The sequence below is a fragment of the Aureimonas sp. AU12 genome, assembly GCF_001463705.1.
In the GTDB taxonomy this organism is placed as follows: domain Bacteria; phylum Pseudomonadota; class Alphaproteobacteria; order Rhizobiales; family Rhizobiaceae; genus Aureimonas.
The window spans coordinates 57,020-98,566 of the sequence record NZ_BBWH01000002.1; the positions used below are offsets into that span (position 1 = coordinate 57,020).

The window sequence follows — 41,547 nt, forward strand, 5'->3', positions numbered from 1 at the left end:
GCGATCTCGTCCTCGTCTTCCTTCATCAGCTCTTCCTTCGTCACCGTCTTGTCGGTGACGTCGACAGTGGCGAGCAGGTGATCGACGACCTTCTCTTCGTAGATCGGCGCGCGCAGGCTCTGAACGGCTTCCGGCGTGTTGCGGAAGTAGTCGTAGACCTGCTGCTCCTGGCCCGGATACTGGCGAACCTGCTCGATCACGGCCTTCTGCAGTTCGTCGTCGGAGACGGTCACGCCGGCCTTCTCGCCGATCTCGGAGAGCACGAGCCCGAGGCGCACCCGGCGCTCGGCAAGCTTGCGGTACTCCTCGCGCGCCTTCTCCTCCGTCGTCTCTTCATCCTCGAAGGACTTGCCGCTCTGCTGAAGCTCCCGCGTGACCTGCGTCCAGATGTTGTTGAACTCGGCCTCGACCAGCTTCTTCGGCAGCTCGAAGTCATAGTCGCCGTCGAGCGCGTCGAGCAGCTGACGCTTCACCTTCTGGCGTGTCGCCTGACCGAACTGGCTTTCGATCTGGCCCCGGACGATCTCGCGCAGGCGGTCGATGGATTCCAGACCCATCTTCTTGGCCAGCTCGTCGTCGAGGTTCAACTCGTCCGGCTTGGCGACGGCCTTCACGGTGACGTCGAACACCGCCTGCTTTCCGGCCAGGTGCGCCGCACCGTAATCCTCGGGGAAGCTGACCTCGACCTTCTTGTCCTCGCCGGCTTTCACGCCGACCAGCTGGTCTTCGAAGCCAGGGATGAACTGGCCAGAGCCGATTACGAGGTTCGAGTCCTCGGCGGTGCCGCCCTGGAAGGCATCGCCATCGATCTTGCCGACGAAGTCCATGGTAATCCGGTCGCCGGTTTCGGCTGCGCCGTCCTTCGGCTCAAAGGTGCGCGCGTTCTCGGCGATCCGCTTGACCTGATCCTCGACCTCCGTCTCGGCGATCTCGACCACCGGACGCTCGATCTTGATCGCGTCGGTGCCCTTGAGCTCAAAGGTCGGCAGCGTCTCGTAGGACACGGTGAAGCGGAAGTCGCTCTCGCCGCGCAGGACCTTCTCGGCCTCCGACTCGTCCTCGGTCATCTGGATTTCCGGCTGCATGGCCGAGCGCTCGTTGCGCTCCGCGATCACGTTGCGCGGGGTCTCGTTCACGATCTGGTTGACGATCTCCGCCATGATCGAGCGGCCATACGTCTTGCGCATATGGCTCATCGGGATCTTGCCGGGCCGGAAACCCTTGAGCTTGACCTGATCCTTGACCTCGAAGAGGCGAGTCTGCAGCCGTGCCTCAAGGTCCGAAGCCGGCACGACGACCTCGATCTCGCGCTGGAGGCCCTCGGCCTTGGTTTCCTTAACCTGCATCGTCAACCCTTTATGGTCTGCGACGGCAGGCGGCTGAGGCCCGTCGTCGCTCTTTGAATTCGTTTTGGACGGGACTGGTGCGGGTGGAGGGACTCGAACCCCCACGCTTTTAGGCGCTAGAACCTAAATCTAGTGCGTCTACCAATTCCGCCACACCCGCTCGGCACGCCGTGAACGATCCCGTCACGCGGCGCGGGCCTCTATATCACCGGTGCAAACGTCGTCAAAGTTTAAAAGCCTGCACTGCTGCGCGCACACGGAGGCGACGTGGACATCCGAATTCCCCTGACCACGGAACGGCAACCGAGTGCCATGCACTCAGCGAAGGTGAAGGTTTCGTCAACGTTCGCGCACAAAATGTTGCATTGCGATACGGCGTGTGTGCGGAAGGCCCGCAAATGAAGGGCCCGAGAACGTTTGCTGCGATGCATCATCCGCAGGGCTGCCATGCGGTTTCGGTTCTGGCGCATCCATCGGTATGCACTTAGGTTCTGGTCATCGAAGCGGGGCTTCAACTCGGCCCCGAACTTCAAACGATTAGATCTTCCTCCGACCTTCAAGGTTTCCGACCATGAACATCGTTCGCTCCTACAACAACTGGCGCCGCTACCGCGACACGTGCAGCGAGCTGAACCGCCTGTCGCAGCGCGAACTGTCAGACCTCGGCATCGCCCGCTCCGACATCCGCGTCGTCGCCCGTCAGGCCGTCCGCTAAACTTTCCTCCCTTCGCATCGGGTCGTTTCTCCTCCCAAGGGACCCGAGCGGAACAGCGCCTGCGGATTCTCCTCCCGCCGCAGGCCTCCACACGACACCCGCCGGTCCTCCCCCGGCGGGTGTCGTCGTTTCAGGGTGTTCGCACTCGAAGCCCCGCGCTTTCATCCCTGTGAATCGGGTGATAAAAAGCGCGATGACCCAGACACCCATCCATATCGTCGGCGGCGGGCTCGCCGGTTCTGAAGCTGCCTGGCAGGTTGCCGAGGCCGGCATTCCCGTGATCCTGCACGAGATGCGGGGCGTTCGCCCGACCGACGCGCACAAGACGGATTCGCTCGCCGAACTCGTCTGCTCCAACTCATTCCGCTCCGACGACGCGACGAGCAATGCCGTCGGCGTTCTCCACGCCGAAATGCGGCTCGGCGGTTCGCTCATCATGCGCTGCGCGGACCGCCATCAAGTGCCGGCGGGTGGTGCGCTCGCGGTGGACCGCGACGGTTTCGCCGAAGCTGTTACCGCGGAAATCGCCCGCCATCCGCTCATCGAGGTTCGCCGTGAGGAGGTGGAAGGCCTGCCGCCCACCGAGTGGGGTTCGACCATCGTCGCAACCGGGCCGCTCACGGCTCCCGCTCTCGCCGACGCGATCCGGGCGGAGACGGGCGCCGACGCCCTCGCCTTCTTCGACGCCATCGCCCCGATCGTCCATTTCGAGACGATCGACCTCGACAAGGCTTGGTTCCAGTCGCGCTACGATAAGGTCGGGCCCGGCGGCACCGGCAAGGACTATGTGAATTGCCCGCTCGACCGCGAGCAATACGAGGCTTTCGTCGCGGCACTCGTCGCGGGCGACAAGACCGAGTTCCACGAGTGGGAGGGCACGCCCTATTTCGACGGCTGCCTGCCGATCGAGGTCATGGCCGAGCGTGGTCCCGAGACGCTTCGTCACGGCCCGATGAAGCCGATGGGCCTGACCAACGCCCACCAGCCGGACATCAAGGCCTACGCGGTCGTCCAGCTGCGCCAGGACAATGCGCTGGGCACGCTCTACAACATGGTCGGCTTCCAGACGAAGCTGAAATATGCCGAGCAGGTGCGGATCTTCCGCACGATCCCGGGGCTCGAAAACGCCGAGTTCGCGCGGCTGGGCGGCCTCCATCGCAACACCTATCTGAACTCGCCGACGCTGCTCGATGCCTCGTTGCGCCTTCGCTCGCGCCCGCAGCTGCGCTTCGCCGGCCAGATCACCGGCTGCGAGGGCTATGTCGAATCGGCGTCGATCGGACTGCTGGCTGGGCGGTTCGCTGCGGCCGAAGCGCTGGGCGAAGCCTTGGCTCCGCCGCCGCTCACGACCGCCATGGGCTCGCTTCTCGGCCACATCACCGGCGGACACCTCGTGACCGACGAAGAGCCTGGCAAGCGGTCGTTCCAGCCGATGAACGTCAATTTCGGGCTCTTCCCACCGATCGAGACGCCGCGCGAAGAGGGCAAGCGGCTTCGCGGCAAGGAAAAGACCAACGCCAAAAAGCAGGCGATGGCGCGCCGGGCTTTGGCAGACTTCAGCGATTGGCTGGCGGGCGATCGTCCGGCTGCGATGGCGGCGGAGTAGCGTCGGACCACTCGGCGGACCGCAGGAGCAGCGTCAAGGTCGCGGCCTGCGCCAAGCGCGATACGCCGTCTACGACAAGATGCTCGATGATGACGCGAACGTGGCGTCCGTTGTGGGAGACCAAATCGCTCAGTCCGGCTGGGCGGTCCACGCTTGCGGGGTTCGGCTCCGCGAGCAGTTCGGCGACCACGGCAGCAAGGTCGAGCCCGTCCAAGGTCCCGTTCCACGTCATGGCGAGGCGGTTCGCTTCGAGGCGAAGACCGAGCGTCGATGAATCTGGAGGTCCGCCCTCTTCCACTTGGCGACTGATGAACCCGCGATCGTAGCTGGCGAGGTCCAACGGCTGCGGCAGCACCCGCCGGAGCACGGTGTCGGTGAGATCAGGCGCGGAACCACGATCGAGGCCAAGCACGGTCCTGACGCTCGCTACGCTCACGGGCGACGCAGACCACTCCGGTGCGTCAGCCACCCCTGGCGCCAGCAACGGACGGATGCGCGACAGTTCCGCGACGCTTTCGAGCGCGAACAGCCGTGACTCCAGCCGGCGCCGGTCTGCTTCCGGCAGTGAAGAGATACCATCCGGCAGCTTGCCGAGACGGCCCGAGAACTCCGAACGGATCAGGTCCGTCTGGCTTCGCCCGACACTTTCGGCGACACCCCAGGGGCCGAACGTCGAGAGCGCCAGCAACAGCACCGGGACACAGCCGAGAAACCGGATATCTCCGCGCCATTGCGGGACGAGTTGCGCGGCCATCCCCAGCATCACCGCCAAGCCCCAGAGGCCGAGGTAGTAGCGCTCGACTGTCAGCCCCTCGGCCGAAATCCGCAGCCACAGTGCGTAGGCGAGAAGCGCCACCGGTGCGAACAGGATCGGCACCCACAGCCGGGCGAACAGGCGAAGCGGCGCCGTCTCGCCGCGAAACGGATCGACGGCTATCCGCAGGCAGAGGACCAGAAGCGCATAGGTCGCAACGATCCATCCGATCTCACCTCGTGGAAGATCGCCACTGAGCACGATCCGGCCGATATAGATGTGAAGAACGAGGGCCGTCGCCAGCACGAGCGGCGCCATCACCCATTCGAACAGCGGGCGAACCGCTCGCACGAGGCGATCGTCCCCGTCGAAGCCGATCGGCGCGTGATCCGCCGGCGGGATGCGGCCCAAGGCGAAGAGCGGACCCACCAGCGTCAGGGCGATCGTCAGCAGATAGGCGTCGAGATCGGCCAGGAGATCGGCGCGGAAGAGGTATCGGATCATCTCCAGAAGTGTCACGACGCCGAACAGGAAGACGAGCACGGACAAGAAGGCGAGCGCAACTCCGACCGCCGTCCAGAGCGTGAAGCTCCAGAAGTCGCGTCCCGACCCACGTCCGGCAAATGGCGCGAGCGGCACGGCGAACAGCGATGCGATGATGAGCGCCGGCGCGTAGACCGGGAGCGGCTGAGACCACCAGATCGCACCCCCGATCAGGGCGGCCGATCCGGCACTGGCCGCCAACGACAACCCGCGCCCGGCACCATATGATTCGAAACAAAGCGCGACGGCCACGGAGATCGCGGCGCCAGCCGAAAGCGAGGCGACGAGCCGTAGGATCTCGTCATAACCGTCGAGTCGCCCGGCCTGCTCGGCGAGCGAGATCCCGCAGAGACCGAGGACAAGCAGCACCGTGACAGGGAAACGCAGGGCCGCAAGAGAGGCGCCCGCTCCGAGGGAGCGAAGGTACCGTGTCAGGCGTACGGTGGGCGTCATGCGAACTCCCGGCTTCCGAGCGTCACCGTCGCATCAGGCGCCAATACGTCCAAAGGCGCTTGAACGGCGACGAAGCAGACGTTTCGCTGCCGGTCTCCAGCGCTGTCAGATAGCGCCGCGACAGGAAGGCGGGAAGACACGCGGGCCGCAGCGATGGCGCAACCTTCGGCCAAGCGGCCTCCGCCTTCGCCATGTGATCCGCCGCGAACGCGATCATCGCCGCCCGCGCAGGTTCGGCCACCTCCCCCCCCCGCAACCAATCGCCCGCCTCGACGCCCGTCGCTTCGAGAAGGTCGGCTGGCAGGAAGATCTGGTTGCGGGCGCGGTGCAGGGAGGCAGATCGCAGGACGCCCGTCGCGACCTGCGCGACGCCTGCGTGGCCCGCCGCGTCCGAGGCGCTCGCGGCGGCAGACCGGTCGAGTACCATGCAGGCGAGCATGATCAGCGCCGACGCCGTCTCCCCGGCATAGGCCTCGAACTCGGTGCGGCTCGGCATCGGATCGTCGTAGAGATCGAAGATGCGCGCTTCGAGCCAGCGATCAAACGCGGCGATTGGCAGTTCGAACCGGCGCACCGTGTCGAGAAGAGCCGCAGCCACCGGGGAACCGCCACCGTCGCCGGCACCCTCCGCGGCCTCCAGCAGATCACGCCACCATTGCAGGCGGATCTCGCCGGGCAGCGGCTGGCTGACGAGATCGCGAATGCGCCCCGTCTCGATGTTGAAGGCATAGAGCGCGAACAGAGCATCCTGCCGGTCGACGGGGGCGAAGCCGACCGACACCGCACGGTCGGGATCGCCCTCGCGAACGATCCGCTCGCATTCCGCATAGGCGGCGCGCAGCGCCGTCTCCCCAGTCGTCATATCGGCTCAGTCGACCGCGACGAGGGCTGCCGCCACCGGTCGACCTTCGGAGAGCATGATGTTGTAGGTGCGCACGGCAGCGCCGGTCGACATCGGGTCGCACGAAATGCCGGCCTTCTTGAGCCGGTCCGCCAACGCAGGCGGGATCCTGCGAATGTCGGCACCCGTGCCGAACAGGAGGAAGCGGATGCCCTCGGCCTCGTCCAGGACCTTCAACAGGCGCTCGCCCGAGAACGGCGCCTCGACCGTGCCGGTCCAGCCGTAGATACCGGACGGCAGGCAGAGGATCGACCCCCGATGCGACATGTCGGCAAAGCGAAACCCGCCGTTGCCGTAGGCATCGACCGGAGCGCGGCGTGGATAATGCGCCTCGCGGATCGCGCCTTCAGCCAGGTCGTCCGCCATGCTCAGACCTGGCCGGAGGATGGCGTCGCACCGCCCGCCGAGGATCCCAGCGTCGGCAGCGTCACCTTGAGATCGTCTTTGTCGCCCCCCCGGATGCTGTCCGGCCGCAGCTTGAAGTAGATGAGCACCGGAGCCGCGATGAAGATCGACGAGTAGACGCCGACCAGGACGCCCGCGAGCATCGGTGCCACGAAGACGCGGATGACGTCGCCGCCGAACCCGTAGAGCGCCACGAGTGCCAACACCAGGGTCACGGCGGTCAGAAGCGTCCGCGACAGCGTCTCGTTCAAGGAGAGGTTGATGATCTCGCCGATCGGCATCTTCTTGTACTTGCGCAGGTTTTCTCGGATGCGGTCGAACACCACGACCGTATCGTTGAGCGAATAGCCGACGATGGTCAGGAGGGCCGCGATCGAGGACAGATTGAACTCGAGCTGCGACACGACGAGGAAGCCGATCGTCATCGCGACGTCGTGAGCCGTCGCCAGCAAGGCACCGACCGCGAACTGCCATTCGAATCGCAACCAGACATACACGGCGATCGCCAGCAGCGAGGCACCAACGCCGAAGACGGCCGCCCAGGCGAGTTCGCTTGAAACCGTGGGTCCCACGACCTCGACGCGCTGGAAGTCGTAATCCGCCTGCAGGTCGCCGCGAACCGCGTTGACGCTGGCCTGAGGCGTCTGCACGTCCTCCGGCTGCGAACCGAAGCGCACGAGAACGTCACGCGAGGAGCCGAATTCCTGCACCTGGATATCGCCGGCGACGATGCCGGACAGGTCTTCGCGGATCTTACCCACGTCGGCTGTTTCGGCCTTCGAGCGCAGCTCCATCACCGTTCCGCCGGTGAAATCGATGCCGAAGTTCAGTCCGCCGACGAAGAGGCTGGCGACCGAGGCCAAGGACAGCGCGATGGTGATCGTGAAGGCCCAGCGGCGAACCGCCATGAAGGGAATGCGTGTTCCGTGCGGGACGAAGGAGATCCAGCCTTTCGGCACTTCCTTCGGACGCTGCCGGCGCACCCAGAACGATACGAGCCAGCGCGTCAGCGTCAGCGCCGTGAAGATCGTCGTGAAGATGCCGAGCGCCAGGGTCACGGCGAATCCGCGCACCGGGCCGGAGCCGAGGAAGAACAGGATGACGGCCGCGATCAGCGTCGTCACGTTCGCATCCATGATCGTGCCGAGCGCCTTGTGGAAGCCGGCGTCGATCGACTGGACCACCGATCGCCCGTTCCGCCGCTCTTCGAGGATGCGCTCGTAGATCAGCACGTTCGAATCGACGGCCATGCCCATCGTGAGAACGATGCCGGCGATGCCGGGAAGCGTCAGGGTCGAACCCAGCACCGAAAGCAGGGCGACGAGAAGGATGACGTTGACGAGCAGGGCGACGTTGGCGATCAGTCCGAGGAAGCCATAGGCCACGAACATGAAGATGATGACGAAGATGCCGCCGAGAATGCCGGCGTTCTGGCCTGCGGCGACCGAATCGGCGCCGAGCCCCGGACCGACCGTCCGCTCCTCGATGATATCGAGCGTCGCCGGCAGGGCGCCGGCGCGCAGCAGCACGGATAGGTCATTGGCGGTCTGGACGGTGAAGTTGCCGGAGATCTGTGCCTGACCGCCGAGGATCGGCTCGCGGATGTTCGGCGCTGACAGCACCTTGTCATCGAGAACGATCGCGAACGGCCGCCCGACATTCTCCTGCGTCACCGCGCCGAAGCGCTGCGCGCCCCGCGAATCGAAGCGGATGTTGACGACAGGCTGATTGTCGCGTTGGTCGAAGCCAGCCTGCGCGTCCGTCAGGCTTTCGCCCGAGATCATCACCTGCCGCTGCACAAGGATCGGCGTCGGAGGGTTGTCCGTGGTTTCCAGCAGCTCGTCACCCGCCGGCAACGGCTGCGCGCCGGCCTTCACGGCTTCCGCCGAATTGTTGACGTCGACAAGACGGAAGGTCAGCCGCGCCGTCTGGTTCAGGAGATTCTTGAGGCGCGCGGGGTCTTGAAGACCCGGCACCTGCACCATGATGCGATCGAGACCCTGCCGCTGGATGACGGGCTCGGTCGTGCCGAGTTCGTCGACGCGGCGTCGCACGACCTCGATTGACTGCGAGACGGCCGTGGACAGGCGGTAGTTCACGCCGGCATCGGTCAGCGTCAGACGGAACGAGCCGGGCTGCGTCTCGGCCAAATTGCTTTCGACCACCGAGCCGCCAGCGAGAAGCCCGCTCGAGATCGGCGCCGTCAGTCCTTCGAGAGCCGTTCGGGCTGCGGCTGCCTGTGATGGGTCACGCAGGATGAACTGGATGCCGCCATCCACCTCCGCCAGATTGGCGAAGCCGACATTGGCGTTGCGAAGGCTGAGTTGAACGTCCTCGCGCAGACCCTGCAGACGGTCGTTGATCAGGGAGGCCCGGTCCACCTCGAGCAGAACGTAGGAGCCGCCCTGAAGGTCGAGGCCCAGCGTCATCGGACGATCGGGAAGGAAGCCCGGCAGCGAAGCGCGCTGGCTCTCCGTCAGAAAGTTCGGGAGCGCGAAGAGAACGCCGGCCAAGACCGCCAACCAGATGAGGGTGGTCTTCCAGCGTGAGAAATACAGCATGGCGTTTCCGAACGAGGGTCGGAGCCCCGCTCCCGGCTGGCGGGAAGGCGGCGCTCCGTGATGCCTTTCGGCAGATTTGGGCGGTCAGGCCCGGCCTAGAAGCGGCCGGCCCTGCTGAATGAGCCGCGGATCGCGGCTATTTCGTGTTGGCAGCCGTCGGCTCGCCCTTGACGCGGACTTCGGTGACCATCGCCTGCAACACGCGAACCTTCGTCTGCTCGGAGATCTGAACCTCGAGCTCACCATTCTCCATGACCTTCGTCACCTTGGCGATGATGCCACCGCCGGTAACGATCGTGTCGCCGCGCCGGATGTTGCGCAGCATCTCGTCACGCTTCTTGGCGGCCGAACGCTGCGGACGGATGATGAGGAAGTACATGATCGCGAAGACCGCGACGAACGGCAGGATGCTGATGAGGATGCTTTCCGGTCCCCCAGCGGCGGTGGCGGTCTGAGCAAAGGCCGGGGTGACGAACATCAAGATTTCCTCGCAGATGACAAAAGGCCGGAGGCGGCCTTCACAAGCTGCGCGCAATATACGAACGGTCGACCCGAATGCAACACGCAGCAGGTGCCGGCGGACAAAGCCGCGGCGGCACCGAGCGAGGCCCCTTCGTGAACCAGCCGACCGACCCCGATCTCATCGCGACTCTGCGTCGTATTGCCGACGCACTGGACCGACTGGCGCCGACCGCGGCGGGCGACCCCGACCTGTCGGTCGAGGACTGCTTCGTCTTCGCCCCGCCCGCCGGCCTGCAGCCGGTGCCGCGGGTCAACCGCGTGGCGGTCGGTCTTCTGCGCGGCATCGATCGCTCGCGCGACATCCTCCTCGACAATACCAGGCGCTTCGCGTCCGGTCTGCCTGCCAACAACGCGCTGCTCTGGGGCGCGCGGGGCATGGGCAAGTCGTCGCTCGTCAAGGCTGTTCACGCGACCGTCAATTCTGAGGGACCGGCCGCCAGGCCACCGCTCAAACTGATCGAAGTTCATCGCGAGGACATCGACGAGCTGCCGGGGCTGATGGCGATTCTGCGCAGGGCGCCCTTCCCCACCCTGCTTTTCTGCGACGACCTGTCGTTCGACCACGACGACACGTCCTACAAGTCGCTGAAGGCGGCGCTCGACGGAGGCGTGGAGGGCCGACCGGACAACGTGCTGTTCTACGCCACCTCCAACCGCCGCCATCTCCTGCCTCGGACGATGATGGAAAACGAGCAGTCCACCGCCATCAATCCAAGCGAGGCGGTGGAAGAAAAGGTGTCGCTGTCGGACCGCTTCGGCCTCTGGCTCGGCTTTCACAAATGCTCGCAGGACGACTACCTCGCGATGGTGGACGGCTATCTCGCCGCCGCCGGCATCACGGCCGAGGCCGATCTCGTCCGCCACGAAGCACTGGAATGGGCGACGACACGCGGCGCGCGCTCGGGGCGGGTCGCCTTCCAGTTCGTTCAGGACTTCGCCGGTCGGCATGGTCACCAACTGGCGATCTGAGGTCATGCGAAAAAGGGCCGGCATCCCGAGATGCCGGCCCTTCCAGAGTCGATTGTGTCGAGGCGACGAGCCTAGCGCAGGTACGTCATCGGATTGACGGGCGAAGAGTCCTTGCGGACCTCGAAGTGCAGCATCGGCGTGTCGGTATCGCCGGTCATACCGGCCTTGGCGATCTCCTGACCGCGCTTCACCGTAGCGCCGCGCTGGACCATGATGTCGTCGGCATGGCCGTAGACGGTCACCAGCCCGTTGTCGTGCTTGATGAGAACGGTCTTGCCGAACTCCTTGAGGCCCTCGCCGGCGTAGATGACGACGCCGTTCTCGGCGGCCTTCACCGGCGTTCCGCGCGGCACCGAGATGTTCAGGCCGTCGTTGCGGCGCGAGCCGACCTTGTCGCCGAAGTTCTTCACGACGCGGCCCTGCACCGGCCAGCGGAACTCGTCGATGCCGGTGGACTTCGGCGCGATGGAAGCCTGCTCCTGCTTCTCCTCCTCTGCGACCGTGGTCGCCGGGGCCGGCGCAGCGGCGGCGACAGCCGACGACGACGCGTCTGGAGCCTTCGGCGCTGCCTCGACGGGAGCGGGCGCGGCGGCAACGGCCGGCGTCGTATGAGCGGGCGCCGCAGCCGTGGCGGTGGGCTTGGCAGCCGTCACCGTCGCCAACACCGGAGCTGGCTTGGCAGCGGCGGCAGCCGCCGGCGCGGGCGGTGCCGAGCGAGGCGCCGGAATGGCCTTGGCCTGCGCCTGCAGCGTGGTCGGCGGCGCGCCGAGCGTAGCGACGCGGGTCGGCTCGCCAGAGCCGGTGCCGCCGCTGGGAACGACCAGCGTCTGTCCGATGCGAATGTTATCGTCCGACAGCCCGTTCGCACGGCGGAGTTCCGCAGCGCTGACGCCGTTGCGGCGAGCGAGGCCCAGAACCGAATCGCCGGAAGTCACGGTGATCGAGCGGCCGGCGGAGGTGCGGCTCGCGCTCTGCACCGGTGCGGCGCTTGCCATGCCGCGAGATGCGCCGGTCTGGCCGATCTCCGAACTGCCGATCGGAGCCCGCGATGCGGGGGCCTGCGACACCTGGCTGGACGGCTGCGAGTAACCGCCATCGCCATAGGAGGCCGCGGGCGGCGGCGGCAGGTTCGAACGCGTCACCGGCGGGGTCGCAGCCGCATAGGTCTGCGACGAACCGGTGGTGCCTGCGCCATAGGAGGCGTTCGGCTGCCCCGCGCCGTAGGTCGGCACTTGCGCGACCTGCGTCTGCTGCACCGAAGCCTTCGGAATGGCGCCCGTATAGAAGCCGTCCTGCAGGCGCGTCGCATCAGCACTGCAACCCGCCGTCAGGGCGGCAACCGACACGAGCGCCGCCGAGCGCACCAGCGGAAGCCGAAATCGATTCAACACGTCCACACGCATCGCAGTCCCCATGCATTCGCCCAACCTTGGACTGCATTAGAGCCTGTTAATGTTACCCGCCGGTTAAGCGGCTCCACAATTTGCCGCAATTCCTTTACAGGAATGTCGCCAGACCCGCTTCGAGCGGTTGCAGACGCACGGAGAAAAGCGCCTCCTCCTCGAACCGGCTTCCGAGCTTCTGATGCCGTACGACGCGCTGACGCTCGCCGGGAGCGCCGAGGGCGACGACGAGGATGCCTTGCGAGGCCATCTGGTCGACGAAGGCCTTCGGCAGGGTCTCGAACGAGCCGTGAACGACGATGCGGTCGAACGGCGCCAGATCGGGATAGCCCTTGCGGCCGTCGTCCTGCACGTAGGTGACGTTGTGCAGCCCGCAGGCCTTCAGCCGCTCCGTCGCCTTGGTCAGAAGCGTCCGGTAGCGATCGATCGTCGTTACCTGCAGCCCGAGCTTGGCCAGCAGCGCGGTCACGTAGCCGCTTCCGGTGCCGATCTCCAGAACCCGGTTCTCGGCCTGGATCTTCATCGCGGCGACCAGCCGAACGGCGGTGCGGGCGCTCGGCATCGTCTGCCCGCATTCGATCGGCGAGGCCTTGTCTGCGAAAGGGTCCGCCATGTCGGCCGGCACGAACAGCCGACGCGGCACGGCCTCGACCGCCGCCATGACACGGCCCGCCACGCCCTCGTCGGAGCGCAGCGTCATCAGAAACGACGCGAGATGCTCCCGGTCGGCCAGGGTTGCGGGCATGATCCCGATCCCGTCAGCGGAACCGCTCGCGCAGCGTCTCGCGCAGCGCGTGGTTGGTCAGATCGAGATGCAACGGCGTCACGGAGATCCGCCCCGCCTGAAGGGCGCCGATGTCAGAGTCTTCCATTTCGGGGCCGGCCTGCCGCCCGAACTTCAGCCAGAAGTAGGGGAAACCGCGTCCGTCGCGGCGCTCCTCGACATCCAGCGAGTAGTCGAGCTTGCCCTGGCGCGTCAGCGACGTGCCCAGAACGGCGTCCGGGTCGACCGCAGGAAAGTTGACGTTGAACAGCGTGCCTGCGGGCGTCTCGACATCCATCAACTTGCGGATGACCTCGGCGCCGTGGCGCTCCGCCGTTGCCCAGGTCGCGTCGCGATCACGGTCGGGGCGAAAGGCCTGACTGAGCGCGATCGAGCGGAAGCCGAGCATCGTGCCCTCGATGGCACCCGCCACCGTGCCGGAATAGGTCACGTCGTCGCTGATGTTCTGCCCGGCATTGACGCCGGAGAGCACGAGATCCGGTGCGTCCGGCATGACCCGGCGTGCCGCCATGATCATACAGTCCGTTGGCGTTCCCGACAGGGCGAAGCGCTTCTCACCGTCCTGCCGAAGACGCAGCGGCGAGGATAGCGTCAGCGAATGCGACAGCCCGCTCTGGTCAGTCTCGGGCGCGACGACCCAGACGTCGTCGGACAGCTGGCGCGCGATGCGCTCGAGCACCTTGAGACCCTCTGCGTGGATCCCGTCGTCATTGGTCAGGAGAATGCGCATGCGTCAGCCCTTCGCGATCCGGTCGGTGCCGCGCATATAGGGTCGCAGCGCCTCGGGGACGGTGATGCTGCCATCTTCGTTCTGATAATTTTCCATCACTGCGATCAGAGCGCGGCCGACAGCGGTGCCCGAGCCGTTCAACGTATGAACGAAGCGCGGCGCCTGCTTTTCGCCCGCGGGGCGAAAGCGCGCGTTCATCCGCCGTGCCTGGAAGTCGCCGCAGACAGAGCAGGACGAGATCTCGCGGAACATGTCCTGTCCCGGCAGCCAGACCTCGATGTCGTAGGTCTTCTGTGCCGAGAAACCCATATCACCGGTGCAGAGGACCATCGTGCGGAAATGCAGCCCGAGCTTCGACAGCACCGATTCGGCCGCTGCGGTCATCCGTTCGTGCTCGGCTTCGGAGGTCTCGGGCGTCGTGATCGACACGAGTTCGGTCTTGTAAAACTGGTGCTGGCGTAGCATCCCGCGCGTGTCGCGACCGGCGGACCCCGCCTCGGAGCGGAAGGACGGCGTCAGCGCCGTGAACCGCAGCGGCAGCTGGCTTTCGTCGATGATCTCCTCGCGCACCAGATTGGTCAGCGACACCTCGGCCGTGGGAATCAACCAGCGGCCTTCGGTGGTGTGGAACAGGTCATCGGCGAACTTCGGAAGCTGCCCGGTGCCGAACAGCGCCTCGTCGCGCACCAGCAGCGGCGGCGACACCTCCTCGTAGCCGAACTCCGTGGTGTGGACGTCGATCATGAACTGGCCAAGCGCGCGCTCCAGCCGGGCAAGCTCGCCGCGCAGGATGGTGAAGCGCGAGCCGGACATGCGAGCGGCCCGGTCGAAATCCATCATGCCGAGCGTCTCGCCGAGCTCGAAATGTTCGAGCGGCTTGAACGCGAAGCCGGGCTTCTCGCCGACCCGGCGCAGCTCGACATTGGCGGCCTCGTCCAGACCGATGGGGACGCCGTTGAGCGGAACATTCGGCATGGTGGCCAGATAATCCGCCAAGGCCGCATCGAGTTCGCGCTCGAGACGCTCGCCGTCCTGGATCCTGGCTTTGAGATCGGCGACGGTCTGCATGACCTCGTCGACCCTGGCGGCATCACCCGACGCCTTGGCCTTGCCGATCTGTTTGGAGGCTTCGTTGCGCTGGCCCTGCCAGTCCTGCAACATTTTCAGATGGGTCCGGCGCGCTTCGTCGAGCCGCACGGCCTCGGCCGCACTGAGTTTCGAACCACGCCCGTGCAGGACTTCGTCCAACTTCTCCGAGTTTTCCCGGATCCACTTGATGTCGAGCATGATTCTCCAGTCCGCGCGAGGCGGACCGGAGCCGACCGGATCAGTCCGCCCGCGCCTCGTCCTCGACAACGCGCTGAGCGCGCTTCTTCTCGATCAGACGGGCTACGATGATCGAAATCTCGTAGAGAATGATCGTCGGTATCGCAAGACCGATCTGCGACATCGGGTCGGGCGGAGTGAGGATGGCTGCCGCGATGAAGGCGATGACAATCGCGTACTTGCGCTTGTCCTTCAGCGTTTGCGACGTGATCATTCCGGCTCGCACCAGCAGCGAGCAGACCACCGGTAGCTGGAACACCAGACCGAACGCCACGATCAGCGTCATGATCAGCGACAGGTACTCGGACACGCGCGGCAGGAGCAGGATCGCCGCGTCGGTCCCCTCGCCCTGCTGCTGCATGGACAGGAAGAACCACATCACCATGGGCGTGAAGAAGAAGTAGACGAGCAGCGCACCGAGCAGAAACAGCAGCGGCGTCGCGACGAGGAACGGGATGAAGGCCGACCGCTCGTCCCGATAGAGGCCTGGCGCCACGAACTTGTAGACCTGGATCGCGATCACCGGAAAGGCGAGAAAGAAGCCCCCGAAGGCCGCGACCTTCACCTGCGTGAAGAAGAATTCCTGCGGCGCAGTGTAAATCAGCTCGACGCTCGACGGGTCGAGGCCGGCCCAGCCCGTCGCGATCTGGTAGGGCACCACGAGTAGGTTAAAGATCTGCTTGGCGAAGAAGAAGCAGAGCAGGAACATCGCCATGAAGCCGAGGATCGACCAGATCAGCCGGCGGCGCAGCTCGATGAGGTGCTCGATGAGGGGGGCGGACGAGGCTTCGATGTCGGCTTCGGACCGGCTCACGGTGCGACTCCCGCTGTATCGCGCGGCGGTGCGGAGACCGGCGTCGAACCATTGAGATGGGGCGCAGGGGACACCACGACGGGCTCCGATGCAGGCGACGGCTCCGCGGCTGCCGCCGACACGGCAGCGCCGGTGGGGTTCGACGACATGACCTGAGGCGCCGCAACCGGCGTCGCCGGTGCGTCGGCCGACGGGATCACCGGCGCCGGTGCTGCGGTAGCGGCCTTCAGCGACGATCGGATCTCGTCGCCCACGGCACGGACCGGATTCATCACCTTGCGAATATCGGTGCGTGGGTCGAGGTTCTTCACGTCGCGCGCGACGTCGCGAAGCTCGTCGAGTTCGGCCTCCTTCAAGGCCTCGTCGAACTGCTTGCGGAAGTCGCCCGCCATGCGCCGCATCTGGCCGCTGACGCGACCGAATGTACGAAGCATCTTGGGAAGGTCCTTCGGTCCGACCACGACGATCAGAACGACGGCAATGACGAGAAGCTCAAGACCACCGATGTCAAACATGGCTATGCCCGGTTACGCGGGGCGCCGCCTTGCAGCGGCGCCGAGCGATCAGATCCGAGACTTCTCCACGGTAGACTCGTGGGTCATCGCATCGCCTTCGCGCGCTTCGAGCGTCCGGCGCTCTTGGACCGTCTGGACCTCGTCGTCCGACATGCCCTTCTTGAAATTCTTGATGCCCTTGGCGACATCGCCCATCAGCTCGGGAATCTTGCCGCGGCCGAAGAGGAGCAGCACGACCGCCAGAACGATCAGCCAATGCCAGATGCTGAAGCTACCCATGATACGCCTCCATGCGCCGCGGACGGACCGCGTTTGCGTTCATACCAAACCACTCGTGTCTTCAAACACGAAAATCTCTTGCGGATCAACGGACACGAAGACCTCGTGCACATCTGCCTCCAGATCGCCGGGACGGATCCTGGCGCGCAGGGGGCTGTCGGCACCCGCCACCGCCAGCGTCAGAAGATCGACACTGCCGAGGAAGCGCCGTGAGAGGATACGTGCTTCGATGCCATCGCGCTTCGTGGTCACGCGCAGCCCGTTGAGCCGAAGCCCGATGGTCATCGAAGTACCATCCGATCGTGGCGAAGCTGCGACCGCGCCGAGCGGCGACTCGACCCGACCGCCGCGAACGACGCCCTGCAAGACGTTGATTTCCGAGAAGAAAGCTGCGGCGAAGAGACTGGCCGGGTGGCGGTAGAGCTCATGCGCAGTACCCACCTGAACCAGCTTGCCGTCGCGCAGAAGCGCGATGCGGTCGCCCATCCGCATCGCCTCCTCGGCGTCATGCGTGACGACGACCGCGGTGGATTTCGTTTCGCGAAGGATCTGCAGCGTATCGGTGCGGACCATATCCTTCAATCGGCTGTCGAGGCCAGAGAACGGTTCGTCCATGAGAAGGACCTGCGGGCGCGGCGTCAGCGCGCGCGCCAACGCCACGCGCTGCTGCTCACCTCCCGAAAGCGTGTGCGGGTAATCGGCAGCGGCGTGGACGAGGCCGACCCGATCGAGGGCCGCCATCGCGGCCGCGCGCGACTCACTTGCGCCGAGATCGCGCAGACCGAACCGGACGTTGTCGAGCAGCGTCATGTGCGGAAATAGAGCGAAGTCCTGAAACATGAGGCCGATGCCTCGCCGTTCCGGAGGCACGAATCGATCGCCGCCGGCGACCTCCGATCCGCCGAGCCAGAGCGACCCTTCCGTCTGACGCTCGATTCCGGCGGCGATGCGCAGCAGCGAAGTCTTACCGGAGCCCGAGGGACCGAGCAGGCAGAGCACCTTGCCGGCCTGCGCGCGGATCGAGACGTCGTCGAGGATCCGCCGGCTGCCGGCGCGGAAGCCGATGTTTCGAAACTCGAGTTCGGCCGCGAAGCTCACGGGTGCGGTCGTTGCACGCGTACGAGAGCCGGCTTCGCGTCGCTCGCTCAACTGCTGGGTCATCGGCACCGATCCGTCGCCGTTCGAAGCACTGAAGCCCGAACGGACAAAACATGAGAGGATCGATCAGATACCGATGCGCAGCGCCGGGCTCAAGCCACCATGGCCAGCAGCGAATCGAACTCGGCGCGCAGAACCTCAACCGAGCCGCCCTCGCCGCCCCGCCTGATGACGTCGAGGGCCCGCTCGGCCCGCTCGGCGCTCCGCCCGGCAAGCTCGGGCACATGTGCGGCGACCCGGCGCATTTCCGTCATGTCACCGTTGCAGTGAAGGGCCAGGTCACATCCAGCGGCGATCGCTGCGGCCGCAAGGTCGCCCATGTCGCCATCGAGCGCCTTCATCGACATGTCGTCGCTCATCAGGAGACCGTCGAAACCGAGCCGATCGCGAATGATGTCACCGATCATGACGGGCGACAGCGTCGTCGGCCGATCGGGGTCGATCGCCTCGAACAAGAGATGCGCGGTCATGCCTGCGGGAAGATCGGCCAGCGCCTCGAACGGCGGGAAATCGTGAGCTTCCAGTTCGGCCCGGGTCGCGCTCACTCGCGGCAGTTCGAGATGGCTATCGGCATTCGTGCGCCCGTGCCCCGGCAGATGCTTCATCACCGGCAGCACGCCGCTAGCCATCAGCCCGTCCGCAGCGGCACGGCCGAGGACCGCCACCGTCGATGGATCGCGGGAATAGGCGCGGTCGCCGATTACCGAATGGGTGCCGGGAAAGGAGACGTCGAGACAGGGAAGGCAATCGACGTTGATGCCGTAACCTTCGACGAGATCGTGGCCGAGAAGCCGCCCCTGCAGCCAGGCCGCCCGCGCGCCCGCTTCGCGATCGCCGTCATAGACCACGCCGATGGCGGCGGCCGGCGGATAGCGGGGAGCGAGCGGCGGACGGAGGCGCTGGACGCGGCCTCCCTCCTGGTCGACGAGAACGGGAACGGTCTCGCGGCCGCCGACTTCCATCAGTTCGGCGACGAGATCGCGAAGCTGCGCGGCTTCCGAGATGTTGCGGCCGAAGAGGATGAAACCCCATGGCCGTTCGGCGGCAAAGAAGGCGCGCTCGTCGGCGGTCAGGCTGAGCCCGCTGCAACCGGCGATCCAGGCTTTCGATGGGGTCATGTCGAGATCCGGGCGTACAGGTTCGTCGGCCGCCCGACTCGAACCGGAAATGGGAGGGCGGTCGCCGCCCGGACGGGTCGCGACCAGAGCCGTGCCGACGAGACCCGTCAGCGCGTCACGAAGCAGCTGCCGCCGGCCGATTTCAGGCTGTCGCACAGGGAATTCGCTTCGGTCTTGGACGCGGCGGCCACGCGGACCCGGTAGAAGGTCCCCTTGCCCGCGATCTCGGCCGCTTTGATGCCGACGCCGCGACCACCGATGACGCTCGAGAACCGCTTGCCGAGATTGGACATCGATTCCTTTGCCAGTGCTTCGCTCGGCTGTGAGGAGATCTGCACGTAGAACCCGCCATCCGCCGCCGCGGGTGCCGCCGCAGGCGTCAGCGCGGCGACCTGCTGAGGTGCTGCCGCCGGTGCCGGCTTGGCGACGGGTGCGGCCTTGGCGACGGGTGCCGCGACAGGAGCGACCGGCGCCGAAACCGAAGCGGTCGTCATCTCCGGTTGATCGTCCTCGGCAGCGTCGCCATCATCGAACGGCATGGCCGGCGCGATGCCTGCCACCGGGTCCATCACGGCAGCCTGCGCCACCGTGCTGGAGGCATTGGTCATCAGCTCGCTCTCGACCGCCGAGGTTTCCGTTGCGACAAGCGTGCCGTCCGGGCGAACCGTGAGCGTGCGGACCTTGCGCGGCTGGAGCGTTGCGTCCGATGCCGTCGGGCTGGCATCCGCGACCTGCGTCGGCTCGTCCGCCGGCAATGAAACGTCGTCGCCGACGCTGACGCCCGGCAGGGCATCGACCGGCGGCTCGGCGTCCTCTGTGAGATCGAGCGGCTCTTCCATCGCCGTCTTCAGCGACTGCTGCGTCGGCGCACGATCGGCATCGACACCCGCGACGCGCTGATAGACGGCCTTGTTCTGGTTGGGGATCGACTTGCCGCCGGGATCGACGGGCACGATCTTGTAGGGTTCGACGTCGGCCTTGATCAGCATCGAGCCATCGCCGCCGCCTACGCTGCCGCCCATTCCGGCGTAAAGCGCCGCACTGGCGACGCCCACGAGCGCCAGCGCGGCGATGCCGCCAAGGATCAGCGCGGGCGCCCGGAAGCGCGAATGGGTCTTCACCGGATAGTCGTCGTCGTACTGCGCGGAGTCGAGATCGACGTCGGCATCGTCGTAGCCGAGCGCGTAATCGTCGTCCTCGTCATAGACCGGCTTCGAGGTCTGGAGCGCCGCCATCTCGCTGGCGATCAGCTCGTCGAAGTCGTCGAGGGTCAGCGTCTGCGGATGAACCGCATCGTATTCGGGCTCGCGTGCCGGAGCGAAGGATTGCGTTTCGGCCGGGTTCATGTCGCGCGGCCGCTGGGGCTGGCTCAGTCCACGCAACGCATCCTCCATCTGCTGATCGGCCATCGCCGGAGACTTGACCTGACGCACCGGTGCGGCACGCTCTCCGGCCGGGGAACCGCTGCGCGACACCTTCGGAGCATCGAGAGCCTCAACGCGCTGCTCGGGACGGTAGGTGAACTCGTCCCAACCGGCGGCCTGCGGGATCTCGATCGGCTCGAAGCCCGCATAGACGGGCTGGGCGACACCGGGCGAACGGGGCCCTGGTCCTTCCACCGCACGGATGAGATCGGCGAAAGGATCGCGACCGCCGACGGTGCCGGGATTGGAGCCCTTGAAGTCCTTCATCGCAACGATCCCACCCCGGATTTCGACCCGCAGCAGTCGAAATTTGACAATGCACCGCGAAGCTTGCGCCTAAATCGCGAACTTGTTCAAAGCGTGGTCCGTCAGCGCATTTCCTCGGGGGCGGAGACGCCGACGAGGTCCAAACCGGATGCGATCACGAAAGCCACCGCCTGAACGAGGCCCAACCGGGCCGCCGTCGTTTTCGCATCATCAGGCTTAACGAACCGTAACTCCGGATGGTCCTTGCCGCGATTGTACTGGGCGTGAAACGCGGAGGCGACGTCGTAGAGGAAGAAGGCCAGGCGATGCGGCTCCTTTGCCTGCGCCGCGCTCTGCACCAGACGCGGATACTCGGCGAGCTTGCGCATCAGGCCGACTTCGCCCTCGTCGGTCAGAAGCGCCAGAGTCTGCGCATCCACCTTATCGAGCGCCGACACGTCCAGCCCCTCTCCGGCAGCCTGCCGCACGATCGAGCGCGAGCGGGCATGGGCGTACTGGACGTAGAAGACCGGGTTGTCCTTCGACTGCTCGGTGACCTTCTGGAAGTCGAAGTCGAGCGGCGCGTCGCTCTTGCGGAACAACATCATGAACCGCACGGCGTCGCGGCCCACCTCGTTCACCACGTCGGCAAGGGTGACGAACTCCCCGGCCCGCTTCGACATCTTCACCGGCTCGCCGTTGCGGAACAGCTTCACGAGCTGGCACAGCACGACGTCGACCTCGGCGCGCTCGCCGGCGACAGCCTTTGCGACCGCTTCGAGCCGTTTCACGTAGCCGCCGTGGTCAGCGCCAAGCACGTAGACCATCTCGTCGAAGCCGCGGGCAAACTTGTCCGCGAAGTAGGCGACGTCGGCGGCGAAATAGGTGTAGCTGCCGTCGGATTTCACGAGCGGGCGATCGACATCGTCGCCGACATCGGTCGAGCGCAGCAGCGTCTGCTCGCGATCCTCCCAGTCGTCGGGCAGCTGGCCCTTCGGCGGCGGCAGCGTTCCCTGGTAGACGAAGCCCTTCTCGCGCAACTCTTCGATGGCCGCCGTGATCCGGCCGCCATTGCCCTCGTGCAGCGTCTTCTCGGAGAAGAACACGTCCTGCTGGATGGCGAGCGCCCGCAGGTCGTCTCGGATCGACATCATCATCGCCGAGATCGCATAGCTCTTCACGAGCGGCATCCACTCGGTCTCGTCCTGCGCCAGCAGGTCGCGGCCGTAGCGGATGGCGAGTGCCGATCCGACGGTCTTCAGGTAGTCGCCGGGATAAAGCCCGGCGGGGATGTCGCCGATGCTCTCGCCGAGCGCTTCGCGGTAGCGCAGGTAGACCGAGCGGGCGAGGACGTTCACCTGCTCGCCGGCATCGTTGATGTAATATTCCTTCGTAACGGCATGACCGGCGAAGGCGAGAAGGTTAGCGATGGCATCGCCCACCACGGCGCCACGGCAATGGCCGACATGCAGCGGCCCGGTGGGGTTGGCCGATACGTATTCGACGTTGACCTTGCGGCCCGTCGAAGCCCCCCGCCCATAGTCGAGACCCTGGCCGAGGAGAGCATGCAGATGCTCGGTCCAGAACTGCGGCTGGAGCCGTAGGTTGATGAAGCCGGGTCCGGCGATCTCGACCGAGGCGACGTCGGGATCGGCCCGCAGACTTTCCGCGATCCGATCGGCGAGGTCGCGCGGCTTCTGCCCAAGCGGCTTGGCAAGCACCATCGCGGCATTCGTCGCGAGGTCACCGTGCGTCGGGTCGCGCGGCGGCTCGACGGTGATCCGCGAAAGGTCGTGCTCGCCCGCTTCCATCGCTCGCAGAAGGGCTTCGACACTCTTGCGGATGCGGTGCTCGAAGTCGGCGAAGATGTTCATCGGGGCAATCCAGACAGAAGCGGTTCGGGGTCGGCTTGGTACCGGCGGCACAGTCCGCCCGCCCGCCGGCGGTCGGCAAGCCAAACGGCGCGCCTAACGCAAATCGGGGGTAGCGTCAAACAGCCGCCGGTGCTCGGACAGGGCGTAGGTATCCGTCATCCCGGAGAGATAGTCGCTCACGCGCCGGGCCAGCCGTCCCTCGTCCAACGCATTCGCCTGCGCGCTCCACCCGCCGCCCATTTCTTGCGGGTCCGCCAGGTAGCGCTCGAAGAGATCCTCGACGATCGTCTCCGCCTTGTCCATGACGCCCATGACGCTGGGATTGCGGTAGACGCGGGTGAAGAGAAACGACTTCGTCTGCCGGGCCAGCGCCCGCATCTCGGGTGAGAAGTCGATGAGCGTGCGGGAGGCCGAGCGGACCGCCTCGACGCTGTCGATCCCGTCGCTTGCAAGGCGACGGAGCGAGCACGCGATGACGTCCTCGACCATGCGGGTGATGTGGCGACGCATGATCTCGTGAACCATCCGCGAGCTGTCGAGCGTCGGGTATTGCGCCCGCACCTCGCGCAGGATGTCACCGGCCAACTCCATCTCCTCGAGGTCTTCGAGCGCGATCAGCCCGGCACGCAAGCCATCGTCGAGGTCGTGCGTGTTGTAGGCGATATCGTCGGAGATCGCCGCCGCCTGCGCCTCCAGCGTGGCGAACCTGTCGAGATCGAGCGGATAGGCCGCATCGAAGTCGAGGATCGGTCGGGGCACCTCGCCCTCCCAGGTCGACAACGGGCCGGTCAGCGGCCCGTTGTGCTTCACAAGACCTTCGAGCGACTCGAACGACAGGTTCAGCCCGTCGAACTCGGCGTAGCGCCGCTCCAGTGCCGTGACGATCCGAAGCGATTGGGCGTTGTGATCGAAGCCGCCGAAGCCCGCCATGCGCCGGTTCAGCGCCCGCTCGCCGGCATGGCCGAACGGCGTGTGGCCGAAATCATGGACGAGCGCGATCGCCTCCGTCAGGTCCTCGTCGAGCCGCAGCGCGCGGGCGAAGGCTCGCGCGATCTGCGACACCTCGATCGTGTGGGTCAGGCGGGTGCGGAAATGGTCGCCCTCGTAGGCGACGAAGACCTGTGTCTTGTGCTTCAGGCGGCGAAAGGCGTTCGAATGGACGATGCGGTCGCGGTCACGTTGGAAGGGCGTGCGGGTGCGACTGCCCGGCTCTTCCACGAGGCGACCACGCGAGCGCGCGGCATCGGCAGCATAGGGCGCGAGAATGCCGCGCCCGAGACCGATCCCATCGAATGTCTCGTCCGGCATGGTATCGGGATCCGTCTGGTGGGGCTGTCGCCCGGGGCATCGGACCCGTCCATCGACGATGTCCACCGGGCGGCGATTGACCGGCCCGGTATGCGTCCATACTTTAGAGCAGCAATTCCAACAAGAAGAGGCCGGACCACGCCACGGCGTTCGCCCGGATCGAGCCATGAGCGACACGTTCGCCGCCGCCAACCCCGTCACCGTTTCCGACGCCGCCGCGCGCCGCATCCTTGCGATCCTGGCCAAGGCGCAAACCGAGAATGCCCTGCGCATCTCCGTCGAAGGCGGGGGCTGCTCGGGCTTCTCCTACAAGTTCGACCTCACCCACGATCACGATGCCGACGACGTCGTGATCGAGAAGGACGGCGCCCGCGTCCTCATCGACCAGATGTCGCTCGCCTACATGGACGGCGCCGTGGTGGATTTCGTCGACGACCTGATGGGTCAGTCGTTCCAGATCCGCAATCCGAACGCCGTGGCATCTTGCGGCTGCGGGACCTCCTTCTCCGTTTGACAAGGCGGATGGCGAAGCGGCAGGACGGCTCAGCCCTGTCCTCCTGCCGAGCCCATGCCCCATGCTGATCGCGACCTGGAACATCAACGGCGTCAAGGCGCGCCTGGAGACGCTCCTCGCCTGGCTCGATGAGCGCCAGCCCGACGTCGTCGGCCTGCAGGAGATCAAGTCCGTCGATGAGACGTTCCCGCGCGGTGAGTTTGAATCGCGTGGCTGGCATGTCGAGACGCACGGCCAGAAGGGCTTCAACGGCGTTGCGCTTCTCTCGAAGGAGAAGCCGCTATCGATCGAGCGTCGTCTTCCCGGCGACGATGCGGACGAACAGTCGCGCTTCATCGAGGGCGTCTGGGCCTTGGGCGACCACCGTATCCGCATCGCCTCGCTCTACCTGCCGAACGGCAATCCGCTCGGCACGGAAAAATTTTCCTACAAGCTCGGCTGGATGCGGCGGCTCGAACAGCACGCGAAATTGCGGCTATCGGAAGAGATGCCCTTCGTGCTCGCCGGCGACTACAACGTCATCCCGCAGCCCGAGGATGCCCGGAACGCCGCAGCCTGGGTGGACGATGCCCTGTTCCAGTCGGAAAGCCGTGAAGCCTATCGCCGGCTGCTCAATCTCGGACTAACCGACGCGGTGCGCGCGACCACGGATCGGCCGGGCACCTACACGTTCTGGGATTATCAGGCCGGCGCCTGGCAGCGTGACAACGGTATCCGCATCGATCACGTGCTGCTGTCGCCGGAAGCGGCTCGCTGGCTGAAGTCGGTGGTGATCGACCGGCACGTCCGCGACTGGGAAAAGCCCTCGGACCACGTGCCCGTGGTGGTCGAGATCACCGCCGACTAGGCAGCCGGCGCCTCAGCGCGGCAGGTCGCCGTCATCGTCCGTCTCGGCATAGGCCAAGGCGGTTCGCCGGTCGTCTTCGGTGGACAGCGAGAACGCCTCCTCCTGCAGCGGGCGAATCCACTCCTTGTCCTTGGCCGGCGCGATCTTGAGCGCGCGCGTCAGCATGGCCAGCCCGCGAATCGGCTCGGCCTGCAGCGAAATCGTCTCGCCGTCGAAGAGCAGGTAGCCGAGAAGCGCCTCGGCCTTCGCATAGCCCTTGTGCGCGGCCAGCTTCAGCCAACGGGCCGCTTGGCGCGGGTTGGCCTTGCCGCCCTCGCCCGCCAGCAGCATACGCCCCAGTTCGAACTGCGCGCGCGCATCGCCGAAATAGGAGGCGGCATGCGAATAGAGCTGCCGCGCCTGCACGGGGTCGGCGGCCACGGGCGTGCCTGGAATACCGTTGCGCGTGTACTCGGCCAAGGCAACGACGGCGCTCGCCACATAGGCCGCGTTCGGCGACGAGGACGTATCATCCTCCTGATCGCGCACGATCTGCTCGAACATCTGGAAGGCTTCGTAGTCGTTCTCGACGACCCCGTCGCCATCCGCGAACATCTGGCCGAGCTTCCAGCGAGCGCCGGCATGGCCGAGATGGGCGGCCTGCTGCAACGCCTCGATCGCCTCGGCCTTTTCGCCTCGCTTGTAGGCGGCAAAGCCGAGCGAGAAGATATCGCGAGACGATGTCCCCCTCGCGATGGCCGTCGCAGGGTCGAGCGCCATCGCGGCAGAACCGGACATCATCCAGCTGCCGGCCGCGACCATCGCAAGAAGCATCCTAGATATGCGCATGAACCAGCTTTTCGGATGCATGGGACGGACGGGGCCGGACGACAGGGAGACGGATGGAAATTTGTGGCGACATCCGCAAACCTTCGCCTCGATGGGCCCCGCGTTCAGTGGTTTGTTCGAGCGCCATCTCGCCAGAACGATAGGCAAGCTTCGTGAACGATTCGCACACGGTCGCCCCGCTCGACAGGCGTCGACGCAAACCGGTTTGCGCGCGGCAGGAAGGTCCGCTCGACCGCACCATGTCTGAAAGGGTGATCCCGTCCATACGCCTTCGCATCGCTTTCGAGCCGAGCGCCGAATCTGTCGGCTTCCCACCGGGTTGCCATCTCGGCGCCTGACGTTGGGTGGCCCCGTTTTATGGCGGCAACGCGGCGCAAACGATGGCGGAGGGGTCGTGAATGATGCTGCAACGCCATAGTGTTGCAGCGTTCCCACATGTTGCGCGGGTGCAGACACGACTGCGCACCGAAGAGCGCCCAATCCACGATCGGACGCCATCTCGTCACCTGCGTGCACGTTCCAAAAAACGCGCTGTCAGCCGCCGTCAGAAATTAAGCTTCAACGAGGCATTCGCTGCGTAGACCCAGTCGTTGCCGACCGTGGCATTGTAGATGCCGCCGCGCGCGATCGACTGCTCGCCATCCGTCCAGTAGCCGATCAGGCCACCGAACCGGATCTCCGCCCAGTCGGTGTTCTTCAGCGAGAGGCCGCCCGACACCGTGTAGAGATCGGTGTAGGTAGTCTCGGCGCCCGTCGAGACGCCGCTGTCGTAGCCGAGCGACAGCGACCCGGAGACCTGCTCGTTGAAGGCGCGCCCAATGCCGATCGATGCCGAATAGCCGTCATCCCAGTAGTACGGGCTGGTGTTGGAGTTGCCGGCAACGGTGGTGACCACCGCGCGATTGGTGCTCCAGTCCGTCCAGCGGAAGGAAGCGAGCAGCAAGGTGCCCTCGGCGATGCCAGTCTGGGCGTTGATGTAGAGGCTCTGCGGGCTGGTCGCCGTGTTCTGGAACGCCGGCAAGCCGCTGGCGAGGATCGTTCCGGCTGTCGGCAGAGCGTTCAGCAGCGCGGAGGGCACGGTGACGCCGGAGCGTGCCAGGAGCGCGGCGGCCGTCGGCACCGAAACCTGCGCCCCGTTGGCAAGCCGCACGAAGGCATCGCCCGTCGCCGCGAGCGTCCCGGTACCAGTGTTGTCGTCGTGCTCCACCTGCGATCGGTAGAGGATCTGCGCCCGTAGCGCGATTTCCGGCATCTCGAAGGCGGCGCCGATCCGGTAGCCGGTCTGGTAGCTGCCCTCAATTTCCGCCGCGAGACTGACCGGCACGAGGAGCTGCGCGCCGAGCGCTCCGAGCGCTCCCTGCAGGGAGGCGGGAAGCGTCGCGCCGATGTTGCGATTCGCGAGGCTGCTGCCTTCGAAGTTGAAGTCCTCGACGAACAGGCCGCCCAGCAGGCTGAAGCGCATGGCGTTCGCGGAATAGCTGACGCGGCAGGTCGCGCTCCACTCGTTCGACTGGAATTCGAGGTCCCGCACGCGCGACCCGCCGGGAAACGCTGCCGGCTGTGCCCCGCCGGGCAGCGCCGTGTAATCGCCCTCCGCGGCGAAGGCCTCAACGTAGTTGCCGACGCAGGCCGCCGCGTCGCCGCCGAACTTCACGGCTGCGGTCGGGATCTGGTAAGTGCCGGTATAGGTCCCGTAGCTGCCTGCGACGCCGTTCACCGAATCGAAGCCGCGCTGCGGATCGACATAGGTGAAGCCCATGCGGGTCGTCATCGTGCCCTTGTCGAACAGGATGTCGGTATCGGCCGTCCCGCGCTGGAAGCCGCCGGCCTGCGCCATCGAGACCGCCGCCAGGGTGGCCAACGCCGTTCCCGCACCCAATCGCTTCCAAGATGTCATTCGCGTTCCCCCCAGAACAGTCGCCAGGCCGCAGGTTCGCCCCGCCTTGCCTTCAGCCTGTCACAATCGAGTGGGGTCTGGAAACGTCACCGCAACTTGAAATCAGCGCAGTGCGACATATTCGCCAACTAAACCGGCGCATGAGCCCAAACGTACAAATGCCTGAAATCGTGACGCTAATAAACACCGGCTGAAATGGCTCGATACACGTTCAGCGGGGGTGCGGTGCACGCTGGGCCTTCCGTAATCGGAAGAATCTATCAAGCGTTGCTGGAAGGCGACAGATGGAAGAGCCGCTTCCACGAAGCGGCTCCCGCGCCATCAGCCCAGCATCGAAATCGCGGTCCGGAGCTTCTCGGCTTCCGCGACATAACCGGCGCGCTTCTCCCGCTCCTGCTCGACCACCTCGTCCGGCGCGTTGGCGACGAACTTCTCGTTCGAGAGCTTCTTGTCGATGCGCCCGACCTCGGCCATCGCCTTCGTCTCGGCCTTTTCCAGCCGGATCCGCTCTGCGGCGATATCGATCATCCCGGCCAGTGGCAGCGCGTAGGATCCGCCCCTGACGACGAACTGCGCGGACTGGGCAGGAGCCGCCTCCGCCGTCTCGATCGAAGACAGCCGTGCCAGGCGCCGAAGCGCCGCGTCGTGGCGGACCATCCGCTCGCGGGTGATCTCGTCCGGCGCCACGGCGACGAAGGCCGCCTCGGCCGCGGCCGGCACGTTCATCTCGGCGCGAACCGAGCGGATCTCGCCGACGAGTTCGACCAGCCAGTTGAGGTCCGCCGCTGCCGCTTCGTCACGGAAGTCGATGGTCGGCCACTCGGCGTGGCACAGAAGCGTCGCGCGCGGCGCGGCGTCGCCAGCCGTCACGGCCCAGAGCTCTTCCGTCATGAACGGCATGAACGGATGCAGGAGGGCGTAGATGCGGTCGAGCACGAAGCCGGTGACCTGACGCGTCTCGGTCTTCGCCGCCTCGTCCTCGCCGAGGAAGACGGGCTTGGCGAGTTCCAGATACCAGTCGCAGACCGTGTTCCAGGCGAAGCGGTAGAGCGCGCCCGCCGCGTCGTTGAAGCGGTAGGCCGCCAGCGCCGCATCCACATCCGCAATCGTAGCCGAGAGTTCGGTGACGACCCAGCGGTTGAGCGCCAGCGTCAGCGCGCCGGGGTCGATGTCGACCCCGTGGACGGCGCCGTTCATCTCGGCGAAGCGCGTTGCGTTCCAGACCTTCGTGCCGAAGTTGCGATAGCCCGCGATCCGCTGCGGGTCGAGCTTCACGTCGCGCCCCTGCGCCGCCATGATCGCCATCGTGAAGCGCAGCGCGTCGGCGCCGAACTCCTCGATGAGATCGATGGGGTCGATGACGTTGCCCTTCGACTTCGACATCTTCGCGCCGGTCTTGTCGCGCACGAGCGCATGGACATAGACCGTCTCGAAGGGCTCCTTCTCCATGAAATGGAGGCTCATCATCATCATCCGGGCGACCCAGAAGAAGATGATGTCGAAGCCGGTGACGAGTGCGCTCGTCGGATAGTAGGTCGAGAGCTCCGGCGTCTGGTCCGGCCAGCCGAGCGTCGAGAAGGGCCAGAGCGCCGAAGAAAACCACGTGTCGAGCACGTCCTCGTCGCGCGTCAGGAAGCCATCGCGCTGCGTCGGATCCTCGGCGAGCGCGCGGGCCTGCGCATCGGTGATCGTCCCGTTCGTCACGTAATGGGCAAGCGCCGCCGACACCGCGACGTCCTCGTCCTCGTCGACGAAGATCGTCCCGTCCGGACCGTACCAGGCGGGGATCTGGTGACCCCACCAGAGCTGGCGCGAGATGCACCAGGGCTGGATGTTCTCCATCCAGTCGAAATAGGTCTTCTCCCAGTTCTTCGGGACGAAGTTGGTACGGCCCTCGCGCACGCTGGCGATCGCCGGCTCGGCCAGCGTCTTGGCATCGACATACCACTGGTCGGTCAGGAAGGGCTCGATGGGAACGCCGCTGCGGTCGCCGTGCGGGACCATGTGAACGTGCTCGTCGATCTTGGCGAGATAGCCCTCGCTTTCCATCCAGTCGACGAGAAGCGCCCGCGCAGCGAAGCGGTCGAGGCCCTCGAACATGCCGACGGCCCGTTCGCCGTCCGCAGGATAGAGGTCCTCGAGGAAGTCGGCATTGTCGCGAATCGAGATCGAGCCATCGACCGCCAGGATGTTGATGCGGCGCAGATCGTGACGCGAGCCGACCTCGAAGTCGTTGAAGTCATGCGCCGGGGTGATCTTGACCGCGCCCGAGCCCGATTCCGGATCGGCATAGTCGTCGGCGACCACCGGAATGAGACGCCCGATCAGCGGCAGCCGGACGCGCTTGCCGATCAGTGCGGCGTAGCGCTCGTCCGAAGGATTGACCGCAACGCCGGTATCGCCGAGCACGGTCTCGGGCCGCGTCGTGGCGACCGTGATGAACGTTTCGGGATTGGCCGGATCGTAGTCGCGCCCTTCCACGGGATAGCGGAAGTGCCAGAGCGAACCCTTGACCTCCTGCTGCTCGACCTCGAGGTCCGAGATTGCCGTCAGTAGCTTCGGGTCCCAGTTGACCAGCCGCTTGTCGCGGTAGATCAACCCATCGCGATACAGCTGGACGAAGACCTTGCGCACCGCGCGCGACAGCCCCTCGTCCATCGTGAAGCGCTCGCGCGACCAGTCGCAGGAGGCACCGAGCCGGCGGAGCTGCCCGAGGATCCCGCCCCCGGACTCTTCCTTCCAGTCCCAGACCTTCTCGATGAAGGCCTCGCGCCCCATCGCCCGGCGGCCCGGCAGCTGGCGCGCGGCCAGCTGACGCTCCACCACCATCTGCGTGGCAATGCCCGCGTGATCGAGGCCGGGCTGCCAGAGGACGTTTTCGCCGCGCATGCGATGAACGCGGACGAGAACGTCCTGCAGCGTATTGTTCAGCGCGTGCCCGATATGCAGCGAACCCGTGACGTTCGGCGGCGGAATGACGATCGAGAACGGATCGGCGCCGGTTCGCGCTCCGGCGCCAGCGGCGAACGCATCGGCGGCCTGCCAGCGGTCCGCAATGCGGGGCTCGATCGCCGCTGCGTCGTAAGTCTTTTCGATCATGGATCTTCCAGCCGTCATCGGAACTCGTGTCGCATCGGTTACAGGGAAGATTTCGGCGGTGTCAACGAACTCGCCGCAATCCCCGTTCGCCCCGCGACCATCGCAGGTCCGGTCAAGAAAAAAGGGCGGCTCGCGCCGCCCTTCGTCGATCGTGAAAAGGACGGTGCGCTCAGCGCCGACCGCCACGCGACATGCGCTCGATTTCCTCGCGCACGAGGCGTTCGACCATGCGCGGCAGGTTGTCGTCGAGCCATTCCTGCAGCATGGGACGCAGCATCTCTTGTGCCATCGTCTCCAGCGACTTCAGCTCGCCATTACGAATCGCCTGCGCCAGTTCCTCGAAGGAAGCGGCGACCAGAGTTCCCGTCATCTGCGAGGACAGCGGCGACGCCACATCGGCGAAGGGCGCGTATCGACCCGCAGCCGCATCCGGCTCGCCGCCGAAGGAGCGCTGGTCGGTGTTGGCGGGCTCGAAGGAACCGCGGTCCTGCATGGGGGGCTCCTGGCGCGTCGCATCGTCGAAGGCGAGTTCGCGGGCGCGCTGGGCATGGGAGGGAGAGGGTTCGGTCATGGCATCAGGACCTTCTTCGTTGGGAGCGGCGACCTCGGCGAAGGCCGCGTCGTCGGTCATGGCGTCCGTCGTCGCCGGGAACGCAGAGGGAAGCGGCTCGTTCGTCGCGGCTTCGAAAGGCTCCGTCCGTTCGTCGAACTGTCCCCAGCTCGCGGCGAGCTCGCTCTCGAGCGCAGCCGTCAGATGGTCGTCGTCGGTCAATGGCTCTTCGGCTGGCCGCTGCGGGATTCCTGGCGCCTCGGCGATCGCGGTGTTGGATCGACGGTCATCGGCGGCCCGCGTCATCGCATAGGCCGGAGGGGACGCGGCGCTGCCCCAGGCTTCGAAAGCCACGGTGTTCGTGGCATAGGCGGCCGCATCGCTTTCGGGAGCAGCGGCGGCCGGCGCCGCAATCGGGGGGCTCTCCGGGCTCGTATCGACGGACGACGGGTCGACGGAAGGTTCCAGGCGCGGCAGGCGCAGGGGCATCGCCCGGCCGACCGCTGCGCCGGCGGTCCCGCCCCGCTCCTCGCCCGTCTCGATGATTCGCCGGATCGATGCCAGGATCTCGTCCATGGACGGCTCCTGCGCGACATTCGCCTTGCTCATGATCTTCGCACCCGATTCTGATCCGCGGCGAAGAGCGCGGCGGATCTTGCGGGGATGCTAGCGGCAATCGGCGATTGGTTGAATCCCGCATCCTGCAGAATCCAACCTTTACAACGATTTTTTAACGGGTCGTCAGCAGCCGGCGAGAGCTCAGCGCCCGTCAGGCGTGCGCAGGCCGTACCACTTGTCCTGAACCTGCTGATAGTGCTCGTCGGGATCGTAGCTATCGACCGCCAGAGCCAGCCGTTCAGGCGACAGATGGCCGACGGCCGACGTCAGCGTGTAAGCGGCGACCACCGCATCGCGCTGCGCGCCTGCCAGAAGGATCTGCGCGGTGATGACATCCGACTGCGCGTTCAGGACGTCCAGCGTGGTGCGCTGACCGACATTGCGCTCTTCGACGACGCCATTCAGCGCAAGCTGTGCCGCGGCCACCTGTGCGCGATAGCCGGTGACGTTGGCCTCGGCCGCCTGCCGCTGGGCCCAGGCCGTCGCGACCGCCGAGCGGACCTCGTCGCGTGTGCCGTCGACTTCGATCCGCCGCTGGCCGAGCACTTCCTTGGCCTGGCGAACCTGCGATGCGACGAGACCGCCCTGGTAGATCGGCACCGAAAGCTGCGCCTGCACCGTGCCGGAGACCTGATTCTGCGTGATGACGTCAATCGTCCCGACGCCTGGCAGCGCTTGATCGGGCGTCGAGTCCGCGAGCGAATAGCTGTTGTCGATCTGGCCGTTCAGGGACACAGTCGGCAGGCGGGCGCCTTCGGCGGACTTCACCTGAAACGCGGCGGCATCCACAGCGAACTGGGTCGCCAGAATGGCCGGATGCTCGGACTGCGAGACGGCGATCGCCTGCGCGACGGATCCGGGGAAAGCCGACTTGCCCGGCAGGGTTCCCGCCTCGAGCTGGCTCGGCGGATCGCCGATCACCTCGAGATACTGCGCCTCGCTGCTCGCGACCTGCGCGAGGGCGGTGTTGAGGAGTGCAGTCGCCAGAGCCTGTTCGGCCTGCGCCTGCGCAACGTCGGTCCGCGTGCCTTCGCCGACCTCGAAGCGGGCGTCGGCGGCCCGGACCTGCTCGTTGAGGAACGCAAGGCTCTGACGACGGAACGCGGCGATCTCGCGATCGCGGCGCACGTTCATGTAGACCGTGACCGTGTTGAGCAGCGTGTTCTGGACGGTGTTGTCGAGGTTCTTCTGCGAGGCTCGGACCTGGGCTTGCGCCGCATTCACGTTATTCGGCGTCCGGAAGCCGTCAAAGAGAACCTGATTGATCTGGATGCCGCCGGTCAGGACGCCCGTGCGCTGCTTTTCGCGCTCGATATTGTCGCCGAAGGTCGTCCGCGACCGGGTGGTCGACGCCTGACCGACACCGGTGACCGTCGGGCGAAGGCCTGCCCGGGCCTGCGGAACGTTCTCGTCGGTCGCACGCAACTGCGCCCGCGCCACGTTCAAATCTTGATTGTTCGCATAGGCCTTGGCCATCGCGCCGCGCAGGGTCTCGGCGTTCGAAGCCCCCGCACTACCGACGAGAAGCAGAGCCGACACCGAGGCCAGGATCCAGGACTTGTTGCGCAAAGAGCTCACTCCAGACTCGGGCGATCGATCCAAAGAACACCGGATCCATAGCGGTACACGGGCACACCTCACCCGAACCTTGGGTATGACCCGTAACCCGAATGAACCTAACGTCGGAACAATACCAGAGCTGGCTCGGAACTCGGGAAGGTTTTCATCGTTGGTGTGGCCGGCTGAAAACACTTCCCGTATGTAAGACCGGCCCGTCACAGGCCTCCTTCATCCGAAAGGACTAGAAGACGAAAGCCTGACGCTTGGTGAAGCCCGGCAGCGGCTTAATGCTGCAGTTGAACCCGAAGCGATCGGCCAGGATGCCGTCTTCCTTGGTGTACAGCTTGGCCATGGCCGACAGGCCCTGACCTTCGACAACGACCATCCGGCCGCGATCCTTGAGCTGGTCGAAATAGGTTGCCGGGATCTCGCCGACCGAGCCTTCGAAGACGATGACGTCGAACGGAGCCTCGGACGGAAAGCCTGCGGCCAGCGGCCCGGTCACCACCGCGCAGCTGACGATACCGAGTTCGTCGAGCTGGCGCGACGCCTCTGCGGCAAGGGTTTCGTCCTCTTCGAGAGCGACGACCGAGCCAGCCAGATGCGACAGGACGGCCGCCGAGTATCCGGTGCCGCAACCGACATCGAGGACCACGTCCTGCGACCCGATCTGCGCAAGCTGCAAGAGCTTGGCGAAGGGCGATGGTTCCATCAGGTAGCGGGCACCGCCCAGCGGAATGTCTTCGTCGATATAGGCGAGCGGCTTGCGCGCGTCCGGCACGAAGCGCTCGCGCGGAACCGCAAGGAACGCTCGCAGCAATTCGTGCGACGTGACGTCCGTCGTCCGGATCTGATTGTCGACCATTTTCGTGCGAGCAGCAGCGAAATCCATGACATGTCCCGGATGATTGATGGCGCGACTTCCCTTATGCGCCGTCGCGATGGCTGGCAAGCCGCACCAGGTCTGCGGATGCCATGAGCAAGCTGCAGCGAAAGTCGGCGGGTGTCGAACCCAACATCATCGAAGACAGTCAGCAGCAGCCTTGGCTCACTTGGGGCTCAAGGGAACGCTGGTGCGTGGACGCGTCGAAGGCGTGGACCGGATCCAGGCGCTCCGTCGGGGAATGAATGAGGATCGCGAAGACAAAGTCGCTGGACGGCGCCGGAAGCTGACAGGCCAGCGCCAACTACTTCGAACACGCGATTTTCAAATTGGCGCGTGTTACAAAGATCCGCTGGATCGACCGCCGGAGCATGGATTGAGATCGGCGGCCGACCGATGGCGTATCAAGATGATAGCACGTCGACCTCAACTAAGCTTTCAGCCCGCGCGAGCACTTTTGCCGGGCCGGACTGCGTCGATGGCATTGCGGACAGCATTCTTGCGCTTCCGCTTGTCCATGTCGGGACGCAGCGAGCCCTTCAGCATCTCCTCGCCGATGGCCGCCTTCTCTTCCTTCGTCAGCGGCCGGCCACGCATCTGGCTGGCTTCGACTTCCCAGGTATTCATCAGTCCATCGGTCATGCCGTCTCTCCCTTGCTGCGGTCCCAACCCGCCATGGCATCCACATGTTCCGACGAACCGTCGTCGAAGGTCTCGAATGATCGGCCATCGGGGCTGCGGCACCGTCGAAGCCATCCGGACGCTTCCGGCCGGCTCAGGCCGTGATAGACGGGACGACATGGTCCGGCGCTTCTCTCGGCAGCCGCGACTGTGTCGCATCCTCGTTGAGACCATCGCCTCTCGATGCTGAGTGGATCGATCCCCCCATATCCGATCGTTAGACGGATTGGGCCCTGAACGGCGCAGCCCGCCTCCGTCGCACGCAAAAGGAACAGCGCATGACCACACCCCGCGAGGCCGAACCGTCGAACGCACCCCGAAGGCACAAGGCGCTCTGGATTGCCGTCTGGATCGTCGTCTCGATCGCGATCGTCAGCAACGTCTTCGTCGGGATCTACCTGTGGGCCAACGCCGTTTGACGTCGCCGATTATCGGAAACTGACGGCAGCGAATGCGCCCGTCACGAGCCGCAGACACCCATGAAAGACAGGACCCATGACCGACCACGACGAGACCGATCCAAATCCGGAAGCCGAGCATCCGATGGCCAGCGGCGCCTTCGAGCGGATCCAGGACTATCTCGACAGCGGACGTGGCCTCGCATCCCTGTCCATCGAGGATCTCGAAGGCCGCTTCGTCGCCGCCTTCAAAGCCCGGGTCGCCAACGTCGCGCAGGCGTCCGACGCGAATGACGACGCCGAGGCCGAATACATCCTCCGCTCGATCGAGCCACCCTACCATCTCGTGAAAGCCGAAATCGAGGAGATGACGCAGCAGATTTCCGAAGCCTTTTCGAAGCTCTCGAACGAGCAGATCGCCGAACTCGACAGCGACATGGTCGCTAAGCTCTCCACCGCCGCCATTCATTGATGGCATGTGAGGCGATGCGGATGCGTCCAATGCGCCATCGGCGTGTCACGCTGGCGGGCGCATTCGCAAACACCGACGGGACGACGAGGGTAGACGGAAACGAGACGGGGTCCAGGCAATGGCACGCCGTCGGTTCGTCAGCCACATGCGGGTATCCACCGAGCGTCAGGGCGTCACCGGTCTTGGCCTCGAAGCGCGGCCGAAGGCGGTGCGAGCTGACCTGCACGGTGGCAACTGGTCGCTTGTGGCCGAAGTGGCCGTCCTGCAGCATGGCCTCGTACGATGGGAGATCCGCGACGAGCCGCCTCAACTCGGCGTTCTCCTCCTCGATCTAGCGCAGCTTCCTCACCCTGGACGGTATCATCCCCGCCATAACGCTTGCGCCAATTGGTGAAGGTCGCCTCCGAGATCCCCGCCTGTTGGCAGACCTCGGCAACGGCCGTGCCCTCGTGGGCCTGCTTTAGGACAAACGCGATCTGCGCGTTGGTGAACTTTGAACTCCTTGTGGAATTCTTTCCATCCCGCTCTCGGGATCACAAGTCGAAAATTCCAGCTTAGAACGGTCCGACTTCGTGGAGGCACGTCACGTCGAACCCCCTGATCGACATTGGTGACCAGCGCGACCGGGCGACGCGGCAGATCGAGGATCTGACGCCTCCGCTCGATCGCAACCGAGTCTCCCGCCTCGTGTCCCGAGCACTTCGCTTTCCCCACGGTAGGCCCGAACGGACCGCATCATGTGAAACAGACGTCCGGGTTGTGAGGTCCGGCCACAATCCTCTACCTTCGAAACCTGCCCTCTACCTTTAAAAAACCTTTGTCAAAACGGCCCGGATCGCGGGTCGTTCACAACCGAGGCGATTTCTTAAGACCTCATGCAACGCGGTATGGTAGGCGCTACCGGACGTGGATCGCAACTGGAGGGGGTGGTTGCGCTACGTGGTTGTGGATACCTCCCTGGACTTTCAGATGGCTCCTATTTCGTCCGGCCCGAGTGGCGTCGCCGTAGGTTTAACGAACACTTCGGACACTGGGCCCCTCGATGGCTTCACGTCCGACACGACACCCACCTTGGGATTCTTCTACGTCGACAACTCTACCAACGCACCGGTCCAGATATTTCGGGACGTGACGTGACCCCCTGAATTTCAGCCACGGATGGCTAGAGTCCGCCCAACGACGAGGGACGGACGAATGAAGAAGTCACGGTTTACGGAAGAGCAGATCATTGCGATCCTGCGCGAGCGGGAGGCGGGGGTTGCGACGGCCGAGGTCTGCCGGAGACACGGCGTCAGCTCGGCGACGTTCTACAAATGGAAGGCCAAGTTCGGCGGGCTCGAAGTGTCTGAGGCGCGACGCCTGAAGGGGCTGGAGGACGAGAACGGTCGCCTGAAGCGGATGCTGGCGGATGCCATGCTCGACAACGCCGCGCTGAAGGACCTCGTGGGAAAAAAGTGGTGAAGCCCGTCGCCAGACGGGAGGCCGTGGCGTATCTCGCCGCGACCTTCCAGATGAGCGAGCGGCGGGCGTGCCGGGTGATCGGGGCGGACCGGGCGAGCGTGCGCTACGAGGGAACGCGGCCCGACGACAGCCTGCTTCGGCGACGGTTGAGGGAGTTGGCGGGCGAACGCCGGCGCTTTGGCTACCGGCGGCTGCATGTCCTACTGAAACGAGAGGGCCATGCGGTCAACCGCAAGCGCATCCAGCGGCTTTACCGCGAGGAGAAGCTGACCGTTCGCCGTCGCAGCGGGCGCAAGCGAGCCATGGGAACCCGTCGCCCGATCGAAGCACCGGTGGCCGCCAACCAGCGCTGGAGCCTGGACGTCCTGTCCGACCAGCTCACGGACGGTCGCCGCTTCCGGATCCTGGCCGTGGTGGACGACTGCACCCGCGAATGTCTGGTGCTGTCCGCCGACACGTCACTGTAGGGTCTGCGGGTTGCTCGTGAACTCGACGCCATCATTCGTCATCGCGGACGCCCGACGACCATCGTCAGCGACAACGGCACGGAGTTCACCTCGAACGCGATCCTCGCTTGGGCGGACGAGACCTGCATCGGCTGGCATTACATCGCGCCCGGCAAGCCGCAGCAGAACGGCTTCATCGAGAGCTTCAACGGCCGTCTGCGCGACGAGCTTCTGAACGAGACGCTGTTCCGATCTCTGCCGCATGCGCGTGCCGTGCTGGAAGCCTGGCGGCGGGACTACAACGAGGAACGGCCACACTCCAAGCTGTGCTGGATGACGCCTCGGGACTTTGCTCGCACCATCACCGAAACAACCGGCCGAAACGCTGCGCTCATTGACGGCTCCGCGCTTCGGCCTCTTGCAACCGCCATCGACGATGGCTCAGATCACGACAGGACTCTCGTTCCCGCTGGATGAAAAACGGGGGTCACGTCAAGGACACGATGGGGCTTGGCATCGCTTGGTCAAGATATGCCACTGCCGCCGTTTCGGAAATGTCGAGTGCAACCGTCGTCGCCTCCTCGTGGGCCACTTCGCGAGCGACACTTCTAAGGTTGAAAAACGCAAAGATGCTACCCAGTCCGACAACCAGTGTCATGACCGCTACCACCGCCGACAGCAGGCTGAGCAGAGCCTCCGTGCTCACCAAGCGCCCACCTCTCGCAGCCGCCGCCCCTCCAGCGTCGCCTAAGACCAGGCCGGATCGCGCCACCCCTACCCGGATGTCACCAGCCCGAGCGGTATCATCTCGACCCAAGCCGCGAGAATGGGACCCGGCATTTCTGCAATCATTCGGCCAACACTGTCCCGGTCGCCGCCGACCGCGTCGAGCCGAACTTCGGCACGCATATGCAGCGGCGCGAGTTCGGATGGACGGACGACAAACTCCGGCGGTCCGATTCGCTCATGTCGCATTTCGTGTTGCTTGGACGAGCGGACGCGAACGTGAAACCCCTGCAGTTCGAGGGAACTCGCTGCAATGCGCGCCCGACATGCGACCGGAAGACCGACCTGACTTAGCCCGACCTAAGTCCTTATAATCTCTGCATGAAGGGCTTGGAGGCCTCGGAGGGAATCGAACCCCCGTGCAAGGATTTGCAGTCCTCTGCGTAACCACTCCGCCACGAGGCCCCAACGGGGCGGTTGGTACTGCGGCCTCGGGCTTCGCGCAAGACCTGAAATGTCGATGACGTGCTCGTCTCGTCGCGGGACGCTGCCGGCGGCCTTTGGCGGGGCGCGAAGCCTAGCGGCGGCCGAAGGACGGGAGCCGGACCCAAGCGAAGCGCGACTTGGTCAGGGGATCGGCCGATGGAAGCAGCACGGCCTTGGCCTTGCGGCGCCGTCCCCATTTGACGTCCGCGCGGCGGCGCCAGCGGCGCACGAAGCGCAGGTCGACCGAGAGGATGAGAAGCCCGAGGGGCAGCATCCAGATGCCGAGCACCGGCAGGAAGCTGAAGACGCCGCCGAACACGAAGGCGATTCCCATCGCCATCCGGGCCAGCCGATTGGCCGGCAACCGGAGCGTCCGGCCGAACAGTTCGATCGTATTGCCGCGCAGGCGGAAGAAGTCCCGCTTTGCCGGATGCGACTGCGTCATGCGTCCCGCACTCCCCAGGAGATAAATCTTACCGACCATAGCGCCCGATGATGGCGGAGCCGTTACGGCCAAACCCCGCCGGAATGGAGGCGACGGTGATTTATTTCGCCCATTCTCATTTCACGGCTTCCCAAACCGAAATCCCGTTTGCTATAGGGGCCTCGTCCGCAAGTGATGCGGACCGGTCCCCGGTAGCTCAGTGGTAGAGCAATCGACTGTTAATCGATCGGTCGCTGGTTCGAATCCGGCCCGGGGAGCCAAGTCCACCTTTTCCAATGTCGAGAATGCGTTGCAGTCATCGGCTGCACTTGGGTTTTTGTGGCACTTGAAGTCGACGGTCTGAGCTGAGCCCGATGACCTTGGGGCGGGCAGTTGGCCCGAACGCGACGATCAGTCGCCCGAGCCGATCCGCTCCCACTTGCCGGTCTGGGTCTGGGACTGGCGCGCGAAGTAGCGATACGGGGTCCGCGACCAATCCTTCACGGACGGGGTGAGATTGTCGAGAATCAGGTCGCCGTCGCTGGTGCGAACGGTCAGGACGGTGTGACCCTCTTCGCTGAACCGCTGGCGCGCGACCGTCAGCAGGAGCGCCGAGGCGGGCCATCCCTTCTTCATCAACTCGGCCTTCTTGGCGATCGCAATGTCTTCGCAGTCGCCCTCGCGCGTTGCGAGTCGCCAGTCGTCGGTCTTGCCCGTCGCCGGAAGGTCGTCGCGCTCGCGAACCCGTTTGCGAACGTCCGCGTTAACGGCGCGAAGCTCCTGCAGGCGGTCGGGCGAGAGGTCCACCACCTTCTTGCCGCTCTGGGAATCGCAAAGGCGCCGCTCGCGCTTGCAGAAGGCGCTGAAGGCAGGGGGTGCGAACGCGTCTCCCGTCAGCATCATCGTGCTACCCGCATGTCCCGGACCGGATGCCGACACCAGAATCGTCAGCGCGCCCAAGGCGATGGACAAGAGCTTCAATCGGCGACCCCCTCGCACATTCGATCGATCGGATGCGCCCTGAGGCCATGCCCGACCCCAAAACTCTGCCTTTTTCGTGGCCCGGACGCGAACCGGACCGGATGGAACAGGGGTATCGGTCATGCTGCATGCCCCTCGACTGGCTCAATTGAGTAAGCACGACCCCATGGGCGGCGCCGGCCATTCACCTTAAAACTCTGTAATAAAAAGGTTTTCAGGAGGTTTACATGCACTGGTCTTCGCGAGGTTCCGCAACGCGCGCGACACGCCTGCTCCACGCGACCTGTCTCTCGGCCGTCGTGACGTTCCATCTCGTCGGGTCGCCGGCGCAGGCTCAATCGGTCCGCCCGACGCTCAGCGCCGGCCAGTGCCGACCGCTTTCCCAGTCCAATTTCGAGATCTGCTGCATCGCAGCCAACCGCCGTCAGATCCTGTCGGCTCGCGACCTCGCGCAATGCCCGCCGCTGACGACCTCGACCGTTTCGCGGGCCCTTCGCGATTCGGGCGATGGGCTCGTTCCCGGGTCAGAGCGAGACGGAACCAGGCGCCAGGCCTCGACCGGCGAACGGCGGAACTCCGAAACGGGGACGGGAAACACAGGCGCGGGAGGCACCGGGCCGTCCGCCGGCAGCGGCGGCACACCCAGCGGGAGCGGCAGCGGCACGCCTGGCGGCGGGAATGGCGGTGGCTCACCGGGTGGGGGTTCGCCCGGCGGGGGCTCACCTGGCGGCGGTTCGCCGGGGGGCGGTTCGCCCGGCGGCGGCGATGGCGGCGGCTCGCCCGGCGGCGGCGATGGCGGTGCCTCGCCCGGCGGCGGTGACGGCGGCGGTTCGCCCGGCGGCGGTGACGGCGGCGGTTCGCCCGGCGGCGGTGACGGCGGCGGTTCGCCCGGCGGCGGCGATGGCGGTGGCTCGCCCGGCGG

At 65.6% G+C, this 41,547-nt stretch carries 34 protein-coding genes, 3 tRNA genes and 3 pseudogenes (1 of these 40 running past the window's edge); 9 read left to right on the plus strand and 31 right to left on the minus strand.

The window, feature by feature from the left end:
* Both tig and AUL33_RS01240 read right to left on the minus strand, forming a co-directional pair.
* Positions 1-1,346 carry the 5' portion of a trigger factor gene (gene tig, locus AUL33_RS01235; RefSeq protein WP_062202842.1) on the minus strand. The gene continues 10 nt to the left of window position 1, outside the view, so only the first 1,346 of its 1,356 coding nucleotides appear in the window; it begins with the start codon at positions 1,344-1,346; its stop codon lies off the left edge, out of view.
* A 75-nt stretch (positions 1,347-1,421) separates the two neighbouring features.
* Positions 1,422-1,506, minus strand: a tRNA-Leu gene (locus tag AUL33_RS01240).
* Positions 1,507-1,917: 411 nt separating this feature from the next.
* Here AUL33_RS01240 and AUL33_RS21430 point away from each other — a divergent pair.
* Positions 1,918-2,061, plus strand: a complete 144-nt coding sequence (locus AUL33_RS21430; protein ID WP_082652232.1) for a DUF1127 domain-containing protein — start codon at positions 1,918-1,920, stop codon at positions 2,059-2,061.
* Between the two features lie 193 nt (positions 2,062-2,254).
* Positions 2,255-3,667, plus strand: a complete 1,413-nt coding sequence (trmFO, locus tag AUL33_RS01245; protein ID WP_062202844.1) for a methylenetetrahydrofolate--tRNA-(uracil(54)-C(5))-methyltransferase (FADH(2)-oxidizing) TrmFO — start codon at positions 2,255-2,257, stop codon at positions 3,665-3,667.
* Here trmFO and AUL33_RS01250 read toward each other — a convergent pair.
* The 5 genes from AUL33_RS01250 to yajC all read right to left on the minus strand — a co-directional run bounded on the left by AUL33_RS01250 (position 3,618) and on the right by yajC (position 9,762).
* Positions 3,618-5,417 carry a DUF4153 domain-containing protein gene (locus AUL33_RS01250; protein ID WP_062202846.1) on the minus strand — a complete coding sequence of 600 codons (1,800 nt, stop codon included), beginning with the start codon at positions 5,415-5,417 and terminating at the stop codon, positions 3,618-3,620. The genes trmFO and AUL33_RS01250 overlap by 50 nt on opposite strands.
* A gap of 22 nt (positions 5,418-5,439) precedes the next feature.
* Positions 5,440-6,279: a phytoene/squalene synthase family protein gene (locus AUL33_RS01255; RefSeq protein WP_062202848.1), complete on the minus strand. Its 840-nt coding sequence runs from the start codon at positions 6,277-6,279 to the stop codon at positions 5,440-5,442.
* Between the two features lie 6 nt (positions 6,280-6,285).
* A complete protein-coding gene (locus AUL33_RS01260) occupies positions 6,286-6,672 on the minus strand; it encodes an Mth938-like domain-containing protein (RefSeq protein WP_062202927.1) in 387 nt (128 codons plus the stop codon).
* A gap of 14 nt (positions 6,673-6,686) precedes the next feature.
* Positions 6,687-9,284 carry a protein translocase subunit SecD gene (secD, locus tag AUL33_RS01265; RefSeq protein ID WP_082652233.1) on the minus strand — a complete coding sequence of 866 codons (2,598 nt, stop codon included), beginning with the start codon at positions 9,282-9,284 and terminating at the stop codon, positions 6,687-6,689.
* Positions 9,285-9,420: 136 nt separating this feature from the next.
* Positions 9,421-9,762 (minus strand): preprotein translocase subunit YajC, encoded by a 342-nt coding sequence (gene yajC / locus AUL33_RS01270; RefSeq protein WP_062202850.1) that lies wholly within the window; start codon positions 9,760-9,762, stop codon positions 9,421-9,423.
* Between the two features lie 137 nt (positions 9,763-9,899).
* On the opposite strand from yajC, the gene AUL33_RS01275 reads away from it, so the two are divergent.
* Positions 9,900-10,775: an ATP-binding protein gene (locus tag AUL33_RS01275; RefSeq protein WP_062202929.1), complete on the plus strand. Its 876-nt coding sequence runs from the start codon at positions 9,900-9,902 to the stop codon at positions 10,773-10,775.
* Positions 10,776-10,846: 71 nt separating this feature from the next.
* On the opposite strand, the gene AUL33_RS01280 is transcribed toward AUL33_RS01275, so the two are convergent.
* The 12 genes from AUL33_RS01280 to AUL33_RS01335 all read right to left on the minus strand — a co-directional run bounded on the left by AUL33_RS01280 (position 10,847) and on the right by AUL33_RS01335 (position 23,754).
* On the minus strand, positions 10,847-12,178 hold the full coding sequence (locus AUL33_RS01280) for a peptidoglycan DD-metalloendopeptidase family protein (RefSeq protein ID WP_082652235.1): 1,332 nt from the start codon (positions 12,176-12,178) through the stop codon (positions 10,847-10,849).
* 94 nt (positions 12,179-12,272) lie between these two features.
* Complete coding sequence (locus tag AUL33_RS01285) at positions 12,273-12,923, minus strand: protein-L-isoaspartate(D-aspartate) O-methyltransferase (RefSeq protein WP_062202854.1); 651 nt, start codon at positions 12,921-12,923, stop codon at positions 12,273-12,275.
* A 13-nt stretch (positions 12,924-12,936) separates the two neighbouring features.
* Positions 12,937-13,692 (minus strand): 5'/3'-nucleotidase SurE, encoded by a 756-nt coding sequence (gene surE, locus AUL33_RS01290; protein WP_062202856.1) that lies wholly within the window; start codon positions 13,690-13,692, stop codon positions 12,937-12,939.
* Between the two features lie 3 nt (positions 13,693-13,695).
* Entirely contained in the window at positions 13,696-14,979 is a 1,284-nt protein-coding gene (gene serS / locus AUL33_RS01295; RefSeq protein ID WP_062202857.1) for a serine--tRNA ligase, read from the minus strand.
* A gap of 40 nt (positions 14,980-15,019) precedes the next feature.
* Positions 15,020-15,832, minus strand: a complete 813-nt coding sequence (gene tatC / locus AUL33_RS01300; RefSeq protein WP_062202859.1) for a twin-arginine translocase subunit TatC — start codon at positions 15,830-15,832, stop codon at positions 15,020-15,022.
* Positions 15,829-16,347, minus strand: coding sequence for a Sec-independent protein translocase protein TatB (gene tatB, locus AUL33_RS23010; protein ID WP_062202860.1), 519 nt, complete (start codon positions 16,345-16,347; stop codon positions 15,829-15,831). Before tatB ends, tatC begins: the two co-directional genes overlap by 4 nt.
* Positions 16,348-16,395: 48 nt before the next feature.
* Positions 16,396-16,626: a twin-arginine translocase TatA/TatE family subunit gene (locus tag AUL33_RS01310; RefSeq protein ID WP_062202862.1), complete on the minus strand. Its 231-nt coding sequence runs from the start codon at positions 16,624-16,626 to the stop codon at positions 16,396-16,398.
* 39 nt (positions 16,627-16,665) lie between these two features.
* Positions 16,666-17,787: an ABC transporter ATP-binding protein gene (locus AUL33_RS01315; RefSeq protein WP_062202871.1), complete on the minus strand. Its 1,122-nt coding sequence runs from the start codon at positions 17,785-17,787 to the stop codon at positions 16,666-16,668.
* Between the two features lie 89 nt (positions 17,788-17,876).
* Positions 17,877-18,902, minus strand: a complete 1,026-nt coding sequence (gene nagZ / locus AUL33_RS01320; protein ID WP_062202873.1) for a beta-N-acetylhexosaminidase — start codon at positions 18,900-18,902, stop codon at positions 17,877-17,879.
* A gap of 107 nt (positions 18,903-19,009) precedes the next feature.
* Positions 19,010-20,593 carry an SPOR domain-containing protein gene (locus AUL33_RS01325; RefSeq protein WP_062202875.1) on the minus strand — a complete coding sequence of 528 codons (1,584 nt, stop codon included), beginning with the start codon at positions 20,591-20,593 and terminating at the stop codon, positions 19,010-19,012.
* A gap of 101 nt (positions 20,594-20,694) precedes the next feature.
* Positions 20,695-22,446, minus strand: coding sequence for an arginine--tRNA ligase (gene argS / locus AUL33_RS01330; protein ID WP_062202877.1), 1,752 nt, complete (start codon positions 22,444-22,446; stop codon positions 20,695-20,697).
* A 93-nt stretch (positions 22,447-22,539) separates the two neighbouring features.
* The gene (locus AUL33_RS01335; RefSeq protein WP_062202879.1) at positions 22,540-23,754 is read right to left on the minus strand and encodes a deoxyguanosinetriphosphate triphosphohydrolase; all 1,215 of its coding nucleotides are present in this window, start codon (positions 23,752-23,754) and stop codon (positions 22,540-22,542) included.
* 166 nt (positions 23,755-23,920) lie between these two features.
* Between AUL33_RS01335 and erpA the strand changes: the two genes are divergently transcribed.
* Both erpA and xth read left to right on the plus strand, forming a co-directional pair.
* The gene (erpA, locus tag AUL33_RS01340; protein ID WP_062202881.1) at positions 23,921-24,268 is read left to right on the plus strand and encodes an iron-sulfur cluster insertion protein ErpA; all 348 of its coding nucleotides are present in this window, start codon (positions 23,921-23,923) and stop codon (positions 24,266-24,268) included.
* A 61-nt stretch (positions 24,269-24,329) separates the two neighbouring features.
* Entirely contained in the window at positions 24,330-25,115 is a 786-nt protein-coding gene (xth, locus tag AUL33_RS01345) for an exodeoxyribonuclease III (RefSeq protein WP_062202883.1), read from the plus strand.
* A gap of 12 nt (positions 25,116-25,127) precedes the next feature.
* On the opposite strand, the gene AUL33_RS01350 is transcribed toward xth, so the two are convergent.
* The 7 genes from AUL33_RS01350 to AUL33_RS01380 form a co-directional block, all read right to left on the minus strand.
* Positions 25,128-25,943: a tetratricopeptide repeat protein gene (locus AUL33_RS01350; protein WP_082652236.1), complete on the minus strand. Its 816-nt coding sequence runs from the start codon at positions 25,941-25,943 to the stop codon at positions 25,128-25,130.
* 544 nt (positions 25,944-26,487) lie between these two features.
* On the minus strand, positions 26,488-27,840 hold the full coding sequence (locus tag AUL33_RS01355; protein ID WP_062202887.1) for a hypothetical protein: 1,353 nt from the start codon (positions 27,838-27,840) through the stop codon (positions 26,488-26,490).
* Between the two features lie 321 nt (positions 27,841-28,161).
* Positions 28,162-30,939 carry a valine--tRNA ligase gene (locus tag AUL33_RS01360; protein WP_062202931.1) on the minus strand — a complete coding sequence of 926 codons (2,778 nt, stop codon included), beginning with the start codon at positions 30,937-30,939 and terminating at the stop codon, positions 28,162-28,164.
* Positions 30,940-31,108: 169 nt separating this feature from the next.
* The gene (locus AUL33_RS01365; protein WP_244491841.1) at positions 31,109-32,065 is read right to left on the minus strand and encodes a DUF2497 domain-containing protein; all 957 of its coding nucleotides are present in this window, start codon (positions 32,063-32,065) and stop codon (positions 31,109-31,111) included.
* Positions 32,066-32,248: 183 nt separating this feature from the next.
* Positions 32,249-33,685, minus strand: coding sequence for a TolC family outer membrane protein (locus AUL33_RS01370; RefSeq protein ID WP_062202891.1), 1,437 nt, complete (start codon positions 33,683-33,685; stop codon positions 32,249-32,251).
* A gap of 223 nt (positions 33,686-33,908) precedes the next feature.
* Entirely contained in the window at positions 33,909-34,559 is a 651-nt protein-coding gene (locus tag AUL33_RS01375; protein WP_062202893.1) for a protein-L-isoaspartate O-methyltransferase, read from the minus strand.
* A 429-nt stretch (positions 34,560-34,988) separates the two neighbouring features.
* Entirely contained in the window at positions 34,989-35,192 is a 204-nt protein-coding gene (locus AUL33_RS01380) for a hypothetical protein (RefSeq protein WP_062202895.1), read from the minus strand.
* 317 nt (positions 35,193-35,509) lie between these two features.
* Here AUL33_RS01380 and AUL33_RS21950 point away from each other — a divergent pair, with 317 nt between their 5' ends.
* Both AUL33_RS21950 and AUL33_RS01385 read left to right on the plus strand, forming a co-directional pair.
* On the plus strand, positions 35,510-35,650 hold the full coding sequence (locus AUL33_RS21950; RefSeq protein WP_156419220.1) for a hypothetical protein: 141 nt from the start codon (positions 35,510-35,512) through the stop codon (positions 35,648-35,650).
* A 76-nt stretch (positions 35,651-35,726) separates the two neighbouring features.
* Entirely contained in the window at positions 35,727-36,101 is a 375-nt protein-coding gene (locus AUL33_RS01385; protein ID WP_062202896.1) for a hypothetical protein, read from the plus strand.
* A gap of 259 nt (positions 36,102-36,360) precedes the next feature.
* Here the strand turns inward: AUL33_RS01385 and AUL33_RS21435 are convergent.
* Positions 36,361-36,577, minus strand: a pseudogene (locus AUL33_RS21435) (transposase); the annotation flags it as partial.
* Positions 36,578-37,295: 718 nt separating this feature from the next.
* Here AUL33_RS21435 and AUL33_RS01400 point away from each other — a divergent pair.
* A pseudogene (locus AUL33_RS01400) lies at positions 37,296-38,485 on the plus strand (IS3 family transposase).
* Between the two features lie 640 nt (positions 38,486-39,125).
* Here AUL33_RS01400 and AUL33_RS01410 read toward each other — a convergent pair.
* Positions 39,126-39,199: transfer RNA gene (locus tag AUL33_RS01410), tRNA-Cys, on the minus strand.
* A 199-nt stretch (positions 39,200-39,398) separates the two neighbouring features.
* Positions 39,399-39,665: pseudogene (locus AUL33_RS01415) on the minus strand (hypothetical protein); the annotation flags it as partial.
* A gap of 185 nt (positions 39,666-39,850) precedes the next feature.
* Between AUL33_RS01415 and AUL33_RS01420 the strand changes: the two are divergent.
* Positions 39,851-39,925, plus strand: a tRNA-Asn gene (locus AUL33_RS01420).
* Between the two features lie 130 nt (positions 39,926-40,055).
* On the opposite strand, the gene AUL33_RS01425 is transcribed toward AUL33_RS01420, so the two are convergent.
* Positions 40,056-40,748 (minus strand): transglutaminase-like cysteine peptidase, encoded by a 693-nt coding sequence (locus AUL33_RS01425; protein WP_082652237.1) that lies wholly within the window; start codon positions 40,746-40,748, stop codon positions 40,056-40,058.
* A 596-nt stretch (positions 40,749-41,344) separates the two neighbouring features.
* On the minus strand, positions 41,345-41,547 hold a 203-nt coding region (locus AUL33_RS22455; protein WP_192843117.1), incomplete at its 5' end, for a hypothetical protein.

Coding starts and splice junctions, on each gene's coding strand:
- AUL33_RS21430 (WP_082652232.1), top strand. CDS start 1,918: ATGAACATCGTTCGCTCCTACAACAACTGGCGCCGCTACCGCGACACG.
- trmFO (WP_062202844.1), top strand. CDS start 2,255: ATGACCCAGACACCCATCCATATCGTCGGCGGCGGGCTCGCCGGTTCT.
- AUL33_RS01250 (WP_062202846.1), bottom strand. CDS start 5,417: ATGACGCCCACCGTACGCCTGACACGGTACCTTCGCTCCCTCGGAGCG.
- AUL33_RS01255 (WP_062202848.1), bottom strand. CDS start 6,279: ATGACGACTGGGGAGACGGCGCTGCGCGCCGCCTATGCGGAATGCGAG.
- secD (WP_082652233.1), bottom strand. CDS start 9,284: ATGCTGTATTTCTCACGCTGGAAGACCACCCTCATCTGGTTGGCGGTC.
- yajC (WP_062202850.1), bottom strand. CDS start 9,762: ATGTTCGTCACCCCGGCCTTTGCTCAGACCGCCACCGCCGCTGGGGGA.
- AUL33_RS01280 (WP_082652235.1), bottom strand. CDS start 12,178: ATGCGTGTGGACGTGTTGAATCGATTTCGGCTTCCGCTGGTGCGCTCG.
- AUL33_RS01285 (WP_062202854.1), bottom strand. CDS start 12,923: ATGCCCGCAACCCTGGCCGACCGGGAGCATCTCGCGTCGTTTCTGATG.
- surE (WP_062202856.1), bottom strand. CDS start 13,692: ATGCGCATTCTCCTGACCAATGACGACGGGATCCACGCAGAGGGTCTC.
- serS (WP_062202857.1), bottom strand. CDS start 14,979: ATGCTCGACATCAAGTGGATCCGGGAAAACTCGGAGAAGTTGGACGAA.
- tatB (WP_062202860.1), bottom strand. CDS start 16,347: ATGTTTGACATCGGTGGTCTTGAGCTTCTCGTCATTGCCGTCGTTCTG.
- AUL33_RS01310 (WP_062202862.1), bottom strand. CDS start 16,626: ATGGGTAGCTTCAGCATCTGGCATTGGCTGATCGTTCTGGCGGTCGTG.
- AUL33_RS01315 (WP_062202871.1), bottom strand. CDS start 17,787: ATGACCCAGCAGTTGAGCGAGCGACGCGAAGCCGGCTCTCGTACGCGT.
- nagZ (WP_062202873.1), bottom strand. CDS start 18,902: ATGACCCCATCGAAAGCCTGGATCGCCGGTTGCAGCGGGCTCAGCCTG.
- AUL33_RS01325 (WP_062202875.1), bottom strand. CDS start 20,593: ATGAAGGACTTCAAGGGCTCCAATCCCGGCACCGTCGGCGGTCGCGAT.
- argS (WP_062202877.1), bottom strand. CDS start 22,446: ATGAACATCTTCGCCGACTTCGAGCACCGCATCCGCAAGAGTGTCGAA.
- AUL33_RS01335 (WP_062202879.1), bottom strand. CDS start 23,754: ATGCCGGACGAGACATTCGATGGGATCGGTCTCGGGCGCGGCATTCTC.
- erpA (WP_062202881.1), top strand. CDS start 23,921: ATGAGCGACACGTTCGCCGCCGCCAACCCCGTCACCGTTTCCGACGCC.
- xth (WP_062202883.1), top strand. CDS start 24,330: ATGCTGATCGCGACCTGGAACATCAACGGCGTCAAGGCGCGCCTGGAG.
- AUL33_RS01350 (WP_082652236.1), bottom strand. CDS start 25,943: ATGCGCATATCTAGGATGCTTCTTGCGATGGTCGCGGCCGGCAGCTGG.
- AUL33_RS01355 (WP_062202887.1), bottom strand. CDS start 27,840: ATGACATCTTGGAAGCGATTGGGTGCGGGAACGGCGTTGGCCACCCTG.
- AUL33_RS01360 (WP_062202931.1), bottom strand. CDS start 30,939: ATGATCGAAAAGACTTACGACGCAGCGGCGATCGAGCCCCGCATTGCG.
- AUL33_RS01365 (WP_244491841.1), bottom strand. CDS start 32,065: ATGGACGAGATCCTGGCATCGATCCGGCGAATCATCGAGACGGGCGAG.
- AUL33_RS01375 (WP_062202893.1), bottom strand. CDS start 34,559: ATGGATTTCGCTGCTGCTCGCACGAAAATGGTCGACAATCAGATCCGG.
- AUL33_RS01380 (WP_062202895.1), bottom strand. CDS start 35,192: ATGACCGATGGACTGATGAATACCTGGGAAGTCGAAGCCAGCCAGATG.
- AUL33_RS21950 (WP_156419220.1), top strand. CDS start 35,510: ATGACCACACCCCGCGAGGCCGAACCGTCGAACGCACCCCGAAGGCAC.
- AUL33_RS01385 (WP_062202896.1), top strand. CDS start 35,727: ATGACCGACCACGACGAGACCGATCCAAATCCGGAAGCCGAGCATCCG.
- AUL33_RS01425 (WP_082652237.1), bottom strand. CDS start 40,748: ATGACCGATACCCCTGTTCCATCCGGTCCGGTTCGCGTCCGGGCCACG.